The organism is Rhizobium sp. WW22 (assembly GCF_047041135.1).
Classification (GTDB): domain Bacteria; phylum Pseudomonadota; class Alphaproteobacteria; order Rhizobiales; family Rhizobiaceae; genus Rhizobium.
The window spans coordinates 3,310,537-3,367,132 of sequence record NZ_CP178198.1 but is presented as its reverse complement, the minus strand read 5'-3'; the positions used below and the strand labels follow the sequence as shown (position 1 = coordinate 3,367,132).

Below are 56,596 nucleotides of genomic sequence, written 5' to 3'. Positions count from 1 at the left end.
CGCGCGAGGAATATGATTCCGTCGTTCGTGAAAAGATCGGCAATTATCTGAAGACCGTCTATGACGGCCGCGTGTCCGCCTATTACCCCGCCTTCCCGGAAGGCGGAGTGGCGCGCGTGCATTTCATTATCGGCCGCAGCGCCGGAAAGACGCCGCATGTTCCGCAAGCCAAGCTCGAAGAAGCGATTCGCGCCATAACAGCCCGCTGGGACGAACGCTTTGCCACGCTGGCAGGTCCAAAGGCGCCGAACATTTCCGTCAGCCAGGCCTTCCAGGAAGCCTTCTCGCCGGAAGACGCCTTTGCCGATCTGCCTGATATCATTGCCACGGCCAGCACCGAGCCGATCCGCATCGCCTTCTATATCCGCAAGGATGAAGCGGGTGACATTCTCTCGCTGAAGATCTTCCATGGCGACGGCAACCTGGCGCTGTCGCGCCGCGTGCCGCTGCTCGAAAATCTCGGTTTCAACGTTATCAGCGAGCGCACCTTCGATATCTACGTCACGGCCAAAGACGGCTCGACCGGCCATGTCGTCCTCCACGACATGGAACTCGAAACCCGCAGCGGCATGACGATCGATCTCGCTCGCCACGGCGCTGCCCTTGAAGAAGCCTTCCTCGCCGCCTTCGGCGGCACGATCGACAATGACGCTTTCAACCGGCTGATCGTCTCCGCCGATCTCTCCGCTCGCGAAACCAACGTGTTGCGCGCCTATTCTCGCTATCTGCGCCAGGCCGGTATTGCCTATTCGCAGGATTATATCGCCTCTACCCTGGATAAATATCCCGGGATCGCCGCCTCGCTCTTCCGCCTGTTTCACGACACGCTCGATCCAAAGCTCAGCGACAAGAGCCGCACGAAGAGGCTCCCGGAACTGCATGCTGCCATCGAAACCAAGCTTGCCGACGTACCGAGTCTCGATGACGACCGCATCCTGCGCCGTTACGTCAACGCCATCGACGCGACACTGCGCACCAGTTACTTCCAGAAAAATGCGGACGGCACGCCTAAGGCCATGCTTGCCTTCAAGCTCGATCCGAAGCTGCTCGACGGCCTGCCCGAACCCCGGCCCTTCCGTGAAATCTTCGTCTACGGCGTCGAGGTGGAAGGCGTGCACCTGCGCTTCGGCAAGGTGGCGCGCGGCGGCCTGCGCTGGTCGGATCGCGCTGAAGACTATCGCACTGAAGTGTTGGGCCTCGTGAAGGCGCAGCAGGTCAAGAACGCCGTCATCGTGCCTGTTGGCGCCAAGGGCGGCTTCTATCCGAAGAAGCTCCCGGTCAGCGGCAGCCGCGACGAGATCTTCAATGCCGGCCGCGAAGCTTACAAGACCTATATCCGCACGCTGCTGTCGATCACGGACAACATTTCCGGCGCCGATATTATCCCGCCGGCCGATACGGTCCGGCTCGATGGCGACGACCCCTATTTCGTCGTCGCCGCCGACAAGGGCACGGCCACCTTCTCCGACACCGCCAATGCCCTGGCGCAGGAAGCCGGCTTCTGGCTCGACGATGCCTTTGCGTCAGGCGGCTCGGCCGGCTACGACCACAAGAAGATGGGCATCACCGCCCGCGGCGCCTGGGAAACCGTGAAGCGCCACTTCCGCGAGATGGACATCGACATCCAGACGACGCCTTTCAACGTCGTCGGCGTCGGCGACATGTCCGGTGATGTCTTCGGCAACGGCATGCTGCTCTCTCCGAAGATCCGCCTGCTTGCCGCTTTCGACCATCGTGACATCTTCATCGATCCCGATCCGGACATGGACAAGACGCTCGCCGAGCGGCAACGCCTGTTCGATCTGCCGCGCTCGAGCTGGCAGGACTTCGACAAGTCCGTTCTGTCGAAGGGCGCGATGATCATTTCCCGATCGGCAAAATCGGTCACGCTGACGCCGGAGGCGGTCGCAGCCATTGGCATCGACAAGTCGGTCGCAACCCCCTTCGAGATCATGACGGCGATCCTCAAGGCACCTGTCGACCTCCTGTGGTTCGGCGGCATCGGCACTTACGTCAAGGCGCCGTCCGAAACTGATTCGGAAGTCGGCGACCGCGCCAACGATCCGATCCGCATTACGGCTGAGGAAGTCCGCGCCAGGGTCATCGGCGAGGGCGCCAATCTCGGTGTTACGCAGAAGGGCCGCATCGCCTATGGCCTGAAGGGCGGGCGCTGCAACTCCGACGCCATCGACAACTCCGCCGGCGTTAACACTTCCGACGTCGAGGTCAACATCAAGATAGCGCTTGCCAACGCAATGCATGACGGCCGGCTGACCCGCGCCAAGCGCGATACGCTGCTTGCCTCCATGACCGACGAGGTGGCTTCGCTCGTCCTGCGTAACAACTATCTGCAATCCCTGGCGATCTCGCTGACCGAGCGCAAGGGCACCGGCAACGGCCTGGAACTCAGCCGCTTCATGAGCGTGCTGGAAGCGGCCAAGCAGCTCAACCGCAAGGTCGAGACCCTGCCCGACGACCAGACCTTCGCCGAGCGTTATGCCAACGGACGTCCGTTGACCCGCGCTGAAATCGGCGTGCTGCTCTCCTACGCCAAGATCGTTCTCTTCGACGCGATTGTCGCCAGCACCTTGCCCGACGACCCCTATTTCGCCGCCACGCTCAGCCGCTATTTTCCGGCCAAGATGCAGCGTTCGAACGCCACCGATATCGAAAGCCATCGCCTGCGCCGCGAAATCATCGGCACGGCGCTTGCCAACGAAGCGATCAATCGCGGCGGACCAGGCTTTGCGGTCAGCATGATGGATGCGACGGCGGCATCGGCTGCCGAGGTGGTGAAAGCCGCCGTCATCGCTCGCGACGGCTTCGACCTCGACCGGGTCTGGAACGAGACGGATGCGCTTGATGGTAAGGTCGGCGGCCAGATGCAGAACCGCGTCTATGGTGAGATCACCGAAGTCTATACCGTGCTGACGCGGCTCCTGTTGAAGACCGGGGCCGCCAAGGGTGAAATCGAGGAAACCGTTAGCCGGCTTCGCGCAGCTTTGAAGAAACTGCGACCTGTCTTCCTGACGCATATTCCGGCGGATTTCGCCGCGGAGATCGCCGCGCGCGAAGCGGAATATCAGGCTGCCGGCCTGCCGGAGAAGCTCGCTTCGGAGATCGCGACGATCTATGCGCTCGTCCTCGTGCCTGAGATCATGCAGATCGCCGAGCGCACCGGCGACACGTTGAACCGGGCGGCTGAAAGCTACTTCACCGTCTCTCAAACCTTCCGCGTCGGCCGCCTGTTGCTGGCCGGCAGCCGGATCGTGACAGGCGATCACTATGAGAGCCTCGCCTTGGCACGCAGCCTCGATCAGATCGCCGGCGCCCGCCGAGATATCGTCATCTCCGCATTGTCCAACCATCCGAAGGACAAGCAGCCGGTTCAGGCATGGCATGCGGAAGACCGTATCCGCATCAATCGCATCGCCGAGGAGCTCGGCGGCCTCAGCGAAAGCGGCGATCCAAACCTCGCCCGCATCACCGTCGCCGCCGGCCTGCTTAGCGATCTTGCGAACGGCCGGGCAAGGTGACACAGTCCGCCCCGACCGCTTGATGCGGTAACGGAATCAGGGGCAGGATCTGGTGGCAACCGAAGTTAGCAATGACGTGCCGGCAAAAGTGCCGGCACGTGGCATCTGGGGCTGGATGTTCTTCGACTGGGCGGCTCAGCCCTTCTTCACCGTCGTCACCACCTTCATCTTTGGCCCCTATTTCGTCGCGCGACTGACCGCCGATCCCGTTTCCGCCCAGACGACATGGAGCAATATGGCGACGATCTCCTCGGTAATCATCGCCATCCTCTCGCCGGTTCTCGGCTCGATTGCCGATCAATCCGGCGCCCGCAAGCCCTGGATCGCCTTCTTCGCCATCATCAAGATCGCAAGTCTCTTCTGCCTCTGGGGCGCAGCCCCCGGGTCGCCCGTCATCTATCCCGTGATCTTCATGATCCTCGCTTCGATCTCGGCCGAATTCTCCATTGTCTTCAACGATTCGATGATGCCACGGCTGGTCGGCAAGGACGATGTCGGCAGGCTGTCGAACGCCGCCTGGGGGCTCGGCTATCTCGGCGGCATGATCGTGCTGATCACCGTCGTGACCCTGCTCGCCGGTAATCCGCAGACCGGGAAGACCATTCTCGGCCTGACGCCGCTCTTCGGGCTTGATGCCACGCTCGGCGAGGATGCCCGCATCACCGGGCCGATCTCGGCCGTGTGGTATTTCATCTTCATTCTGCCGATGTTCTTCTTCACGCCCGACGCCGCCCGTGGCCTGCCGCTTCGCGCCGCCGTTCGCTCGGGCCTGCGTGAGCTATCAGCGACCTTGGGCGAGCTGAAGCGGCGGCGCGGCATCAGTCTCTTCCTTGTTGCCCGCATGATCTATCAGGATGGCGTCAACGGCTTGCTTATCCTCGGCGGCACCTTTGCGGCCGGCATGTTCGGCTGGGCGACGATTGAAATCGGCATCTACGGCATCATCCTCAATATCATCGCCATATTCGGCTGCTTTGCCGCCGGGTATGTCGACCGCTGGCTGGGCTCGAAAACGACCGTCGTCATCAGTCTGACGCTGCTGCTGGTCGCCACCTTCGGCATCATCTCCACAGGCCCCGGCTTCACGCTCTTCGGTCTTGTGCCTCTCTCCACCGTCAGCTCCGGCGGCCTGTTCGGCACCGCGGCGGAAAAGGCCTATATCGGCTACGGCCTGCTGATCGGCATCGCCTTCGGCCCCGTGCAGGCTTCCTCGCGCTCCTATCTCGCCCGCAGCGTCAGCCTCTCGGAGGCCGGCCGCTATTTCGGCATCTACGCACTCTCCGGCCGCGCCACCAGCTTCATGGCAACCCTGTTCTTCTCGCTGGTGACCTATTGGAGCGGTTCGGCCCGCCTCGGCATGGCGACGCTCGTCATCTTTCTCGCCGGCGGATTGCTGCTTCTGCTGCCAACGCCCTATCCGGCTGATAAGGCGAAGTAGTCAAAGAAAATCCCGGCTGGTAAACCAGCCGGGATATACAATTTTTCAATGTGGTATATCCGCCGATCAATGGCGGAAATGGCGCACGCCGGTGAAGACCATTGCGACATTGTGCTCGTTGGCCGCGTCGATCACTTCCTGGTCGCGCATCGAGCCGCCGGGCTGGATGACGGCCGTAGCACCCGCCGCGATCGCCGAGAGCAGGCCGTCGGCAAAAGGCAGGAAGGCTTCGGAAGCGACGGCGGAGCCGCGCGTCAGCGGCTCGGCGAGCCCCATGGCCTTGGCGGCTTCTTCTGCCTTGATGGCAGCGATGCGGGCGGAATCGACACGGCTCATCTGCCCCGCGCCGATGCCGGCCGTCTGGCCGTCCTTGGCGTAAACAACGGCGTTCGACTTCACGTGCTTGGCGACGCGGAAGGCGAACTTCATGTCTTCCAGCTCCTGCGCCGTCGGCGCGCGCTTGGTGACAACCTTGAGCTCCATATCCTCGACCAGCGCGTTGTCGCGGTTCTGCACGAGCAGGCCGCCCGAGACGGTCTTGGCGGTAAGGCCAGCTGCGCGCGGATCGGGCAGGGCGCCGACCGAGAGGAGGCGGAGATTCGGCTTGCGGGCGATGATCGCCTTGGCTTCCTCGGTGACGTCAGGCGCAATGATGACCTCGGTGAAGAGCTTGACGATCTCTTCCGCCGTTGCGGCGTCGAGCAGGGTGTTCAGTGCGATGATGCCGCCGAAGGCAGAGGTTGAATCGCAGGCGAGCGCGCGCTTGTAGGCTTCGACAAGGCTCGGGCCGGTGGCAACGCCGCAAGGGTTAGCATGCTTGATGATTGCGCAGGCCGGACCATTTTCCGGCAGGAACTCGGCAACGAGTTCATAGGCGGCGTCTGTATCGTTGATATTGTTGTAGGAAAGCTGCTTGCCCTGGATGAGCGTCGCCGTGGAAACGCCGGGGCGGTTTTCGCCGGTCAGGTAGAACGCCGCCTTCTGGTGCGGGTTTTCGCCATAGCGCATTTCCTCGCGCAGAACCCCGCCGATGACGCGATGGCGTGGCGTGGCGATATCGAGCGCTTCGGCAAACCAGTTGGAGATCATCGCGTCATAGGCAGCGGTGCGGGCAAAGGCTTTGGCGGCCATGCGCTTGCGGAAATCATAGGTCGTCTGGCCTGCATCGGCGGAAAGCTGCGTGAGCAGTTCGGCATAATCGGCGGGATCGGTGAGCGTCGTCACATAGGCATGGTTCTTGGCCGAAGCACGGATCATCGCCGGGCCGCCAATATCGATATTCTCCACCGTCGTCGGATAGTCGCCGCCAGCCTTGCGCACGTCCTCGAAGGGATAGAGGTTGATGACGGCAAGATCGATGCCCTCGATACCGTGCTCCTTCATCGCAGCCTGATGCTCGGCATCGTCACGGATGGCGAGCAGGCCGCCATGCACCTTCGGATGCAGCGTCTTGACGCGACCGTCCATGATCTCCGGAAAATTCGTCACTTCCGACACGTCGGTCACAGCAAGGCCAGCCGCAGCAATCGCCTTGTGCGTGCCGCCGGTCGATAGCAGGCGCACGCCCTGTTCGCTGAGCGCACGCGCCAACTCGACGATGCCAGTCTTGTCGAAAACGGACAGAAGCGCGGTTTTCACCTTCACCTTGTCGGGAGCGGGAATTTTCTTGGAAACGACGGCCATGGGCTTTCTCCTGTCTAGCATAGGGAGATGTGGCGTCCGGCAAAAAGGGCGCGGGACGGATAATGCCGCCCCGTTAGCATAGCTCACGCGCTTAGCCTATGGCCGATGCGATAAAAACCAGCGGATTTCCGGCTTTTCCGTGATCCGGAAGACGATCTCGAGCTGATCGGAAGAGCGCATACCCGAGGGATCGGCAAAGAAGATATCCTCCGCCACAAGCACCTCATTGCCGGGCGAGGAGAAGACCCAGGTTTCTCCGTCCGGCGCGATCAGCAGCGCGGAATCCGTTTCCGTCTGCAAAAGGCTGATGGAAGGGTGGATATGGAAGCGGGCCGAAGCAATGCCCTGACCCTTCGGCTTGTTCTTCTTGCCCTCGGGCACGAAGAAGCGATCGCGGCCGGCGACGATCGTGCCGCTGGCATTGAGGCTGATTTCCCGCTCATGGACATAGCCGAAGGTGGAGACATAGCCATCATGCGCGGCGCGCACATAGTCACGCCCGTCTTCGGTCTCGGCCCGCTCGACGATGACCTTCTTGATGCCGCTGACCATGATTGGCCCAAGCGATTTCGATTTGGAAAACTGGCAGGAGGAGGTGTCATTGAGCGTGACGGTGGAATGCGCCGCGGTTGCCCGCGCCGCCTGCATGAAGCGATCGCCTGCGAATTCGGGCGCGCCGGAATTGATGATGAAGCGCGTCTTGCCCGACGACATCTCGAAGGAGAGACAGCCGGCATGCGCAGTGCGGCTGAGATCCGTTGAAGCTGCAGCCCCTGCATCGATGATGACAACGGCCGAACCGGCCGCCAGCCGGTGATATCTGGTATGCGGCAGCGCCTTGAAGGCCTGACCGGCCGTCTCGTCATAGCGCAGCACCGACATTAGCTCGTTGGCGAGCGTCGATGTCGCGCCGTTGAACAGGGCCAGATCGCCATCCTGGTGGCGGAAGAAGCGCAGTGCCGGATACATGCGATCGATGCCAGGGATCAACCGCACCGGTACGTCGTGGCCAAGATTGACATAGGTCTGGCGCAGCGGCAGCAGATCGAGCAGCAGCTCCAGCGATGCGCGCGGATTGCGGGAAATGTGGCCCCCATCCTGTAGGATTTGCCGGTCTATCTCCCGGTCGAGCGCCTGCCCCGCCCGCTTCAGCGTCAGCGAACTGCTCGGCATGGCGACCGAGGCCATGGCAAGCGCGATGCGCACACGAAACCGGGTGATGCCATCCGGTGACGACGCAACGGTCCGGCGCAGAAAGCGCACGTGGAAAACCAGCATGCGCATGAAACGGCGGTAAAAACCGCTATCCGTGCCCTGCAGAAGCACGGGCGAATGCGACAGAAGCGCGATCAGGCGCTGCGCCGCTATATCGGGCGACCAGGCAAGGCCATGCAGCCGGCGGCCGTGAACGGCAATCCAGTCGGTGAGGATCGATCGCGCCGCGGCTGAGGCCTGATCGCTCTTTTCCGCTCGCAAATGCCGCAGCCAGCGAAAATTGTGCAGTCGAGCGGCAAAGGCCAGCGATGGCAATTCGAGTGAAAAAGGCGATTCACCCTGCGTTTCCAGAACCCGTCCAGCCAGCAGGATGCGGCCGTTCAGAAGTTCTTCGACGAAAAAGGGATCGACGCTGCGCAGATCGGTGGGTGCCACGATCAGGCGTTCCGGCACACGCATCGTGTGGCGGGTGAGACGCAATCGCGTCAACGCCGCGCGGCGGGACATCCGCCGCCATGCTTCCCGCATATATGAACTCACAAAACCCTGCCGCAGAACTGCATATGTGCTTCTGCTTACTCTCATTGGCCGTGGTTAAAAAGAGGTTACAAATATATCAATTAGGGACATATTCGCCCGTTTTTTAACCGCCCGGTAAAAACGATTCGAGGCGGAGATTAATAGGTGCGGCGAAGCACGACGGCAAAGAAGCCATCGAGACCGGAAGCAAAGCCATCGGAAAGCGGCAGCATGTCCGGCGTGGTGCGGAAGGCGCCAAGTGGCGATATCGCCGCTTCCAGACCCGGCCAATCGCCCGCTGCGACCGGAACACGTTCGACATTCTGCGTGTCTGCCAGCAGACGCGCGACCAGATCCTCACCCTCTTCGGGATCGAGCGAGCAGTTGGAAAACACCACCACGCCGCCCGGCTTGACCAATGTCAGGGCATGGCGAAGCAGGCGCTCCTGCAGAGCGGCGAGCTTGGCGATATCCTCCGGCCCCTTGGTCCAGAGCACGTCCGGATGGCGGCGCGTCGTTCCTGTCGAGGAGCAGGGAGCGTCGAGCAGAGCGGCGTCGAAAAGCTCTTCGGGCTGGTATTTGCTCATATCGGCAACGACGGTTTCGGCCTCGAAGCCTAGGCGCGTCAGATTGCCGGACAGTCTCTTCAGGCGATTGGCGGATTGATCGAGAGCCGTCACCTTGGCGCCGGCGAGAATGAGCTGCGCCGTCTTGCCGCCGGGCGCTGCACAGAGATCCACCACGCGCTTGCCGACCAGCGAACCGAAGAGCTTTGCCGGAATGCTGGCGGCAGCATCCTGAACCCACCACTCGCCGTCATCGAAACCCTCCAGCGAGGGAATGGACCCTTCGAACGCGGCAAGCCTTACCCCCCCGGTCGGCAGCACTACGCCATTCAGGCGTTTTGCCCAGCCCTCAGGATCGGATTTGACCGTGAGGTCGATCGCCGCCGGCTCGAGCTGCGTGTCGGAGATCCTGAGCGCCGCAGGGCCGCCATAGGCAGCTTCCAGGCGGGAAAGGAACCAGGCCGGCATAGCCGGTACCTTCGCAACGTGCTCGAGAATCTTCTGCTTCTCGCGGCCAATGCGGCGGAGGATCGCGTTGACCAGTTTGGCGAAGCGGCGGTTGCGGGGATCGCGGTTGGCCTGCTCAACGGCAAGATCGACGGCGGAATGATCCGGCACGTCAAGATAGAGGATCTGCGTCGCGCCGACGACGAGCACATGATGCAGCGCGCGGGCGCCTTCCGGCAGCGGCGAATCGAGCAGCGACGATATCGCCGCCTCGATGCGCGGCAGGTGGCGCAACGCGCTATTCAAAATGGCTCGCACCAAAGCCCGGTCGCCATCGCTGAGCGTCGTATAGGCGGCGCTGCCGCCTTCGACATCCAGCATGCCGTCGAGCGAGGTTTTGCGGTCGAGCACGGCTCCCAGGATCTTCGACGCAGCCGCGCGGGCCGCAAGGCCCGGCTTCGGCGGAGACGTATCAGACTGTCGCGTTGACTGCGGCGGCTTGCCCGATCGTTTTCCGTCTCTGTTGGAAGCGTTGTTTTTCGTGTCAGAACTCAAGACCAGGGACCCTTCGGCGGTTGCGAACCACCGCGACCCGTATTCGGTACGGAGCGCGATTTGCGCCCCGGATTAGCAGTGAAGGACGGTCCCGTCGAGCCAAAGCCGGAAGATGGGCCAGAAGACGGCGTCATCGGCGAGGCGCCACCGCCGCCGTAACGGGCCATATCATGCAGCGCGGCGATGCGGTTTTCCGTGTTCGGGTGGGTGGAAAACAGGTTGTCCATGCGCTCGCCGGAGAGCGGATTGATGATGAACATATGGGCAGTTGCCGGATGGCCTTCGGCCTCTTCGTTCGGAATATGCGCCGCACCGCGGGCGATCTTGCCGAGGGCGGAGGCGAGCCAGAGCGGATTGCCGCAGATTTCGGCGCCGCGGTGGTCGGCCGAATATTCGCGCGTACGGCTGATCGCCATCTGCACCAGCATGGCAGCCAGCGGAGCGACGATCATGGCGACGAGAACGCCGACCATGCCGAGCGGATTGTTGTTGTCGCGACGGCCGCCGAAGAAGAAAGCGAAATTGCCAAGCATTGAGATGGCGCCGGCAAGGGTCGCGGTGATCGTCATGGTCAGCGTGTCGCGGTTCTGGACGTGGGCAAGTTCGTGGGCCATCACGCCGGCCACTTCCTCCGGCGTCAGCGCGTGCAGCAGGCCAGTGGAGGCGGCAACGGCGGCATTTTCCGGATTGCGGCCCGTGGCAAACGCATTCGGCTGCGGACTGTCATAGAGATAGACTTTCGGCATCGGCAGGCCGGCATTGTGGGCGAGATCGCGGACGATGCGGTAGAATTCCGGCGCGCTGCGCTCATCCACCTCCTGCGCACCATAGGTGGAGAGCACCATCCGGTCGGAATTCCAGTAGGAAAAGAAATTCATGCCGGCAGCGACGACCAATGCGATCAGCATGCCCGATTGACCGCCGATCAGATAGCCGACGCCCATGAACAGGGCGGTCATGAAGGCAAGCAGCATCGCGGTACGCATGAGATTCATCGAAAGGTCTCCAACACATCTGGCGTCCGAACCTTTTTCTTTGCGGCCGGACGCACTATGATTTGGCTATTCCTCCGCCTAATTCAACGGTTCCGGACCGATCAGATCATGCAGACAGCCGATAACGACAATAAACTCGACACCGAAACCGGTGAAATCACGCGCAAGCCGCTCTCGCCTGCGGCCAAGCGAGCGCTCGCCGAAGCTGAGGAACGCCGCAAGGCGCAGGAAGCTCAAGCACAGGCCGAACTTCCCCCCGAAATCGGCGGCCGCGGCGGCGCCGACCCCGCCCGCTTCGGCGATTGGGAGATCAACGGCCGAGCGATTGATTTTTGAGATCTCGCTTGGGTAATTACCGTGCCTGAAGTGGGCCGGCGATCGCAAGAGCGTGGGTCGTTTCTGGCCGAGATAGCTACGAAAGTCATAGCGTCCCTGCCTACCCCCTCTCTTGCAAAAATCTAGCACTTAGCCTTCCGGCTAAATGCTGGTTTTGCTATCCCGCCCGCTTGGGGGCGGGATAGAGCGAAGGCTCGACTTACGCCGCGTCCGGCTTGTTCTGCCTGTTGGCGATCAGATCATCGACGACAGCCGGATCGGCGAGCGTCGAGGTATCGCCAAGCGCGCCGAAATCGTCCTCGGCGATCTTGCGCAGGATGCGGCGCATGATTTTGCCGGAGCGGGTTTTCGGCAGACCGGGCGTGAACTGGATCTTGTCCGGCGAGGCGATCGGGCCGATTTCGGTGCGCACATGCTTTACCAGCTCCTGCCGCAGCGCTTCGGTGCCTTCCATCCCGACCATCAGTGTCACATAGCAATAAATGCCCTGGCCTTTGATGGAATGCGGATAGCCGACGACGGCGGCTTCCGAGACATGTTTGTGCGACACCAGCGCCGATTCCACTTCGGCCGTGCCGAGGCGGTGGCCAGAGACGTTGAGCACATCATCGACGCGGCCGGTGATCCAGTAATAGCCGTCCTCGTCTCGGCGGCAGCCGTCGCCGGTGAAATACTTGCCCTTGTAGGTGGAGAAGTAGGTCTGGATGAAGCGCTCATGGTCGCCATAGACGGTGCGCATCTGGCCGGGCCAGCTGTCGGCGATGACGAGATTGCCGTCGGCCGCCCCTTCCAGCACATTGCCTTCATTGTCGACCAGCTCAGGCTGCACGCCGAAGAAGGGCAAGGTGGCGGAGCCCGCCTTCAGGTCGGTTGCGCCCGGAAGCGGCGTGATCATGTGGCCGCCGGTTTCCGTCTGCCACCAGGTATCGACGATCGGGCAGCGGCTGTCGCCGACTACCTTGTAATACCATTCCCAGGCTTCCGGATTGATGGGCTCGCCGACCGTGCCAAGGATACGCAGGCTGGAGCGCGAGGCGCGCTTGACGAAATGATCGCCGGCGCCCATCAGCGAGCGGATCGCTGTCGGCGCGGTGTAGAAGATATTGACCTTATGCTTGTCGATGACATCCCAGAAGCGGCCCTGGTCCGGGTAGTTCGGCACGCCTTCGAACATCAGCGAGGTCGCGGCGTTCGCAAGGGGCCCATAGACGATATAGGAGTGGCCGGTCACCCAGCCGACATCGGCCGTGCACCAGTAGATATCGCCGGGGTGATAGTCGAATACATATTCATGCGTCATCGCCGCATAGACGAGATAGCCGGCCGTCGTGTGCAGCACACCCTTCGGCTTACCGGTTGAGCCGGAGGTGTAGAGAATGAAGAGCGGATCTTCCGCCTTCATCTTCGCCGGCGGGCAATCCGCCTTCGCCTTGGCGATTTCCTCGTGATACCAGACATCGCGGCCGGGCTCCCAGCCGACCTTGCCGCCGGTGCGGCGCACGGCGATTACGGTCTTGACCGCGACCTCTTGCTTCGCGGCGATCTGAACGGCCTTATCGGTGTTTTCCTTGAGCGGGATCGATTTTCCGCCACGCACACCTTCATCGCAGGTGATGACGACGCTCGAGGCGCAGTCGACGATGCGGCCGGCAAGCGCTTCCGGCGAGAAGCCGCCGAAGACGACCGAATGCACCGCGCCGATGCGGGCGCAGGCGAGCATCGCATAGGCGGCTTCCGGGATCATCGGCATGTAGATGGTGACGCGGTCGCCCTTTTTGACGCCGTGTTTTTTGAGCACATTCGCCAGCCGGCAGACTCGGTCGTAAAGCTCGTTATAGGTGATCTTCTTGTCGATATAGGGATTGTCGCCTTCCCAGATGAAGGCGACGCGATCGCCGTGCTTCTTCAGATGGCGGTCGATGCAATTATAAGAGACGTTGGTGACGCCATCCTCGAACCATTTGATCGAGACCTTGCCGGTGAACGACGTGTTCTTCACCTTGGTGAAAGGCTTGAACCAGTCGATCCGCTTGCCGTGCTTGCCCCAGAACTTGTCGGGATCCTGAACACTCTGCTCATACCATTTCTGGTACTTCGCCTTGTCGATCAAAGCATGCGCCTTGGCCGCCTTCGTCACAGGATGAACCTTCTCCGACATCACTTCCTCCTCAACTCCCTTGCACTCCGATTTGTCGTTGTGAGTGCTCTTTCCGTGCAATAAATAGCAGGTCAAACTACGACAGCAATTGGACAAAGTGCATTTCATGCGCAAAGAATTGCAATTCCGCGACACTATCGCTATATAGGGCCGTATTTCCCGGACAATGTGGTGTTACACCCCGGACCGCGACACCGGCGCGGACTGACAGAAGGACTATATCCATGGCTCAACAATTGCTCATGCCGAAGGCAACTGCCATCTGGCTTGTCGACAATACGGCCTTGTCATTCGACCAGATCGCGCAGTTCTGCAAGCTGCATCCGCTCGAAGTGAAGGCCATTGCCGACGGCGAAGCAGCACAGGGCATCAAGGGCCTCGACCCGATCTCGACCGGTCAGCTGACCCGCGACGAAATCGCCCGCGCCGAAGCCAACCCGAACCACAAGCTGAAGCTTTCCGAGCCGAAGGTCCGCGTGCCGGAATCCAAGCGCCGCGGCCCGCGTTACACGCCGGTCTCCAAGCGCCAGGATCGCCCGAACGCCATCCTGTGGCTGGTGCGCAACCATCCGGAACTGAAGGATGCGCAGATTTCCCGCCTGGTCGGCACCACCAAGTCGACCATCGAGCAGATCCGCGACCGCACGCACTGGAACGCAACCAATCTGACACCGATGGACCCGGTCACGCTCGGCCTCTGCAGCCAGATCGACCTCGACATGGAAGTCGAAAAGGCCTCCAAGGGCCGTCCGCTGCCGACCGCCGCCGAGCTCGGCGCAACCCTGCAGCCGGCTCAGGAAACCGAAAAGCTCGGCTTCAGCTATGAGCGTGAAGAAGAGAAGGAAAAGGAAATCGATGCCGACGCCGTTTTCGCTAAGCTGAAGTCGCTGAAGTCGACCAGCCGCGACGACGAAGACGACGACCAGTTCTAAGATCCCACGATCGGATTGTTGCAAAGCCCCGGCTTTTCGACCGGGGCTTTTTGCGGTGAAACGGTTGCCATCGGGCGAAGTGCGGGGTAATTCAATATCATGAAAAGCTTTCCCGACACCCTTCTGAACGGTTATCGCAACTTCATGAGCGGGCGTTACGTCGATGAGCGCGAACGCTACCGCACTCTCGCCGAGCTCGGCCAAAACCCATCGACCCTCGTGATTGCCTGTAGTGACTCCCGCTCGGCGCCGGAGATCATCTTCGACGCGGGGCCTGGCGAGCTCTTCGTCATCCGTAACGTCGCCAATATGGTGCCGCCCTACGAGCCGGACAGCAATTTCCATGCGACTTCGGCAGCGCTCGAATTCGCGGTTTTGTCGCTGAAAGTGTCGGATATCGTCGTCATGGGTCACGGCCGCTGCGGGGGTATCCGCGCCGCGCTCGACCCCAACGCCGAACCACTATCGCCGGGTGATTTTATCGGCCGATGGATGGGATTGCTGAAGCCGGCGGCCGAACAGATCCAGAGCAACGACATCATGACGCAGACCGAGCGTCAGACGGCTCTGGAGCGCATCTCGATCCGCAATTCGCTCGACAATCTCCGTAGTTTCCCGGAGATCAGGGCGCGCGAGGAAGAAGGCAAGCTTAATCTGCACGGTGCCTGGTTTGATATTTCGACCGGCGAACTCTGGGTCATGGACCCGGCGACGCGCGATTTCATCCGCCCTGAGATTTAAGGGGCTCGAGGTTTAAAGGACTGGCCGCCTGATGGGGCGGCAGGTGGATCAAACGAAAAAGGCGCTGCGGACCATCTGGTCGCAGCGCCTTTTTTGATTCATGAGATCAGACTTACTTGCCGTCGATCTGTTGGCCGATATAGGCGATTGCCTGCTGATAGACCTTTGCGTCGTTCCAGCCGGCGATAGCGGAGAAATTCGGCTCGCCGGGCTGATAGCCGGCGCCTGGCTGCCAGCCATGGCCGCGCAGGAAGTTGGCCGTCGAGGCGAGTGCGTCTGCTCGCGATCCCACAAGATCGACCCTGCCGTTGCCATCTTCATCGACGCCGTAGAGGACCACGTTCTTCGGCATAAACTGCGTCTGGCCGATTTCGCCATGGGCGGCGCCTCGGGCTGATGGGCTGAGATAGCCTTCGCCGACGAGCTTCAGGGCGGCGTAGAGCTGTTCGGTAAAGAATGCGGAACGACGGCAATCATAAGCAAGGGTTGAGACCGCCGAAAGCGTATGCTGGTCGCCCATATAGCTGCCGAAGCCGGTTTCCATGCCCCAGATCGCGATGATCGGGCCTGGGGGAACGCCGAAACGCTTCTCGATCTTGGCAAACAGTGCAGCATTGGCCTGCTTCATGCCCTTGCCACGATTGATGATCGTCTGTCCCCCGCGCTTCTTCATGAATTCCTCAAAGGAAAGCTTGAAGCTCTTCTGGCCGCGGTCGGCACGGATGGTGGGCTGGTTGTAATGAACGTCGGCGAAGGCCCTGTCGAGGGTGGATGGGCTGACACCCTGTCCCTGCGCTTCCCGCTTGAATTCCTGCACCCAGTTCTCGAATCCGGCGGAAGTGTTACCGCAAGAGGCGGCATTTGCCGCAAGCGGCATTCCCAGCAGCAACCCGCCCGCCACGAGAGCTGCCATTCCAGATTTTGTGAAGCGCATTCAGTGTCCCCGAATTCTTACCGCGATGCGAACGCGGTAACCGTTTTCAATGGCGCGCAAACCCTTGGAAGCCAAGGGATCACGTGCGTTTAGTCGTCACCGGACCATGCCAGCATCCGGCCATCATGTCATCATATTTTAGCGCGTGATGTTTTCGTTGCATTTGAAACATCGCCGCCAAAATCATTCAAAAAAGCCCCGCCGTTTATCGAAATGGCGAGGCTTCCGTTCTATCCTGCTTACCTAACGAGGGTTGATAAACCGTAAATTGGTTTACAGATCCTTATGCAGCCTGCTTGCGCGGCTTGATCAGCCCACGGTTGACGAGCAATTCGGCGATCTGAATGGCGTTGAGCGCGGCGCCCTTGCGCAGGTTGTCGGAGACGACCCACAGGTTGAGGCCGTTTTCGACGGTCGCGTCTTCACGGATGCGCGAAATATAGGTCGCATCTTCGCCGGCGGATTCGTACGGCGTGATGTATCCGCCGTTCTCATGCTTGTCGATGACGAGGCAGCCCGGAGCTTCGCGAAGGATGTCACGGGCCTGATCGGCAGTGATCTCGTTCTCGAATTCAATGTTGACCGATTCCGAATGGCCGATGAAGACAGGCACGCGGACAGCCGTGCAGGTGACCTTGATCTTCGGGTCGAGCATCTTCTTGGTTTCGGCCAGTACCTTCCACTCTTCCTTGGTGTAGCCGTCTTCCATGAACACATCGATGTGCGGGATGACGTTGAAGGCGATGCGCTTGGTGAACTTCTTGTTCTCGATCGGGTCGGCGACGAAGACGGCGCGGGTCTGGTTGAAGAGCTCGTCCATGCCGTCCTTGCCGGCGCCGGAAACCGACTGGTAGGTGGAAACGACGACGCGCTTGATCTTGGCGAAGTCATGCAGCGGCTTCAGGGCCACGACGAGCTGCGCGGTCGAGCAATTCGGGTTGGCGATGATGTTGCGCTTGGTGAACTGCGTGATGGCATCCGGGTTTACTTCCGGAACGATGAGCGGCACGTCGGCGTCGTAGCGCCAGGCGGAGGAGTTGTCGATGACGACGCAGCCCTGGGCGCCGATCTTCGGCGATACCCTCTTGGAAACGTCGCCGCCGGCCGACATCAGGCAGATGTCTGTGTCGGAGAAATCGTAATTCTCCAGGTTGGAAACCTTCAGCGTCCGATCGCCGAAGGACACTTCGGTTCCCTGCGAGCGGGCCGATGCGAGTGCCACGACCTCATCGGCCGGAAAGCCGCGTTCGGCGAGGATATTGAGCATTTCACGGCCGACATTCCCGGTCGCGCCCGCTACTGCAACTTTGAAACCCATTTCTCAAGCTTTCTTTCTCTTCTCTCCTCTTGGGCGAGGGGGGAACCGCGGCCATCGGCGACGGGTCCTGTCCCCGGCCGGGCCGGGGAGAGAGCGGCAGGCCAGAGACGTCAGACGGTTTTCGTCGTCGTTTTGGCCTTGGTTTTGGAAGAAACCGGAAAATAGACATCCCGCCCGGCACATTGCGCCAGGTGACTGAAGCTATCGAGCTGTTCGAAGCGAACCATGGAAGTCTTCCTTTTCCGTCGCCGGTTCTAAGATGTTTTCCACAGGAGTCAAGGATTTCCTCGCTTGCATCGTTGCCGTAGCGAGGAAATCGGAGGCGTCGAAACCGGCCTTCATCATGTTCGAAGGTGCGCCGTTTCAGTATCAGCGGTTGGACTTGCGTGTGGTTTCAAACAGGAACCAGGTGCGGCGCTCGGTCTCGTCAATCCAGTTTTCCAGAAGGCTGGCTGTAGCGACATCGCCGTACTCGTCGCAGACGTCGTGGACGGCCCGCATTTCGGCGGAAAGCTTCAGATTATCGTCCGCCAGCTCGGCGAGCATGTCCTGCGGATCGACATATTCGGCATCATTGTCCGGGATGCGCTGCAGCTTGGCGATCTGCCCGATCGACCGCAGGGTCGTTCCGCCGATCTTCCTGGCACGCTCGGCCATCGGGTCGGTCATTGCGAAAATCTGTTCGCCCTGTTCGTCGAGAAGCAGGTGATAATCGCGGAAATGCGGTCCGCTCATATGCCAGTGAAAATTCTTGGTTTTCAGATAGAGGGCGAAGACATCCGCCAGCAGGGCGCTCAAGGCCGCGGAAATATCGCGCGTCGCATCTTCGCTGAGATTGGTGCGCGTACCCAATTTCGATTTGGTGTTGGCGGTATTCATAAAGGCGTCCTCCGTTTGTTGTTCACGACAGCGATCGCCGGCGGATCTTCGGGGAGTTCGATGACATCAGCTGCTGCGCGGGATCGCATTGAAGACAGGATTGTTTTGAAATTTCACAGTCGAAATGTCGCTTCGCGGCATGGCCAACTGCGATGCTTAGGCGGAAAACCCGAACATATTCATTAAATAGGAAATTGAGGTGGTTTGGCAATTGCTTGCTAATGTATTGGCCGGGCGCGCGGTTGTGTCGCGCCCGGCAAACCGCCCTCCTCTCGGACGGCAGTATCGCGAATAGCGGCTACTTCAGGCCACCACCGACATAGAGGGTTTCGCCGGTCACCCACGCGGCATCCTGCGAGGCGAGGAAGACGGCGACCGGCGCGATATCCGTCGGCTGGCCGAGACGGCCAAGCGGTGTCTGGGAGACGAGATGCTTCTCAAAATCGCTGCCAATGATGCCTGCGGCAACGACGCCCTCCGTCTCGACGCCACCGGGTGCCAGATTGTTGACGCGGATATTGCGTGGACCGAGTTCCTTGGCGAGGATCTTGGTGATGGAATCAACAGCGGCCTTGGTCGCCGTATAGACGGAGGCGGTCGCCAGGTTCATGCTGACGGCGTTGGAGCCGATATTGATCACATTGCCACCCTCGGCGCCAAAGTGCTTCACGGCTTCCTGCGTGGCCAACAACGTGCCAAGTACGTTGATATTGAACTGGCGATGGAACTCCTGCTCGGTGAATTCCTCGATCGGGGCGAATTGATAGACGCCGGCATTGTTGACGAGGATATCGACGCGGCCGAAGGCCTGCTTCGCTTCTGCAAAGAGGCGTTTGATGTCCTCTGACTTGGAAACGTCGCCGTGGACGGCGAGCGCCTTGCCGCCCTTCGCGGTGATCTCAGCCACCACTCTGTCGGCGCCTTCGCGGCTGGAGGCGTAGTTGACGACAACAGCCGCGCCCGCTTCGCCCATCGCCTTGGCGATGCCGGCGCCGATACCCTTGGATGCTCCGGTCACGATCGCGACCTTGCCTGCCAGTTTGCTCATGTCATTTTCCTTCGAAAAACTTAGACAGTCTTACAATCATCGAATAATTTGGCGCGTGCGACCCGAAAACCGATCGCACCGTCGCTTTGATATTTAGATAATCATCTAATTGATACAAGAGCCACGAGAAGAAATGCTGATGGCTGGAATGAAATCGTCAGATCTTGGAAAGTTCCGCCATATAGGCGTTCAGAGTATCGCGGCGCAGCACGAGATTGGCGAATTTGCCTTCGCGCTGGATCTCGATAAGGCCGGCATTCTCCAGCTCCTTGATATGATGCGACATTGTCGCGGCGCTGACGGCATGGCACTCGTTCAGGAGGCTGCAGGGCATGGGTTCGCTCCGTGTGCCGATCTCCTTCAGGATCTGCACGCGTCGCGGCTCGGCAAGTGCCCGGGAGATCAATCCCATCTGCCTTTCGCTCAAACGTATTGGCCCGGCATCCATGGTGTTCATCGCAAACGGAAACAAAATCGGGTTGACCGGCTTCGATCATCCCCATCCTGCCAGATATATGAATGCGCGAGAGCCTTGGCAACCTTTGCGATGCAGCCGCGGCGGGCTCAGGAATCGGTCTGGCGCAGCCTGCTGCTTTTGAAGAACGGCAAGCGCGGCGTCGGCCAACCGGCGGCGTCGATGCGGAAGAGCAGGCCGTAGCGTGAATAGACGATGGCTATCATGAAGGAAAACCAGCCGCCGAGCGCTAGGCCGGCCATGACGTCGCTCGGATAATGCGCGCCGACCATGACGCGGGTGATCGCCAGCCATAGGGCGCAAGCAGCGAAGATATAGCGATAGCGCGGAAACAGGAAGGCAAGCGCCACGAACAGGGCGCCGATGGTGGTCGCATGGCCGGAGGGGAAGCTTTCGAAGCTGGCACGGCCATTAAAAGGCGAGAAGCCAAAAGGCCCCCAATCGGCAAAATGCGTCGGGCGGGCGCGGCCGATGGCACGCTTCAGCAAATTGGCGAGGATGCCTGAAAGCGCCACGGTTGTCAGGAGATAGCCGCCGATCTGACAGATGCGCAGTGCTTGGCAGCGACAGCGCTGCGAATGCAGCAGCTTGCTGCCTGCCCAACCTTCGAAAAACAGGAAGGCGCTGATGAGAAGGATCCATCCGGAATCGCCGAAATCGGTCAGCATTCCACCGACGAAGCGAATGGAGGGCGATAGGCTTTTAAGGGTGGCGCCGACAGGTCCATCGAACAGGAGAGCGGAAAGAAGGACAATATTGGCTGTCACAAAAAGGCAGAGTTTCCAATGGGATGGTGCAAAAGCTGCATCGCTTCGCCGCCAACGCCTGTCGAGAGACGTCAAGATCGCCTGCATAATCAATGCCTATGTCGATTTCCAATCGATCCGACCGATAGCAGGTTGTTGTTACAGTTTTTCTAAAAATCGATGACGAAGGCCTGCGCGGCGGTCTCGCGCTGAGACGCGCCCATCCCGTTCACAAGAAAAAGCCCCGTTCCTCGCAGAATGGGGCTTCGTGTTTCACGTGAAATATATCAGGCGATTTCTGCCGGAGATTATGCGGAGAGAGCCTTGAATTCGGCAAGGATGGCGTCACCCATTTCGGTGGTGCCGACCTGGCGGCTGCCTGCCGACATGATGTCGCCGGTACGGATGCCGCTGTCGAGCACGTTGGCGATCGCCCTTTCCAGCGCATCGGCTTCGGCAACCATGCCGAAGGAATAGCGCAGGCACATGGCGAAGGAGGCGATCATGGCAATCGGATTGGCAATGCCCTTGCCGGCGATATCAGGGGCCGAGCCATGCACGGGTTCATAGAGAGCCTTGCGCTTGCCGGTCTTTGCATCGGGGGCGCCGAGTGAGGCGGACGGCAGCATGCCGAGGGAGCCGGTGAGCATGGCGGCGACGTCGGAGAGCATATCACCGAAGAGGTTGTCGGTGACGATGACGTCGAACTGCTTCGGCTGGCGCACGAGCTGCATGCCGCCGGCATCGGCCAGCATGTGCTCGAGCTGCACGTCGGAATATTTTTCCTTATGCGTCGCGGTAACGACCTGGTTCCAGAGCACGCCTGATTTCATGACGTTGCGCTTTTCCATCGAGCAGACACGGTTGTTGCGGGTGCGCGCCAGTTCGAAGGCGACGCCGGCAATGCGCTCGATCTCGTAGGTGTCGTAAACCTGGGTGTCGATACCGCGCTTCTGGCCGTTGCCGAGGTCGATGATTTCCTTCGGCTCGCCGAAATAGACGCCGCCGGTGAGCTCGCGCACGATGAGGATGTCGAGACCTTCGACCAGCTCCGGCTTCAGCGAAGAAGCGGATGCCAGTGCCGGATAGCAGATGGCCGGGCGCAGGTTGGCGAAGAGCTGCAGATCCTTGCGCAGGCGCAGCAGGCCTGCTTCCGGACGTACTTCGTAAGGCACGCCATCCCACTTCGGGCCGCCGACGGCGCCGAAGAGCACGGCGTCAGCCGCCATTGCCTTTGCCATGTCGGCATCGGAGATCGCCGCGCCATGCGCATCATAGGCGCTGCCGCCGACAAGGCCCTCGTCGGTGACGAAGCCGGCGTTCTTGGCCTCGTTCATGTAAGCGATGATCTTGCGAACTTCACCCATGGCCTCGGGGCCGATGCCGTCACCCGGCAGGAGGAAAAGATTGCGCACTGTCATGAGGAAGCCTCCGCGAAAGAAAAAGTTGCGGGGTTTTTAGACTTCCAAATGCGGCTTTTCAAGCGAGGAAGAGGCCGAAACGGTACGGTTTTCGGGCGTATTGGACCGAAAGCCTACCCTCGCCCCAGCGGGGAGAGGGTCGCGCGGAACGCGCGGGGTGAGAGGGCGTTACCGGAGATTTTAGGTAAATCTGGTATCGGCAGCTTCGTGCCGCCCCCTCATCCGCCCTCCGGGCACCTTCTCCCCGAGGGGAGAAGGGATGTCCGAACCTTACTCAGCCAGCCCGAGCGAAGCGAGATAGGCTGATGATGCCGGGATCTTCGACTTGTCCTCGATCTCGATGATCAGACGCGGATTGCTGTTAAGCTTGGCAAGGGCGGCAAAGACGGCTCGCCAGTAGATGTTGCCTTCGCCGAGGCTCCAGTGGCGGTCGGCATAGCCGTCGGCGTCCTGCAGGTGGACATGCTGCAGGCGGTTGCCGGCGGCATGGACGTAGTAGTCAACAGGAGGAGCGCCCGTATAGCCATGGGCGTAATGGGCATGACCGGTGTCGATCGAAACGGCGACGGCGGTCGAATTGAAGCTGTCGGCGAGGCCGACGCGGATATGAGGATCCTTGTCCTCGATGTTCTCGATGACCATGGTGAGCCCGATGTCTTCGGCGCGCTTGACCGCTTCTTTCAGCGTCAGATGCGTGTATTCGATGATCTTTTCGCGCTCGCCCTTGTTGTTGTCGAGGTTGTTGTAGGACCACGACGTATAGGGGCTATGGATGACCATCTGCGTGGCGCCGATATTGGCGCAGACGTCGAGCGCCTGCAGCAGGCGCTTGGAGACGACGGCGCGGACGTCCGGGTCTTGCGAGGCGATGACGAAGCCCCAGAACGGACCGTGGATGCCGAGACGACCCTGATGGCCGTCGAGCAGCTTGCGGGCGCGCTCGGCCAGCGGAGCCCAATCGCCGTTCAGGATTTCGGCTTCGACAAAGCTCTGCAGCTCCAGATCGCGCGGCTTTTCGAGCAGCCAGTTGCGATGGATTTCGACGTCGTCGAGCGTCATGGCGGCGCCGACAATGGGAAGGGAGGTCATGAAGGGGCTCCATTGCGTGGAGAAAATTTAAGGGTGGGAGAGACGGCCCGAAGGATCTCGGCGGTCTGTATGGACCTCCTTCTTGTCGATCATATTACAGCGGGCGGGAAAGACGGCGTCTGAGCTGTTTTCGCGGGATTTGCGGTCTCCGCTCCTGGGCTGTGATAATTGCGGGATAGTCCCCTCTCCCCGCAGGCGGGGAGAGGGAGTCTAATATGCCCGGCATGAAAAAAGCCGGGCGCAAGGCCCGGCTTCGAAACATGCGATAAGGGAAAGACCGATCAGGCAGCCCAGGGGCGCGATGCGGCGTTCGTCTTTTCGAAGTCGCTGATCGCAGAGGATTTTTCCAGCGTCAGGCCGATATCGTCGAGGCCGTTCAGCAGGCAGTGGCGCTTGAATTCGTCAAGTTCGAACTTCAGCGAGCCGCCGTCCGGGCCAGTGATCTCGAGGTTTTCGAGATCGACCGTCAGAATGGCGTTGGAGCCGCGCGAGGCGTCGTCCATCAGCTTGTCGAGCTCTTCCTGGCTGACCTTGATCGGCAGGATGCCGTTCTTGAAGCAGTTGTTGTAGAAGATGTCAGCGAAGCTGGTTGAAATAACGCAGCGGATGCCGAAATCGAGAAGCGCCCAGGGAGCATGCTCACGCGAGGAGCCGCAGCCGAAATTATCGCCGGCGACGAGGATCTTGGCATTCTGATAGGCCGGCTTGTTCAGCACGAAATCCGGGTTCGGAGAACCGTCTTCATTGTAGCGGGCTTCAGCGAAGAGCCCCTTGCCGAGACCCGTGCGCTTGATGGTCTTCAGATAATCCTTCGGGATGATCATGTCGGTATCGACATTGACGACCGGGAGGGGTGCTGCGACACCGGTCAACTTCACGAACTTGTCCATGGGGTCCTGCCTTCATTCTCGTCTAAGCACGAATTATCCTGCCAATAGAGCAAATCCGGCCCGAAATGAAGGAAAATCTTGGAAATGCTCTAAAACGCGGCGCTTTGGGTCGTCGTGCCCTTCAGGACGAGGCCTGATCGCACACATAGGCCCGCCGGATAGACCGCCCTGCCCTGCTTTCAATCCTAGAGGTCGATGATCGTGCCGCGACCGTCGTTCCAGATGCGCATTTCGCGCTGGCCGTTCGTCTTCGCCTTGGCGTGCACCGGGGCCGGCTTCATGCGCAGCGAAATCGCGCGGGCTGCCATCAGCACGGTAAGGATAGCGCCGACGGCGAGCGTGACCGAAACGGTAAACAGCGCCATGGCTGCAAACACGGTGATACCGGCAAGTGCGATGAACAGGGAACGAATATTCTGCATGGTCGAGACCTCTCTACATCAAGCAATGTGGCCCTCATGATTGTCATCTGCAAGAGGAGCATGGCTTTTTGTTGACTTGCCTGCCGATTAAAAGCGCGGCAAAACGGCACAATGAGCCAATCTGCGAGCCAAAGCCCTTCGTCCCGTCCCGCCCGTCTGCGCCGATCGGTCTTGAGCGTTCCCGCTATCAACCGACGCGCGCTGGACAAGCTTTCGAGCCTCGAATGCGACGCGGTCATCTTCGATCTCGAGGATTCGGTTTCGCCGGAGAAAAAGGCCGAGGCGCGGGAGAATCTCCGGGCCTTCTTTGCGGTCTCGCCGCTTCCCGGCAGGGAGCGGATCATCCGTATCAATGCGCTCTCCTCCAATTTCGGTGCCGATGACCTGGCGCTGGTTACGGAGCTGGAGCCGGATGCGGTGTTGCTGCCGAAGGTGGACGAGCCGCAGGACGTAAGCGATGTCAGTGACCGGCTTGCGGAAGCCGATGCACCGGAAGACTTGCGTATCTGGGCCATGATCGAGACGCCGCGCGGCATCCTGAATGCGGCCGCGATCGCCGAAGCCGGGCGCACGGCAGGGAGCCGGCTCGATTGTTTCGTCGTCGGTCTCAACGACCTCAGAAAGGAAACGGGCGTTCTGCCGCAGCCCGGTCGCCCCTATCTCGTGCCCTGGCTGATGCAGGTGATATTGGCCGTCAGCGCTTACGGCCTTGAGGCGATCGACAGCGTCTTCAACGATTTCAGGAATGCCGAGGAGTTCGAAGCAGAATGCGGCCAGGGTGTCGCCATGGGCTTTGCCGGCAAGATGCTGATCCATCCAAACCAGATCGAGGCGGCCAACCGGCATTTCGGCCCGGCTGAGGCTGCCATTGCCGAGGCCGAAGCCATCATTGCGGCTTTTGCCGACCCGAGCGCCGCCACTCTCAATGTCGTGAACCTTGGCGGGCGCATGGTGGAGCGGCTGCACCTTGTCCAGGCGGAAAGACTCATTCATAAAGCTCGCCTGATCGAACAGCGCTCTTCGGGCACGGCAGCGGCGCCCCGCACCGAGGTCTGACCGTCGAATTGCCCGGCCAAATACGAAAGATGCCCTAATGAAACTCTACCGCTTCCTCACCGGCCCCGATGACGCTTCCTTCTGCCACAAGGTCAGTGCGGCGCTGAACAAGGGCTGGGAGCTATACGGCTCGCCGACCTATGGCTTCAATTCTGCAAGCGGGCGTATGGAGTGCGGCCAGGCCGTCGTCAAGGAAGTTGCCGGCAAGGATTACGATCCGGATATGAAGCTTTCGGAGCAGTAATAAGTTGATGAGCGAACGGGCTTCAACGAGCATTGGCTGCCATTGGAGCCTAAATAGCCCTAAATGCGTTTATCTCGTCTTTTACTTCACGCCATGTCAAAAGCCAGATTATCGGATTTTCTTTTACATACGTGATGTCCTCGCCCTTTCTAAGGGATGAGCGTAAGGACATGCTCAGCATGCTGCTCCCTAAGCCAAAGGTGAAGGAGCTGAAGATGCCAATAAAATATATGAGCTTGGCGAAGTTTGTGACAGGATTTTCATTAAGATCCGGTGCGCCAACCTTAAAGTAATCTCCTATTATCAATAGGAGAAGGAATGAAGCGCTAAATAATAGGCTTATCCTTAAAGTCACTTTATCCTATCCGTTGCGAGTGAATCTACAATATATCGGATGATAGTAAATTTTATTGACGAAAGATATCACCGATCCGTCGCTTCTTCGGCGCTTGCCTCGATGCGCTCCATGTCCTCGTCGCTCAGGCCGAAATGGTGGCCGATCTCGTGGATCAGGACATGGGTAATGATGTCGCCGAGAGTTTCATCGTTCTCGGCCCAATAGTCGATGATCGGCCGGCGATAGAGGCGGATCTTATTGGGCATATCGCCGGTCTGGGCGGTAAAGCGCTCCGAGATGCCGCGGCCTTCGAAGAGACCGAGCAGGTCGAAGGGTGTTTCCAGCGCCATATCCTCGAACACTTCGTCATCCGGGAAATCCTCGATGAGAATGACGAGGTTGCCGGTGAGCGAGCGGAATTCCTCCGGCAAGTGGCTGTAAGCCTCCATTGCCAGGGATTCGAATGTGCTGATGGAGGGAGAATGGCGATCCCGCCAATCTTCGCTCTGGTCAACGCGAGCCATGAATATTCCTTCCTTGGCTGGTCATATAGAGACTTTGCGCTGCTTTTACGAGAGCGGAATAGAGCGTGATGCCGAAAAGTGTTTGAGCGGTTTTCGATCGACATCATGCTCTACTTTTTTGATTCTAGAGCGGATTCGGATTTTCGGGCGACAGACCGAAATCATCTGGCTCGGTTCACAGGAATATTTTCTTATGAAATGGTGTTGACTCTTTCTCCAAGCTCTGGAATCCATAAGAACATAACAGGAACATTATCGATCTGGAGTGAACGTCATGGCCGAGGCTGCCGTGGCGCGGGAAACGCTTTTTGCCCTGCGTGAAACCATTGCCCGACTGGAAGGCAGGCCGATCCCGGCGCTGGCAGCCTCGGCGCATGAGGCTTTGGCAGACAAGCCGGTGAGAGAGGCGATGGGTAGTGCGAAATCCCTGCCTACTGAGCCTACGCTTGAACAGTCGCTCCTTCCGATCGGCGTCGATGAGCTCGATGCGGCTCTGCAAGGCGGTTTGCCGCTCGATGCGCTGACGGAAATCCGCTCGCTCGGCCTGCGCGATGCCGGGGCGGCCAGCGGCTTTGCCCTGGCGCTCGCGGCGAGACTGCATGCGCGAGCATCGGATAAGACCGCGGCCAAGTCGCCGGTCCTATGGATCGGCGATACGGTGGCAACGATGGAGGCAGGCCTGCCCTATGCCATCGGCATCGGCGATTTCGGGCTGGAGCCTCAGGCTCTCCTGCAGGCGTCGCCGCGCAAGCTCGACGATGCGCTCTGGGTGGCGGAAGCAGCCCTTGGCAGTGCTGCCTTTGCCGTCGTCATTCTGGAGGTGCGCGGCAATCCCGCCCGTTTCGGTCTGACCGAAAGCCGGCGCCTGGCGCTGAGGGCCAAGGCGGCGGGACAGCCCTTGTTTCTGTTGCGACAGGGAGGCGAGGAGGAAGCAAGCAGCGCCCTCTTCCGCTTTTCCGTCGAACCCGCGCCGGCACAGGCGCGGCCCCTGCCGGACGGATCGGTGCTTGGCGGCAGCATCGGTCACCCGGCTTTTCGTCTGACCTTGGAAAAGAGCCGAAACCCGGCGCCCCTTTCCATAATCCTGGAGTGGAATGCCCATGACCGCCGCTTTGCCCCTGTCTCCGATGTTCATTACCCTGCCTTTCCCGGCGAATACACAGCGCATTCTGGCGCTGACCTTCCCGCATCTGCCGACCGACCGGATCGCGCGCAAGCGCTGGGGTCTGTCCTGGCGTTCGGCAGGCAGGCTTGAAGCGCCGCCGCTTGCCTGTGCCGGCAAGCTGAACAATGCCATGCGGCTGACTGCGCTCAATGAACGGGCTGAAATGATCGGCCTGAAGCAGGGTCAGGGCGTGGCCGAGGCAAAGGCGATCTGTCCTGATCTCGATGTCGTCGAGGAGGATCCGGTCGCGGATCGCAAGCTTCTGGAAGCGATCGCCGACTGGTGCGACCGCTATACGCCGCTGGTGGCGATCGACGGCAAGGACGGCCTTTTTCTCGATATTACCGGCTGCGCCCATCTTTTCGGCGGCGAAGAGGCGCTGCTTGAGGATATCTTGATCCGGATTTCCCGACTGGGCTTCGATGTGCGCGGCGCCATTTCCTCTGCGCCCGGCCTCTCCTGGGCCGTCGCCCGCTTTGACGAGAGCCGCATCGTTCCGCCTGAAGCCATGGAAGAGGCACTGGCACCGCTGCCGGTTGCATGTCTTCGGCTTGGCGAGGAGATTGTCGCCGCCTTGCAGAAGATGGGCCTGAAGCAGGTCGGCGACCTTCTGGCAGCACCGCGTGCGCCGCTTGCCCGCCGTTTCGGTGCGCAGCTAATGTTGCGGCTCGATCAGGCTGTCGGCCTCGTCGAGGAACCGATTTCGCCGCGTCGCCCGGTCGCGCAATTGTCAGCCGAGCGCCGGCTTGCCGAGCCGGTGCAGGCGGAAGAGGATATTCTTCAGCTTGCCCGCCAGCTTGCCGAAACCCTGAAGCCGGGGCTGGAGGCGCGCGGCGTCGGCGGCCGTTCCTTCGAGCTTCTGCTTTTCCGGGTGGATGGGGCGGTTTTCCGCATCGCGGCCGGCGCATCGCAACCGCTGCGGGAGCCGAACCGGATCGCCAGCCTGTTCACGGAGCGCTTCGGCGCCATTCATGACGATCTCGATGTCGGTTACGGTTTCGAAATCATCCGCCTCAATGTGCTTCAGCATGCGCCCTTCGATGCCATGCAAGGCGATTTTGTCGGAGAAGACCGCCAGGAAGGATCTCTTGCCGCCTTTGTGGATCGTGTGGCCGCCCGGCTGGGGCCGGATTGTCTGCAAGGGTTCGAGCTGCGGCAGAGCCATATCCCTGAGCGGGCCGTGCGGCCGCTGCCGGCCATGGCTATCCTCGCCTCGAAGCGGCGCACAGGTAAGGAGGATGCCGGCCATCATGGTTTCTTCCGCGGCGAACGGCCGCTCCGGCTGTTTCGTATGCCGGAGCTGGTCGAAACCATTGCTGCCGAAGTGCCCGACGGCCCTCCCCGGCAGTTCCGCTGGCGGCGGGTGATGCATCGGGTCAGCCGGGCCGAAGGGCCGGAGCGGCTTTCGGCGGAATGGTGGGTCGAGGAAAAGGAAGAGCCTGCCCGCGATTATTTCCAAGTCGAGGATGAGGAGGGCCATCGTTTCTGGCTGTTCCGCAAGGGGCTCTATGGCCGAGGCGGCACAACGCCGGATTGGTACATGCACGGGGTCTTCGCATGAACGCGCGCCCGAGCTTTCACGAACCCGTACCCTTCTTTGAGATCGGCGTGAGAACGAATTTCTCCTTTCTCGAAGGTGCCTCACATCCGGAGGAAATCGTGGCGCAGGCCGCCATCCTGAAACTTTCCGGATTTGGGATCGCCGACCGCAATTCGGTTGCCGGCGTGGTCAAGGCGCATGCGCATACCAAGCTTCTCCGGGAGAAGTACAAGGAGGGCATTGAGAAGAACCTGGAGCTTCAGGCGAAGGGCAAGCCAGAAAAGCCGCTTCTGAAGCCGGTTCCTTTCCAGCCTGGCGCGCGCCTTGTGTTTTCGGACGGTACACCTGACATTCTTGCCTATCCGGAAAACCGAAAGGGCTGGGCGCATCTCTGCCGGCTGCTGAGCGCCGGTAATCTGCGCGGCGAAAAAGGCACCTGCATCCTCAATGAAAGCGACCTTGTGGAATGGGGTGACGAGATGATGCTGGCGCTTATTCCCGATGCGACAAGTGTCGAGACGCAAGAAGGGCAGGAAAAGCTGGAGCAATGCCTGAAGCGGTTATGGATGCGCTTCGTCAGGAAATTCCACATGGTCCTGTCGCCGGCCTATGACGGGCGGGACCGGATGGTCTTCGCCACGCTTTCCATCCTGGCGCAGCGCAATGGCGTGCGGCTGATCGCCAGCAATCAGCCGCTCTATCATGCGACCGAGCGCAAGCCGCTTGCCGATATCGTCGTTTCGATCCGCGAACATGTACCGATCGCCGAGGCTGGTTTCAAACTGGCAGCGAACGCCGAGCGCTACATGAAGGACGCTGCCGAGATGGCACGTCTGTTCCGGGATTATCCGAAGGCTATAGCCAATACGCAGAAGTTTTTTAGCCGGCTTTCTTTTTCACTGGACGAGCTAAAACACAATTATCCCGACGAAAGCGTTCCTGGAGAGACCGTTGCGGAGACGCTGAAGCGGCTGACATGGGAGGGCGCCGAGTGGCGCTTTCCCGGAGGGATCCCGCCAAAGGTTTCGGCGCAGATCGAGCATGAGCTCAAGCTCATTCGGGAACGGCAATATGAGCCTTATTTCCTGACGGTGCACCGCATCATGGAGTTTGCCCGCAGTGCGAATATCCTGTGTCAGGGGCGCGGATCGGCCGCCAATTCGACGGTCTGTTATTGCCTTCGGATTACCGAGGTCAATCCCGAATTAACAAGCCTGCTTTTCGAGCGCTTCATCTCGACGGAGCGCGAGGAGCCGCCTGATATCGACGTTGATTTCGAGCATGAGAAACGCGAAGAAGTCATTCAGTTCATCTACAGGCATTACAAAAAGGAGCATGCCGGGCTGACCGCGGCGGTCACCAGCTATCGGGCGCGCTCGGCCGGCCGCGAAGTGGCGAAAGCCTTCGGTTTGTCGGAGGATGTGCAGTCGGCCCTTGCAAGCGGTGTCTGGGGCTGGTCGACGGAGGAGCTGTCCGAGCGTGAGGCGAAGATTGCCGGCCTCGATCTCACGAACAAGACGACACGCAACGTCCTTTCCTATGCCTCGACGCTGATGGGGTTTCCGCGGCACCTGACCCAGCATGTCGGCGGCTTCGTCATCACCCGGGATCGGCTGGATGAGGTCGTGCCGATCATGCATACGGCGATGGACGATCGCTACATGATCGAGTGGAACAAGGACGATCTCGACAATCTCAACATATTGAAGATCGACGTGCTTGCGCTCGGCATGTTGACCTGTCTCGCCAAAGCCTTCGATCTGCTGTTGCTGCATTACGATGTGAAGAAGGCGCTCTCCGACCTTGGGAGCAAGGAATATCCGGATGGCAAGCCGGTTTATGACATGATCTGCCGCGCCGATACGATCGGCGTCTTTCAGATCGAAAGCCGGGCGCAGATGAGCATGCTGCCGCGTCTGCGGCCCCGCAGATTCTATGATCTGGTCATCGAGGTGGCGATCGTCCGACCCGGTCCCATCCAGGGCAATATGGTGCATCCTTACCTTAAGCGGCGGGATGACGATCTTCACAAGCGGCCGATCGAATATCATCGTCCGGAGTTGAAGGCTGTTTTGGAGCGAACTTTGGGGGTTCCGCTGTTTCAGGAACAGGCGATGCAGATCGCCATTACCGCGGCCGGATTTTCGCCCGCCAAGGCCGATCGGCTGCGCCGATCCATGGCGACGTTCAAGCGAACGGGGAGAGTCGATGAATTCAAAAAGGATCTGGTTTCAGGCATGGTCGCGAATGGCTATCCTCAGGACTTTGCCGAACGCTGTTTCAGCCAGATCGAAGGCTTCGGCGAATATGGTTTCCCTGAAAGCCATGCGGCGTCCTTCGCTCTGCTCGTCTATGCCTCGTCCTGGCTCAAGACCTATTATCCCGACGTCTTCTGTGCGGCGATCCTCAATGCCCAGCCGATGGGCTTCTATGCGCCGGCGCAGCTGGTGCGCGATGCGCGCGAGCATGGCGTCGAGGTGCGGCCGGTGGATATCAATCGCTCCAGCTGGGATTGCCTGCTGGAGAAGGCGCGTTTCGATCCGGGCGCGATCGAGCGGCGCCATGCGTCGATGCGCGATGATATCAAGACGCGATGTGCCGTCCGCCTCGGCTTTCGGCAGGTCAAGGGTCTGTCCGAGGAGGAGATGAACCAGCTCGTCGAGCGCCGGGGCGATGGCTATCGATCCGTGCGCGATCTTTGGCTGCGCTCCGGGCTTGCCAAGGCGCAGATCGAGCGCCTGGCGGATGCGGATGCGTTCGGTTCCATCGGCCTCAGCCGTCGTGAGGCGCTTTGGGCTGTGCGGGCGCTCGATGCCGGCAGTGCCGCCGAAACGCTTCCCCTCTTCGATTTCGGCGACCATGCGGAGCTGCAGGTCGAGCCGGCGGTTACGCTGCCGGAAATGCTGCCTGGCGAGCAGGTCATCGAGGATTATCGCTATCTGTCGCTATCCCTGAAGGCGCATCCGGTTTCCTTCCTGCGTACCGATTTCGCCCGGCAGGGGATCGTGCAAAGCCGGGATTTGCCCGGTATCGCCAGCGGCCGCATGGTGACGATCGCCGGGCTGGTGCTGGTGCGCCAGCGGCCGGGTTCGGCCAAGGGGGTGATCTTCATGACGCTGGAGGACGAAACCGGTGTCGCCAATGCGATCGTCTGGCCGAAGAAGTTCGAGAAATACCGTGCCATCGTCATGGGGGCGCGGCTGGTCAAGATCCGTGGCCGGCTGCAGAGCGAAAGCGGCGTCATCCATGTGGTGGTCGATCATATCGAGGATATGACGCCGGCACTTGGTATTCTGCAGCGCGAGGCGCGACGGTTTGGTGTCAGCGACCGGGCGGATGAGGCCCTGCGGCCGACCATGGATCACAGGCAGAAGCGGAAGTCCGTCTTTCTGGCGCCTTCTTCTGGTGTGGGGGCAGTGACGGAAGGCCGCAGCCATGGGGCCGAAACGGCGAAAGTTATGCCGCGAGGCCGCAATTTCCATTGAGATTGCGGGCTTCGTATCGGGCAAAAGCTTCGGAACTCGGCCCGCGGACGAGATTCGAATCGTTTCTTTCTTGACAAAGAGCGTCTTCTTTAGCAGATAACAAGACAGCAAATGTCATGTTTGACGGGCTGAGCGAAGAATGCTGGTTTGCAGTTGTAATTACATCACCGACAAAGAAATCCGGGACGTCATCAACGAGTTCCTTGATCAGGACTGTTGGCAGCTCATCGTTCCCGCCAAGGTTTATCACGCGATGGAAAAGCGCGGTCGTTGCTGCGGCTGCTTCCCGAATGTCGTTGATATCATTATACAGACAACCCAGGATTATCATGCTCGTCGCCACTCGACGGAAGCGGAAATATTTGATTTCATGTCCCGCCTGAAAAAATTCCATGAAGACAACAGGAGAGCGGACATTGAAAGGCGACAAAAAGGTCATCGAGCGGCTTAACGAGGCACTCTTCCTCGAGCTTGGCGCAGTCAACCAATATTGGGTTCACTACAGACTCCTCGAAGACTGGGGCTACACCAAGCTTGCCAAGAAAGAGCGCGCAGAATCCATCGAGGAGATGCAGCACGCCGACCGCCTCGTTGCCCGCATCATCTTCCTCGAAGGTCATCCGAACCTGCAGACGCTCGCGCCGCTGCGCATCGGTCAGAACGTCAAGGAAGTGCTGGAAGCCGATCTCGCCGGCGAATACGACGCACGCACGGCCTATAAGAAATCCCGCGACATCTGTCACGATGCCGGCGACTATGTGTCCATGAAGCTGTTCGAAGAGCTTCTGGCGGATGAGGAAGGACATATTGACTTCCTCGAAACCCAGCTCGAACTGCTCGACAAGATCGGCGAAGCCAAATACGGCCAGCTTAATGCCGACTCCGCCGATTCCGCGGAATAAGCGACATACTGGACCGGCTCAGTTTTTAAATCTCTGAACCGCTCCATATCTTTGTTTTCACCCAATTCCAGGAAAAGCGCGCAAGCTTTTCCTGGAATTGCTTTATGAATCGACCGTTTTGCGGCCGGCCTTGATTTTCAGTCTTCGGCTTTCAGATTGGCCAGGTGGCTGAATTCCGAAACCACCTGCTCGTAGACCGAGCGTTTGAAGGGAACGATCAGGTCGGGAAGCACCGCCATGGGCTTCCATTCCCATGCATCGAATTCCGGTTCATGGCCGCCCGGTGGCGGATTGATGGCGATCTCGCCGTCGTCGCCGTCGAAGCGGAAGGCAAACCAGCGCTGCGTCTGACCGCGATATTTCCCCTTGAGGCCGATGCCGATCAGCTGCGGCGGAAGATCGTAATTGATCCAGTCCATGGCTTCCGCGAGCAAGGTCACGGTTTTCATGCCCGTTTCTTCGTATAATTCGCGATAGGCCGCTTTCAGCGGGTCTTCGCCCAGGTCTATGCCGCCCTGCGGCATCTGCCAGAGCTGGGGCGAGCCGTCATATTCAGAATTGCCGACCGGAATGCGACGACCAGCCCAGACCAGGCCTTCCCGGTTCAGGATCATGATGCCGACACAGGGACGGTAAGGCAGGTCTTCGGCTTTCACGGTCGCATGGGGCGTGTTCATCTTTTTCTCCAGGTCAGGGGTGTTTGGGATCCTCGGCAAGCGCCGAGACCGCGACGACTTCGATACCGCGCATGGCGGCCTCCTCGCTCCATTTGCTGATGGCGTCGACACTTTCATCGAAGGCGGAAGCGACGCCGATCGCAGAGCCGTTGCGGCGGGCGATGCGCTCGAGCTCGTCGAGTTTCCTGAGGATAGCGTCCTGCTGCAGCTCTCCGTCGAGCTGGATATCGGCAAAAGCGTGCGGCACTTCCAGTGTTTTCGAAAGCATTCCGGACTTCGATTGGGCGGATGAGCCGTCGTCCAGAAATAGCAGGCCGCGCTTGCCGATGTCGCGCAGCACGGGTTCCATGGCGCCGGGATTGGCAAGGAAGCGGCCGCCGAGATAGTTCATGACGCCGGTATAATTGGTGATCTTGCCCATCGCCTTATGCAGGTTTTCGATGTTCTTGGCTGATGGCAGCGAGGTCAGCAGCGTATCCGGTCCGGGATTGTTATCGGGATAGTCAAACGGCTCGAACGGCACCTGGATGAGGATCTCGTGGCCGCCACGCCTTGCTTCCTGCATCCAGCGCTGCAGGCTATTGCCGCTGGCGGCAAAGGCAAGGGTGATTTCCTCCGGCAGCTTCTCGATGGCGCGTTGCGTGCCGGTCTGGCTCAGCCCAAGGCCGCTGACGACGATAGCGATACGGGTGCCCCGCGCGCCGGACCAGGGCCGCGCATATTGATCCATCGGCCGCAGACCGCTTGGCGAGGTGATCGGCAGCCTGCCGAAGGGCGAATCTTCCAGCAGGCTGTCATTCGGCGTTGCCGCCATGCGCGGATCCTGCCCCACCTGATTGGCGTTGATCAAGACCGGGCCGCTGCCATCGCGATTGCTGGGGCTGAACATGGTGACGACCGAACCGTCGCCGGTCACCACGCGCGTGGTATTGGCGCCGGATTGCGGGTCGACTTGGGTCAATCCGGCTTGACCGGTTTGTTCGGTGCTCCCCGGTTTGGTTTCGGCTGCAGGTGCCGGATTTTCCTTCTTTGCCGTTTCGACAGGCTGAGTCTTTTGCAGGGGATCGCGCATCAGCGCCGAATAGAGCGAAAAGCCGGCGATCGCGATCAGACAGAAGCCGCCGAGAATGCGTCCAAAGGGGATGGAGCGCCGCTGGCGGCCGGGGCCGCGATTTTGTCCCAACGGTGCATGTAAATCCGTTCCCAAGCTTCAATCCACCCCAAGCGGAAAACTCTATTGGCCTCGAGCATATCGCTCACGGCGAAGCGGAAAAATGCCCGCGGCACTCGAAGTGCTAAAACATGAACAAGACTGTTCCGAGCGACGTCGGATTCGAAGGCTGACCGAGAAGAGCGGAACAATACCCCTCGCCCCGCTTCCCTCATCATGAAAGCGCCGGGTCTGTTTCCAGCCCGGCGCCAATCCTTACTTGGAGGAAACCGCCTTTTCGGGGTTCGGCGGGAAGGCTGGATCCGTCTTCGCGCCACGCAGCAGGTCGAGCGCGTAGTTGAGCTGGATATCGTCCTTCGGATCCGGTGGCACGTAGGCCGACGAGCCGGAGCCCTTGTCGGTCTCGCTCTGGCCCTTGATGTGGCCCGGCAGGCTGGATTCGCCTTCCGTCGTCAGCTTGCCCTTCAGATCGTCGGGAAGCGGCTGGTCGACCTTGATGTCAGGCGTGATGCCGGTGCCCTGGATCGAGCGGCCCGACGGCGTGTAGTAGAGGGCCGTCGTCAGGCGCAGCGCGCCGTTGCCGTCGCCGAGCGGGATGATCGTCTGGACAGAGCCCTTGCCGAACGACTGTGTGCCGAGCACGGTGGCGCGCCGCAGATCCTGCAAGGCGCCTGCGACGATTTCCGAAGCCGAGGCTGAGCCGCCGTTGGTGAGCACGATGATCGGCTTGCCGTCGGTCAGGTCGCCTGGGGTGGCGTTGAAGCGCCGGGTTTCGTCCGGGTTGCGGCCGCGTGTCGAAACGATCTCGCCGCGCTCGAGCACGTCATCGGCAACGTTGATTGCCTGATCGAGCAGGCCGCCCGGGTTGAGACGTAGGTCGAGGACGTAGCCCTTCAGCTTGTCGGCCGGAATATCCTTCTTGATCTTGGCGATCGCGGCTTCGAGGTCGGGCGTGGTCTTTTCGGTGAAGGATATGATGCGGATATAGCCGACATCGCCGCCTTCCTCGCGCGACTTGACGGCGGCAACGGCAATCACGTCACGGATGACCGTGAGCTCGATCGGCTTGTCGGCGCCCTTGCGCAGCAGCGTCAGCTTGATCGGCGTCTTGACCGGGCCGCGCATCTTTTCGACGGCGTCTTCCAGCTTCAGGCCGCGGACGGACTGGCCGTCGATGGCGGTGATATAGTCGCCGGCAAGGACGCCGGCCTTGGCGGCAGGCGTATCGTCGATTGGGGTGATGACCTTGACGAGATCGTTGTCCATCGTCACTTCGATGCCGAGACCGCCGAACTCACCCTTGGTCTGGGTGCGCATGTCTTCCGCATCCTTGGCGTTCATGTAGCTCGAATGCGGGTCCAGCGAAGACAGCATGCCGTTGATGGCGGCTTCGACGAGCTTGTCTTCCTGGGGAGGAGTCACATACTGCGCGCGGACGCGCTCAAAGACGTCGCCGAAAATCGACAACTCCTTGTAAGTGGAAGTGCCAGCGGCTTCCGCCGGCGCTACCGCCGAGTAGATAACGCCCATCGCGGTCGCACCCATCAATGCGCCGACGAGAACAAGAGAAGCCCTACGTATCATTGCGTGCCTTTCCAGTGTCTTTGGAGGTCCACCAGGGCCGAGAATCGACTGGTTTTCCATCTTTTCGGAATTCAATGTAAAGCGTTGGCCGATCCGTTTCCAGCGCCAATGCGGTCGCGCTCGCGACTCTTTTTTGGCCCATGGTGGCAAGCGGCTCGCCAGCGAAGACGAATCTGCCTGGGCGCGTCTTGATCGCGTCCATGCCCGACAGCACCATGTGATAGCCGTCGCCCGTATCCAGGATGATCATCTGTCCGTAGCTGCGAAACGCGCCGGCATAGACGACCGTGCCGTCGGCGGGAGCCGTGACGAGTGCTTCCGGGCCGGTCGCAACGGTCAGTCCCATCGCGGTGTGGCCGGTGCCATCGTCGTCGCCGAATTGGCGGATAATATCGCCCGCCACGGGCAACTCCAACTTTTTCTTCAGGTCTGAGAAGGGATATGCGGGCGTAATGCGGTTTTTATCGGGCACGCCGTTCTCGGCAAGGGCCTTCGCCTGCTCGCGCTGCTGTTCGCTCATCTGCGCCCGGCGCGCCTCTTCCGCGCGGGCAGCAGCGGCAGCGTCGCGTACGGAGCCGATCTGACTTTCCAGCGAGGCGACGAGCCCTTCCAGGCTGGTTGCCTGGCCCGCCAGCTCTTCCGCGCGCTTGCGCTCCGCCTCGAGCTGGGCCGTATTTTCCTTGCTGTGCTTGTCGTTCTCCGCAATCAGCAGATCCATGCGCCGCTCCTCCTCCAGACTGTTGGTCACGGTGGCGGTGAAGCTGGCCTTTTCGGCGGCGGTATCGGCCTGCAACTTGCTGAGATCGGTCAGATCGGCGATGAGCTTGTCCGTCTCCTTACGCATTCCGGGTACGACGGCGCCGAGAAGAATGGCGCTGCGCACCGAGGCGAGCGCATCGTCCGGCGTTACCAGCAATGCCGGCGGTGGATTGCGTCCCATGCGCTCGAGAGCACCCAGCACTTCAGCCAGCAGGGCGCGACGATCATGCAGGGAAGCGCGGATCTTATCCTCCTTGAGGGCAAGATTCGTCAGCGTCTTCTCACTCTGCTGGATCTTGCGATCCAGCTCCTTGCGGCGGGCGGCGCTGTCGATCAGCGCCTGGCGCAGGCTGGCAGTGCTCTTGTCGAGAGAGGCGATGCTGTCTTCCAATTCCTTCGTCTTGCTGGACGAAAGACCGATCGTCTTAGAAAGCGCATCGAGCTGCGCGCGGGTTTCGTCACGCTTACGGGCAAGGTCCGCCGCCGGGTCAGGCGCCTCCTGCGCGGACGGCGGTGTAGAAGAGCGATCGTCGGGTGCTTGCGCAGTGATGGTATCGGTTTCCTGGGCGAGGGCGACGTCTTGTTGGGAAAAAGGGCCTGCCATATAGACGCCCATGCTGAGCGTTGCCGCCAAAGCTGGCAGCACGATACGCGAAAGCATGGGCGGGGCTTTTCTCATCCAGTCGGTTCGGCCTGGTCCCTCAGATCACGCGAAAATAAGCTGATTTGCCGCGATCATCCAGGAAGCATCGTCATTTTCAGGGCGGGAATCAAAACACGCCTGTGTGAGCGTTCCGTTAACGCAAAAACGGCGAAAGCCAAACTGTTTTCAAAACGGATGAAGCAATCACACCCGGTGGTAGGGGTGCCCGGAGAGGATGGTCACGGCGCGGTAGAGCTGTTCGGCAATCAGGATGCGCACGAGCTGGTGCGGCCAGGTCAGCTTGCCCAGGCAAATGATCAGGTCGGCCTTGTCGTAGAGGGCGGGGTCAAGGCCGTCGGCGCCGCCAATGGCGATCGTCAGGTCGCGCTTGCCCTGATCGCGGTATGCCCCGAGCATGGCGGCGAAGGCTTCGCTGTCGAGCGCCTTGCCGCGTTCGTCGAGAAGGATGAGGACGCCGCCTTCGGGATGCGCCTTCTGCAGCAGGCCCGCCTCTTCGCGCTTGCGGGTCTCGCTATTGGAGGCGCGGCTTTCTGCAACCTCGGTCATGCGCGCCATTTCCAGGCCGATGGCCGGCCCGGCCTTGGCGAAACGGTCGAGATAGCGAGCCGCAAGATCCTTTTCAGGGCCGGCTTTCAGCCGTCCCACCGCAAAAAGACCTATCCGCATTCCCGCTCCCACGCACATCCGCCGTCATGGCGGCACAAAACGAAACTCTTGCCGGAGGCTCATCTCCGGCGATGTAAGGCTGCGTACGGGGCCGGGAAAGCGTTCCTGGCGTCGTTAGTGCAGCGTGCCTTCGTCGAGATCGGGTGCTGCCCACATCTTTTCGATGTTGTAGAACTCGCGGATCTCGGGTCTGAAGACATGAACGATGATGTCGCCGGTGTCGATCAACACCCAGTCGCCGCCATCAAGACCCTCGACGCGGGCATTGCCGAAGCCCTCGTCCTTGAGATCGGTCATGAGATGGTCGGCAATCGCCAGGACATGGCGGCTTGATCGGCCGGAGACGACGACCATGTAGTCTCCAAGCGCAGACTTGCCAGCAATGTCGATGGTGACGATATTTTCGGCCTTGGAGTCCTCGAGGCTTGCGAGGACGGCTTGCAGGGCGCGGGCAGCGGCATCGGCGCCACGTTCCGAGCTCTTCGGGATAACGACAGGCGTTCTTCCCTTGGCGTGTACTGTTGTCAGTGCTCTTCCTTCCTTGAGTAACAGAACATGCACGTGAATGATCTGAGTCGATCACGTTACAAAGATAGGCATCAAAGCATTAAGGTTTCAAGACGCAGGCCGGCAACTTCGGCCATTCAGGACAAGGATTTGTGTCTGAATAGTGCGCTTTCGCACCAGATATGGGCGAGTATTCGTGCCGAAGACGGAAATCAGCCTTCCTGGCGCACTCCATCGACGAGAATAAGGTTGCGGCTGAGGGCTTGGTCGCGGACCTCGAGAGCATGCGCATATTCCGACGAGCCGTACCAGGCTCTTGCTCGTTCCACATCCGGAAATTCCACGATCACGATCGCATTCGGCGACCAATCGCCCTCCAGCTTTTCGATCGGGCCGCCACGGACAAGATAATGCCCGCCATACCGGGCGATAGAGGCAGCCGCGCGCGTCCGGTAGGTCTGGAAGGCTTCGCTATCCCTGACGGTGACATCGGAAATGATATAGGCTGGCATCGGTTTCCTCCTCTCAAACCTCACGGCTGGCGCGGTCCGTACTCGCGCGCCAATGCGTTTTTTCTTGAAGATCAGATAGGCCGGTTCAACCGCTTGTCCATTTCCGTCGGCATGTACAGCCGGACGAAGGCCACGTATAGATTATGCAGATATCAACTGCTTACAGACACCATGACAGATGTTCCGCAGCCACCGTTGAAGCCCATTCTCCGTATCAGCTTTTCGGGGCAGGATCGGCTTGGGCGCGGCAAGATGGAGCTTCTCGAGCATATTCAGGAGACCGGGTCGATCTCGGCCGCCGGCCGTGCCATGGATATGTCCTACCGCCGAGCCTGGCTGCTCATCAGCGAACTCAATCACATGTTCCGCGAGCCGGTCGTGGAATCGCAGCGTGGTGGTCAAAAGGGTGGCGGCGCTGCCCTGACGCCCTTCGGCGAAGAGTTGTTGAGGCGCTTTCGCGGTATGGAAACGACGCTGCGTGCGGCTATAGCCGATGACCTGAACTGGCTCGAAGCCAATCGGAGCTCGGCGGACGCTTCTGCGAAGAAATCCTGACTAATGTTCGAGCGCCACGGTCTTGATGACCACATGGATCGGCAGCCCGATGCGCAGCCCCAGTCTTTCGGCCGAGAATTGTGTGATGCGGGCAGTGACGATGTCGCCGCCGCAATCGACCTTGATCTCAGTCGCCCCGTCAGCCGCCGTGCCGATTCCCAGCACTTTGCCATCGAGAATATTCAAGGCGCTCAGGCCCTCCGGCCGCGTCGTTGCCAGCATGACGTCACGGGCAGGAATATGGACGCGCACGGTCTTGCCGACAGCCGCCGCCTGGCCCGGCACAAAGAGCTTTGCCGTCTTCAGAGCAACGACTGTCAGATGATGGCGATCGTCGATCGCCTCGACGCGGCCTTCCAGCAGCACACCGGCTTCGCGGCGATCCGCCGCCAGCGGGCCGGAAAGTTGGCTGAAGATGTCGACGGCAGCGCCGATCGTCTCGATCTTGCCGTCGCGCATGACGACGACGCGGTTGGCAAGGCGTGCCACCTCGGCGATGGAGTGGCTGACATAGATGATCGGGATCTTCGTCTCGTCGCGCAGCCGTTCGAGATAGGGAAGGATTTCCGCCTTGCGGGCTTCATCGAGCGCCGCAAGCGGCTCGTCCATCAGCAGGAGCCGCGGCGAAGAGAGTAGGGCACGGCCGATCGCGACGCGCTGTTTCTCGCCGCCGGAAAGTTTGGCCGGCCTGCGATCGAGCAACGCGCCGATGCCGAGAAGATCGACGACCCCGTCAAAGCTTTCACCGCGCTCGCTCTTGGGTGCGAACCAGCGGCCGTAATTCAGGTTCTGCCGCACGGATAGATGCGGGAACAGGCGTGCCTCTTGAAAGACATAGCCGAAGCGGCGGCGGTGACGCGGCACGAAGATCTGCTTGGTCGTATCGGCGAGCACGGTATCGTCAAGGCTGACATGGCCGTGATCAGGGCGCGTCAGGCCGGCAATGATGCGGACGATCGACGTCTTGCCCGAGCCGGAGCGGCCGAAAAGAGCTGTCACGCCGCCATCGGAGGTGAATGCAGCCTCCAGCGAAAAGGTGCCGAGGCGGTGGCGGATATCGACCGAGAACGTCATTCGAAATCCACCCTGCGGCCGGCGAGATAGGCAAGGAATTCCGAGGCAAGCAGCGCCGCCATGGAAATGACAATGGCGACGATGGTGAGGCGCATGGCGCCGGCATCGCCGCCTGGAACCTGCGTGAAGGTGTAGATCGCCGAAGACAGCGTTTGTGTCTCGCCAGGAATATTGGAGACGAAGGTGATAGTGGCGCCGAATTCACCCATGGCCTTGGCGAAGGAGAGGATCATGCCGGCGATGACGCCCGGCAGGATCAGCGGCAGCGTCACGGTCACGAAGGTCCAGATGGGGCTGGCGCCCAATGTGCCGGCGGCTTCCTCCAGCTTGCGGTCGACGGCTTCGACCGACAGGCGAATGCTCCGAACCATCAGTGGAAAGCCCATGACGCCGCAGGCAAGTGCGGCACCCGTCCAGCGAAAGGAGAAGACGAGGCCGAGATATTGCTCGAGCAAAGATCCGATCGGCCCTTTGCGGCCGAAGAGAATGAGAAGGATGAAGCCGGTGACGACGGGCGGCAGGATCAGCGGCAGGTGAATGAGGCCATTGAGGATCGACTTGCCCCAAAAGCGGCCACGCGCAAGCAGAAGTGCTGCGCCGATGCCGAAGGGCAGGCTGACCAGCATGGCGACGATGGAAACGCGCAGGCTCAGCTCTATGGCCGTCCATTCGTCGCTGCTTAAACCCAACGCGTCCAAATCCCGCCCCTTAAACATCTCGGGCCCGCCACGACCGGCGAGCCTGATGATTGAACCTTCCTTGCCCAATCAGCGGCAATGACGCTCACTGCTTCAGGATGGTGAAGCCCTCATGCTCGAAGAAGGGAACAGCCTTAGCCGATTTCAGAAAATTGAAATAGGCTTGTACATCCGGGTTCTTGCTGCCGCTGGTGATGGCGATCGGGTAGACGATCGGTGAATGGCTGTCGGCGGGGAAGGTGCCGACGACGGCAACGCCCGGATCGGCGGAGACATCGGTCTGATAGACGATACCATAGGGCGCTTCGCCACGCGAAACCAAGGCAAGGGCCGCGCGAACGCTTTCGGCGCCAGCGACCTTCTTTTCGACGGAAGCCCAGACACCAAGCTTTTGCAGTGCCGTCTTGCCGTATTTGCCCGCCGGAACCGATTCCGGCTGGCCCATCGCCAGGCGACCGTCGCCGAGCAGGCTAGCCAGATCGAAGCCCTGCTTGATCTCGACCGGCTTCGCCTTGTCCTTGGCGGCGACGAGAACGAGCTTGTTACCCAGCAGGTTGACGCGGCTATCATCCTTGATCAGCTTCTTGCCAGCGACATAATCCATCCAGTTGGTATCGGCGGAGATGAAGACATCGGCCGGCGCGCCGTTTTCGAGCTGTTTTGCAAGCGGACCGCTCGCAGCATAGGAGACGGTAACCTCTTTGCCGGTTTCCTTGGTGAAGGCGGCATCGGCGTTGTCGAGCGCGTTCTTCATGCTGGCGGCAGCAAAGACGACGATTTTGTCGGCGGCGAACACCGGTGTTGGAATGACGGAAAGGCCGAGCCATGCAGCTGCTGCTACTGCGCTTGCAAGCTTGATCCATTGGCGTCGGCTGGTGGTCATTTCAATTCTCCCCAAAGATGTCGACATATTTCGAGAGATATAACGGCGGACGAAGCTTGGCTAGGGATGTGTTCGCAAAAATATATCGCGATAAGGTCGCGTAACCCTACGAATTCTATGGATTTTCCGTGGCGCAGCGCATATGAACGGCTTTGGGCATTACAAAAATGCATGACTGACTTTGCCCAGTGGATTGGCGAACGCTCACGAAGCGAGACATAACGTTACGAACCGTGGGGTCTCGCGTCATTCTTTCGCCGAATTAAGTCCGGACACTGAAAATCAAGCGGCGCTCAATTCGCAAAAGAAGCGTTTTTTGGGCAGAAAATTTCCGCAGCCATGCGGTATATGCATTGCTGCATTGCGCAATCGCCCATTTATCAATCGGCGAAATCTGGTAAAACATAATCATCGAGACGGCGATCTCCTCCTCCCAATGCCGTCCGATATGGATCAGCAACTCTCCTCCTCCCAGTTGCTGATCAGGTTCAAAAGCCCGACGCACCTCCTCCCGCGTCGGGCTTTTTATTTTCCAGACTTTTCCAAAAGATCGATGAGATTATTGTGCGGCTCGCAACGCTGTCGAGCTGAGCGTTGAGCGTGGTCCGTGGATGAAGGTCCAGGCCGGCGCCCGCTTCTTCCAGAGTACGCGAGCATCATCTTCGTCGACGCGTGCGTAGTGGAAAGTCTTTGCCATCTTGGCCGAGAGGTAGGAGAGCGTCGATCCCGGCCGGTCGATAACGGCGATCGGGAAGGTTTGCGCGATTTCCTGCCACTTCTGCCAGCGATGGAACGTGTTCAGGCTGTCGGCGCCCATGATCCAGATGAAGTGGACATGGCGGTTGCGCGCTTTCACATGCGCCAGCGTATTGGCCGTGTAGCTCATGCCCAGCGTCTGTTCGAAGGCTGTCACCTTGATACGCGGATTGTGGAGGATCTGCTCGCTAAGCGCGATGCGCTCGGCAAGCGGCGCCAGGTGATTGCGGCTCTTCAACGGGTTGCCCGGCGTTACCATCCACCAGAGCTGATCAAGGCCAAGCCGGCGGATGGCGATCTCGGCGACGAGTGCATGGCCTTCATGCGGCGGGTTGAATGAGCCGCCGAAAAGACCGACCACCATGCCGCGCTCGGCATGGGGCATGCGCAGATAGCGTTGATCAACCTCTTCTTTCAGCACGTCAGGGCCGTATCTGTCCGGTGCCGCGAACGCGATATTTGAAGGAGGTGAGCTGCTCGACGCCAACAGGCCCGCGCGCATGCATCTTGCCGGTGGCGATGCCGATTTCCGCGCCCATGCCGAATTCGCCGCCATCGGCAAATTGCGTCGAGGCATTGTGCAGCAGGATCGCCGAGTCGATCTCCGTGAAGAAGCGCTCGACGATAGCGGGGTCCTCGGCAATCACGGCTTCGGTGTGATTCGACGAATATTTACCGATATGCTCGATTGCGCCGGAAATGCCATCGACCAAGGCCACCGAGATGATCGCGGCCAGATATTCCGTTGTCCAGTCTTCTTCCGTTGCTGCCTTCAGGCCGGGTGCAAGCTTCAGCACATCGGCCGAAGCGCGAATTTCGCAGCCTGCCGCGGCAAGTCCGTCGAGCAGTGGCTTCAGATGGGTGGAGGCGACCTTCTTGTCGACGAGCAGCGTTTCGGCAGCGCCGCAGATGCCCGTACGTCGCATCTTGGCATTGACGACGATGGATTTCGCCATGTCCAGATCGGCCGAGGCATCGATATAGATGTGGCAAAGGCCTTCAAGATGGGCAAAGACCGGCACGCGCGCTTCGGTCTGGACGCGGGCGACGAGGCTCTTGCCGCCGCGCGGCACGATAACGTCGATATTGCCTTCGAGGCCGCGCAGCATGGCGCCGACGGCGGCGCGATCGCTGACAGGCACGAGCTGGATGGCATGTTCCGGCAGGCCTGCCGCCTTCAATCCTTCGACCAGGCATTCATGAATCGCCTGCGAGGAGCGGCGCGAATCGCTGCCGCAACGCAGGATCACGGCATTGCCGGCCTTGAGGCACAGCGCGCCGGCGTCGGCCGTCACGTTCGGTCTGCTTTCGAAGATAACGCCGATGACGCCAAGCGGCGTGCGGACGCGCTCGATCTTCAGGCCGTTCGGGCGGTCCCAGGCAGCGATGACTTCGCCGACGGGATCGGCGAGGGCAGCAATGGCGCGAATGCCTTCGGCCATCTCGGCGACGCGCTTGTCGTTCAGCGTCAGGCGATCGACGAAGGAGGCAAGCATATCGGTGCCTTCGACGTCTTTCAGGTCTTTGGCGTTTTCAGCGAGGATATGATCCTTGCGGGCCAGAATGGCATCCGCCATGGCATTCAACGCCTTGTTCTTGCTCTCGGTCGAAGCAAAGGCCAGAGGTCGCGACGCAGCCCGGGCCTTGCGGCCGATATCGTTCATCAGCGCGTCGATGTCGGGGCTTTGTGCGACTGTATCAAGCATGAGCTTCATCCTTCTTCGATTTCTCGGCCTTCGTCTTGACGGATGACGTCATGACAAGGTCGTCGCGATGCACCATGGCGGCGCGGCCGGCATAGCCGAGGATCGCCTCGATCTCAGCCGATTTGCGACCGGTGATCTGGCGGGCCTCTTCGGCATCGTAGCTGACAAGGCCGCGGGCGATCTCCCGGCCGGAGGGGCCGATGACGGCGACTGTGTCACCGCGACCGAAATGGCCGACGACGCGGCGCACACCGGCAGGCAGCAGGCTCTTGCCGGCGCCAAGGGCGGTCACGGCGCCATCGTCGACATGCAATTCGCCCGCCGGCTGCAGCTGCCCGGCAATCCAGGTCTTGCGGGCAGTAACGGGCGTACCCGATGGCGCAAACCAGGAGGAGCGGGCGCCGCTTTCGATTGATTTCAGCGGCCGGTCCGTCTTACCCGATGCAATAATCATGGCGCAGCCGGCGCCGGTTGCGATCTTGCCGGCATCGATCTTGGTGCGCATGCCGCCACGCGACAGCTCGGAAGCGGCACCGCCGGCCATGGCTTCGATCTCGGGCGTGATTTCGGCGATCGTATCGAGGAATTTCGCTTGGGGGTCGAGATGCGGCGGGGCTGTATAGAGCCCGTCGATATCCGACAGCAGCACCAGCAGATCGGCGCCGGTCATGGTTGCGACGCGGGCCGCGAGGCGGTCATTGTCGCCATAGCGGATTTCGCTGGTCGCGACCGTATCGTTCTCGTTGATGATCGGCACAGCGCCGATCTTCAGGAGCTGGTTGATGGTGGCGCGGGCGTTGAGGTAACGGCGGCGCTCTTCGGTATCGCCGAGCGTCAGCAGGATCTGGCCGGCGACGATATTGTCATGCGACAGGCTTTCCGACCAGGCGCGGGCAAGCGAGATCTGGCCGACGGCCGCCGCCGCCTGGCTTTCTTCCAGCTTCAGCGCACCGGAGGGCAGGTCGAGCACGGAGCGCCCAAGCGCGATTGCGCCCGAGGAGACGACCAGGATATCGATGCCCTTGGCCTTCAGTGCGGCGATATCGGCGCACATGCCGTCGAGCCAGGATTTCTTCAAGCCGGTCTTGCGATCGACCAGGAGAGCGGAGCCGATCTTGATGACGATGCGGCGGTAGCGGTCGAGCGGCTTGCGGGCAGTCATCCCTGATGATCCCCGTCTTCGCTACGCTCGTCGGCATCCTCATCGTCGGAAAGCGGCATGTCGCGATGCCGCACTTTAGGGGTCTTTGCCGGCTTGTCCGCTTCGCCGGCATTGGCTTCGACGATCACGTCGCGCAGCGCGCGCAGCACTTCCGTCATGCCGCGACCGGTAACGGCGGAAATCTGGAAGGGCGTCTTGCCACAGGCCCGCGCCAGTTCGCGCGTCTTCTTCTTCAGCGTTTCTTCGTCCACCACGTCGATCTGCGAGAGAGCGACGATTTCAGGCTTGTCTGGGATGCTGTTGCCGTAAGCTTCGAGCTCGTGCTTCACAGTCTTGTAGGCCTTGCCGACCTTTTCCTCTTGGGCGGAAACCAGATGCAGCAGCACGCGGGTGCGCTCGACATGGCCGAGGAAACGGTCGCCGATGCCGACGCCTTCATGGGCGCCCTCGATCAGGCCGGGAATGTCGGCGAGAATGAATTCCTGCCCATCGATGGTGGCGACGCCGAGATTGGGGTGCAGCGTCGTGAACGGATAATTGGCGATCTTCGGCCGGGCGCGGCTGACCGCTGCAAGAAAGGTCGACTTACCTGCATTCGGCAGGCCGACGAGACCGGCGTCGGCGATGAGCTTCAGCCGCAACCAGATGGTCTTTTCTTCGCCCGGCAGGCCGGGATTGGCCCAATCGGGCGCCTGATTGACCGAGGATTTGAAATAGGCGTTGCCGAAGCCGCCATTGCCGCCGGCGGCAAGGCGGAAACGCTGGCCTTCCTGCGTGATGTCGCAGATCAGGGTTTCGCCATCTTCCTCGAAGATCTGCGTGCCGACGGGCACCCTCAGCGTCACGTCTTCGCCCTTGGCGCCTGCGCGGTTCTTGCCCATGCCGTGCGTGCCGATCGTGGCCTTGAAATGCTGCTGGTAGCGGAAGTCGATCAGCGTGTTGAGGCCGTTGACGGCCTCGACCCAGACATCGCCGCCGCGACCGCCGTCGCCGCCATCCGGGCCGCCGAATTCGATGAATTTCTCGCGGCGGAAGGAGACGCTGCCTGCGCCGCCGTCGCCTGACTTGATATAGACCTTTGCTTCGTCGAGAAATTTCATCTTACGTCCGTCACCCGGTGTCGGCGCATATCCCTTCGGATCGAATGGGATTCACAAAAGCCTATGCGCTCTTTTCAATGTCTGCCGCTCCTTCTGCATCCAAAAGACACGTCCGGCGGCGTTTGCCCGTCATGTCGCCTTCGATATAGGCGCTTCGGGCTGAGGTCAAAGAATATCGTGCGGTTCCAGTGCCATAAAGAGGCGGAACCGCATGATTGGTATGACGGCCATCGCCGAACGGGCCGGCGATGGCCAATTTTCAGGATCTTAAGCCGCCTGCGAGAGCCGCAGCGCGCCCGGCTTCAGCACGGTTTCGATATGGGGAACCATGGTGTTGCGGGCGAAGCTGTAGATCTCCGAGCAACCGGTGATCTCGAAGCCGAGCTTCTGCTGCAGCTTCAAGGATGCCGGATTGTCGGCGAAGGCGCCGGAATGAACGGCGACGTCGGGCATGCGGCGGGTAAAACGTTCGAGTGCCGCCTTGACCGCTTCGGTCATGATGCCTTGCCGCCAGTAGAAGCGGTTCAGCCAGTAACCGAGGTGCCAGCGGCCGTGGCGAAGCTCGATGCCGAGGCAGCCAATATGGGCATCATCCCGCTCGGTGATGGCGAGCTCCCAATCGACACCGAGGCCGGAGGTGTGCTCGACCAGCCAGTCGAGCGCATCCTGCCGGTCATAGGGCGCGGGAACGCGGGCCAGCATGCGGGTGACGGCGAAATCCGAAAGCGATTCCGCAATCATATCGGCATCGCTGAGCCGGTGCGGGCGCAGCGTCAGTCGGCCGGTCTGGATGACCGGCGTCGGTCCCGGCATCAGGATGCGGGCATCGCGGCGGGTGAGGGCGAGAGCGTTCATCTCATGCCTCCCCAGCTGCGCAGCGAGATCCAGGTCTTGCGGTCAAGCCTGTACCATTCGACCGGAACGGTGCTGCCGAGTGCCAGCGATGCGGCAAGGCCTGATCCCTGGAACTGGAAGCCGCACTTCTGGACGACCCGCCTCGATGCGACGTTCGTCACCCGGCAGCGGGCGTCGATCTGCGCCACGTTCTCACGCGTGCGGAAGACCATGTCGATGAGGGCATGGGCCGCTTCCGTGGTATAGCCCTGGTTCCAGTGGGGCTCGCCCAGCCAGTACCCGATCTCGACCGTGTTCGGATCGCCCGTGGGTTCCACCCCGCAGCAACCGAGAAAGGCGCCGTTGTCGGCTTTGGTAATCGCATAGACGCACTTGCCAATCTCGCCAAGCTTCGTGCGTCGCACGAAATCGGCGGCATCATTGGTCGTATACGGGTGCGGCATACGCGATACCATAGTGGCGACGTTGGCGTTGTTGGCGAGATGGGCAAGGGCGTCGATGTCTTCTTCGTGGGGCGCGCGCAGAACGAGCCTTTCCGACAATAAGACGGGGCAATCGGTCCTTAACCTGTCCGGCCTCAGCCGTTCTTCGGGAGACCTTGATTGGTCTTCCCTTAACAATTCGCCTTGCATGGTTCAGTCCTCCTTGGTTGAGGGTAAAGAAAAAGGGGAGATGGCGCCCCATCTCCCCTGTTTTCTGGACTGAACCTGATGCGGTCAGCCGGGTCGATGAGACGCCGGCTGTTTTAGAGCGCTACCGGCTTATTCCGCTGCTTCCGCTTTCGGCATTACAGACACGTACACGCGGCCATTGGCCTTCGTACGGTAGTTCACGTTGCCCGCCGTAAGCGCAAAAATCGTGTGATCCTTGCCGAGGCCAACGTTGGAACCCGGGTGCCACTGCGTGCCGCGCTGACGCACGATAATGTTGCCTGCGATGACGGCTTCGCCGCCGAACTTCTTCACGCCAAGGCGCTTGGATTCGGAATCGCGACCGTTGCGCGAGGAACCGCCAGCTTTTTTGTGTGCCATTGGAGTTCTCCTTTAAACCTTGATCCCGTTACTTACTTGGCAGCCACGATGTCCGTGATGCGGACGACCGTGTGATGCTGGCGATGGCCGCGCGAACGCTTCGAGTTCTGACGACGGCGCTTCTTGAAGGCGATGACCTTCTTGCCGCGGTTGTGCTCGACCACTTCGGCCTTGACGGAAGCGCCCTTGACGAAGGGAGCACCAATCGCAGCGTCGGCGCCTTCGCCGATAACGAGGACTTCGGTGAATTCTACGGTGCCGCCGGCGGTGACTTCGAGCTTCTCGATGGTCAGCACGTCGTTGGCTGCCACACGGTACTGCTTACCGCCGGTCTTGATGACTGCGAACATTTTTTATCCTTTCATGTTCGTTCCGGCTCTCTCGCCATGGGAGCGAGCGGCCGTCTTTTTATCAGTCGAAACTTAGCAGGGATTCCAAAGGCTTGAGCCTTCAAAAAGTTCTGCCGGTGAAACCCTGCGGGAAGCAGGGCGGGCAAGGCGCGGACTTATCCACACCTATTGCGTCGCACGGGATATATAAGCGTCCCTGATCTGTCAAGGCAAAAGGATGAAAAGCTTTCACATTCGCCCTTGCCATCCCCCTCGTCTGTCGCTATGAGACAGCCCGCGCCAAACAAGCGCCGACCAGCATAACCGGAGAGGTGGCAGAGTGGTCGAATGCACCGCACTCGAAATGCGGCATACCTGCAAGGGTATCGTGGGTTCAAATCCCACCCTCTCCGCCATATTGGGCCTTTGTTTCAAGCCAATATCAAGCTAGCAGATTCGCTGGCAATCAGCTCGAAAGCCTCAACCCTCCGGAAACCGATAGGCCACGTCCGCAAAAGACCCTGTCGGAAACACGTAGAAGAATTTCAAATTGGCGGATGATTCGTTGCGGATGCCGTGTTCGGCGTTGCCGGGGATGAAGACGGTCGTGCCAGGTTTGACCGTGGTTTCCTGGCCGTCGATCCGCACGATGCCGGTTCCCTCGAAGATGAAGTAGATTTCCGATGGGTTGTGGCGATGGGGTTTAAGCTCGCCGCCGGGTGCCAGTTCGGCGATGCCGGCGCTCATGCTGTCGGTGGGGGTGATATCGCTGCTGAGCAGAGTGTGCCAGGAGATCGAGCCATGGACGGGATCGTTCCATCCGTCGCGCGGGCGCTCTTCGGCTGTGGTGATAACGGCTTGCGATCGTTCTGTCATTTCGCCTCAAAACGCTGGGTGAGCAACCATATCGGACGGTGTCACAAGCGCTGAGAATGTCAATCGGGCTATATGGCTGCGGATCCGCGGTCGCGATGCCGGCGCAGGGAGGTTAGCGAAAAAGTTAGCCGGCGAAAATCTTGCGAGCCGTTAGTTGAGTTTATACGGCAGCTCGCTTGCCTCGATGCGGGAGCGAGAGGAAGAGAAGCGGGATCAGCGTCAAAGGCGTGTCTCGGAGATTTAGGGCTGGTGTGTCTGCCTTCGAGCAACAGTTCGATCACGGCCGAACTATTTCAGGTGTCATGTCGGCTACACTGGAACTCTCAAAGGAGACTTGCGATGTTGACCAACACAGCCAAATTCAACGCCGCTGAGAGCGATCACGACCACATCGAAATCAAGCCCAACGTGCTTTATGTCGGCACTCCCGTCGTGCTGATTACGAGCCTCAATCCTGATGGCACGACGAATATCTCGCCGATGTCTTCGGTTTGGGCTCTATATGATCGTGTCGTTCTGGGCCTGACATCGACCAGCAAGGGGTGGGAAAATCTCCTGCGCGAGCGTCAACTGGTGCTGAATTTTCCGTCACCGGAGCTGTGGCCGAAGGTTGAGGCGATCGCGCCGACCACGGGCCGCGACCCCGTTCCCCCACACAAGGAAAAGATCGGCTATCGTTTCGAGCCCCATAAATTCGATGTGGCCGGCTTCACGCCGCAGCCAGCCGACCTCGTGCGGCCTCTGCGCATCGCCGAATGTCCGATTCAGTTCGAGGCGGAGGTGGTGGCGGCGCATCCTCCCGGCGAGGAATGGCCCCCGGAGCGCGCCGAGGCGTTCTCCATTATCGAGGCGAAGGTTCTTCGTGTTCACGCACACAAGGATATCGTCGTCGCTGGCACCAATCATATCGATACCAGCAGATGGAGCCCTCTGTTTTACGTGTTTCGACATTATTTCGGCACCGGGCCGGATCTCGGCCGCACTTTTAAGGCCGAGAGATGATGCATTCTCCGGCGGGATCGGTGAGCCGGCGCTGTTGTCCTTGATGACCAAACGCGTGGGTGTGGGCGAACGAGACGTCTGCACGGTGTTTTTGACCAGCCTGACGAGCCCGCCTCCATGATCGCGCCATTGGCGATCAGCGAGATCTATTTCACATCAAGGCATGTCTTTCCCGGACTGGTTTGGGTGCTTGGCGCTTCGCTCTATCTCCTCTGCATGCCGGTTCTCTTCGCAAACCAGCAGCGAGCAGATGAGTCGCCCAAAGGAGCGGCGCATCGTAGGGTGAGCAATCCTGAAGAGTATATGATGTCTGGCGCAGCGTTCGGGTACGATCAGTTGACGGAATCGTCTGGATCGGGGTCCTTGGCCTTGGTGAAGAGGCTCTTCAGCGCACTGGTCTTCGCCTTCGCCGCCTTGTTGGCCTTGATCGCGCGGGTGGCGGCCTTGGCCTGTTCCAGCATCATCTCGATCTGGATCTGCTGGATCTCGGTCAGGCGCTCCCATTGGCGATTGAGGAGGTGGTCGACCTTTTCATGCAGGTGGCGGATTTCCAGTTCGGCCTTCAGATTGACCTTGTAGTCGTTGAGGGCTCGCAGGCGATCCTTCTCTTCCTGGCGGCGCTGGCTCATCATGATGATCGGCGCCTGGAGTGCTGCGATGGTCGACAGAACCAAGTTCAGCAGGATGAACGGATAGGCGTCGAAGGCCTGCTTTTCGCCCATGATGAGATTGATCATCATCCAGACGGCGAGAAACAGACAGAAGGAGATGATGAAGGTCCAGCTGCCGCCGAAGGACGCGACGCCATCTGCCATGCGGTCGCCGATCGAGCGGTGGTCTTCGTAATCCTCTTCGATGTTTTCGGCCAGCGTATCATGCGTTTTCAGGCTTTCCACGACCTCGTCCTCGAGGGTGGAAAGCTCGCCGCGCTCGACCGTCAGCAACTCGGCGATATATTGGGCGCGATAGTCGTCCATGACCTTGCGGCTGATATAGTCGTCGGCGCGAAGCTCCGGGTGCTTCAGCCGCATGAAATCCGCCAGCGAGGGGCGGAGGTCATCGACATGGACGGCATCTTTTTTCTTGAGCACCTGACCGGTGATGGCGTCGATCAGCTTGACGGACTTGGCCTTCGCCTGCGCGAGACTTTTGGTATAATCGTCCATCTCCACAACGGTCGGGCTTTCGCCCTCGCCCGCGTCGAAATCGACGATACCTTCCGCCGGCTCAAAGGTCTTCGTTTCTGTCATCTAAGGGGCCTTCTTTGACGTTTTCTCGCTCATTTAGCCAATAATGCGAACAGGAATATGACTGTTAGAAGACAGGAGATATTGCGACCGATAAAGGCCGCTATCTCCCATCTGCAACTTTACTCTTCCATTTGCTCCTAGCAAAATTATAGCGCCATTATCCTAAGCAACGGCAAACACCGTGCGCCGTCCTTGGATCCGTTGCGCCGATTTTGCCGGAACCTCTAAAAACAACCGTTCCGCGCGATTTCTTAAACGTTTTCAAAAGCGTTACGTGTTTCTGCAGGAATTTCTACCGATTCAATCAGCTTTTGATTTTTCACCCCTTGACCGGGGCCGGCCGACTTCTATTTGCCGCAGTGCAACAGACATTCGTGAGAGCGAATAAATGTTAAGGTTTCAATGAATTATCGGCAGCGGGTTGGGGGCCTGTTGTCGCGGATCTTTTAAATGAGTGGAAAGGATCGCTATGCACAATCCCCCGGCAGAGGACTTGGAGTCCATCGCCCGGCAGGGCGGCCGCTTCAAGCGTATGGCTGTCAGGATACCGACTTACCTGACCGATCTCAAAGAGAATCCAGCCTGGCTGCCAATGTTCCTATTGGCCAGGACCCTGCCGTTTCGACGCATCCATTGGCTGGCCACCAGGCAGCCCGTCAGGCTTCCGGTTTCCGGCACCTCGATGTTTGCCGGCGCCGATCGCAGCGCCATCGTCAACGCCCTGCGGAATGATGGCATCTATCCGAGCCTGATGCTGCCGGACCATATTCATCGGGAAATCGCCGAATTCGCTACCCACACCGCCTGCTTCGGCAATTTCAACAGAAAGCTCGAATTTGTCGCAAGCGAACATAAGGAAGCGGAGGGTCGTTTCGGACGGCCGCTTCTGAGCGGACACTTCTTCGAGCGCTCACTCGATTGCGAGGCTGTCATGGCGGTCCAGCGCGATCCGCTGCTGATCGATGTCGCCCGCCAATATCTCGGCGGGCAGGCTAAGGTAATCACCACCCGCATCTGGTGGAGCTTCCCGACGCAGGCTTCCGAGGCCGACAGAAGCCTCGCCTCGCTCGACAAATACCACTTCGATCTCGATGATTGGCGGATGCTGAAGTTCTTCTTCAATCTCGTCGATGTTGATGAGGGCACCGGCCCGCATGTCTTCGTCAAGGGAAGCCACAAGCGCCGCCGGGTTCGTCATCAGCTAACCTTGCTTGTCGGGCATCCGGCAAACGAAGTGCTCGATTATTATGGCGAGGCGAACGCGCTGACGCTGACCGGCAAAGCCGGCACCGGCTTCGTCGAAGATCCCTTCGGTTTCCATATGGGCACAGTGCCGACGCAGAAGCCGCGGCTGATGATGGAGGTGGGCTTCGGCGTCTCGAAGCCGTCGCGCCGCCGTTTCCACGGCGAACCCGTCCTGCGCTAGCCCAAGCCGCGCGAAGTCCACTGCGGTTTCGCAACAACGACAGGCGCAAAATCAAAATGCGCATTTAGCTGGCATCATGGAGCGCCTTTTATAATTGGCGCTCCCATCTGACCGATCTCAGGCCGAGCGACTGAACCGCTTGGTAATCAGGTGGTCGAGCGCGATGCGCCCCGGCCCGCCCGCGATGATTACCAGAAAGCAGGTTGCCCATGTGCCATGCGTCGGCCAAGCATCGGGATAGACGAAGATCTCAATGACCAGGGTCATGCCGAGCAGCGCCAGTGCCGACAGCCGGCTTGCCAATCCGATGACAAGCATAAACGGGAAGAAATGCTCGCTGAAGGCGGCAATATGCGCGGCGATCCAGGGATCGACCAGCGGCAGCTTGTATTCCGTCTGAAAGAGATAGACGGCATTGTCGGTCACATGCCAGCCATCCACCTTGGTCTGGCCGGATTGCCAGAAGACGGCGGCGATCGACAAACGCGCAATGAGCGCGATCAGGTCATGCGGGATACGGTCGAGAAGCTTTAGGCCGCTATAAAGTCTTTGGGGCACGGTTTCGCGTTCGGCCGGAGTGGCCGTCATCATCCGGTTCTGCATGTCGGTTCTCCCTTGCGTTCAGCGAATGGCCATGAAAGCGCCTGCCGTGAACGCACCGGCAAGATTGGCGGAAAGATCGAAATTGGCGGCTTCCGCGAGGGTCCTCTCATAGGCCTCGCCAAGGGTGACGCCCGAAAACAGCTCTTCCAGAAAGGTGGCGCCACCCGGCGGCAGGCGATGCACCTCGACGATCATCTGCGGGCGGATGACGAGAGCATCCTCGCCCGTCCAATCGCTGATATCTGCAAGCTCGATTTCGCCGGTGTTCATCGCCCATATGGTGACGGCCGGATAGGTGGAACGCGCGACCGAGGCAGAGGGGTGCGGCAGGAAAGTCAGCTCCGCCAGGCCTGCCGGCTCGATGGTCGCTACGAGTGCTGCGTCGAGCGGTACGGCATCCGCCGCATGATAGGCCCGACCCCGAAGTGCCTCCAATCGCATGACATCGGGCAGATAGGGGATTTCCCGTGTCGGTTCGAAACTCTCGACGAAATCGGGGAAATCATCGCCGTAGGCAAGTAGCAGCGGCGAGCGCGGCGGATGCAGGCGGATGAACTCATGCGCCATGGCGGCGAAGAATTCCTTACCGACGATCCTTTCCGCTGCCGGAAAGCGCGAGGCGAGCGCGCCGATCAGGCCGATGGCGACATTGTTGCGATAGACGCCGAAACGCCGTGCCGGCTGTGAGCCGTTCCAGGCCGTCAATCCATCGGGCACCGCGAGATCGGGGTCGATAAGCGCTGCGGCGAATTTCCTTTGCGAGGCGAGAGACATCGATCCCTCCTCAGGCTGCCCGGCGTGCGGCGGCGCGCTTCAGGATGGCGTCGGCTGCTTCGGCCTCGGCCCTCAAAACTGGCCATTCCGGCACGTCGTTATCCCACTCGACCAGGCTGGCCACTGGTCCGATCCGGCCGATCAGATCCGCGTAAAGCGCCCAGACTGGATCTTTCACCGGCGTATCGTGGCTGTCGATCAAAAGCGGCGCGCCGGCATCGTCGATGGTCTCCGAATGGCCGCTCAGATGGATCTCGCGCACCCATTGCACGGGGAAGCGCTTGAGATAGGCGCTTGCATCCATCTGGTGATTGGTGGCGGCGACGAAGACATTGTTGACGTCGAGCAGCAGGCCGCAGCCCGTGCGCCCGGCGACTTCA

The 56,596-nt window shown here is 60.3% G+C and carries 54 protein-coding genes, 1 tRNA gene and 1 pseudogene (2 of these 56 running past the window's edge); 16 read left to right on the top strand and 40 right to left on the bottom strand.

Annotated features, from left to right (window positions below; translation table 11 throughout):
* Both ACK83U_RS16390 and ACK83U_RS16385 read left to right on the top strand, forming a co-directional pair.
* Positions 1-3,536: the 3' portion of an NAD-glutamate dehydrogenase gene (locus ACK83U_RS16390; RefSeq protein ID WP_112606930.1), read on the top strand. Its footprint begins 1,255 nt before the window's first position; only the last 3,536 of its 4,791 coding nucleotides appear in the window; its start codon lies off the left edge, out of view; its stop codon occupies positions 3,534-3,536.
* A gap of 49 nt (positions 3,537-3,585) precedes the next feature.
* Positions 3,586-4,974, top strand: coding sequence for an MFS transporter (locus ACK83U_RS16385; RefSeq protein ID WP_112606928.1), 1,389 nt, complete (start codon positions 3,586-3,588; stop codon positions 4,972-4,974).
* 66 nt (positions 4,975-5,040) lie between these two features.
* On the opposite strand, the gene purH is transcribed toward ACK83U_RS16385, so the two are convergent.
* From purH to htpX, 4 genes are all read right to left on the bottom strand, one after another.
* The gene (gene purH / locus ACK83U_RS16380; RefSeq protein ID WP_112606926.1) at positions 5,041-6,657 is read right to left on the bottom strand and encodes a bifunctional phosphoribosylaminoimidazolecarboxamide formyltransferase/IMP cyclohydrolase; all 1,617 of its coding nucleotides are present in this window, start codon (positions 6,655-6,657) and stop codon (positions 5,041-5,043) included.
* 96 nt (positions 6,658-6,753) lie between these two features.
* Positions 6,754-8,457 carry a heparinase II/III family protein gene (locus tag ACK83U_RS16375; RefSeq protein ID WP_112606924.1) on the bottom strand — a complete coding sequence of 568 codons (1,704 nt, stop codon included), beginning with the start codon at positions 8,455-8,457 and terminating at the stop codon, positions 6,754-6,756.
* 92 nt (positions 8,458-8,549) lie between these two features.
* On the bottom strand, positions 8,550-9,959 hold the full coding sequence (locus ACK83U_RS16370; RefSeq protein WP_112606922.1) for an RsmB/NOP family class I SAM-dependent RNA methyltransferase: 1,410 nt from the start codon (positions 9,957-9,959) through the stop codon (positions 8,550-8,552).
* Entirely contained in the window at positions 9,956-10,954 is a 999-nt protein-coding gene (gene htpX / locus ACK83U_RS16365; protein ID WP_112606920.1) for a zinc metalloprotease HtpX, read from the bottom strand. The genes ACK83U_RS16370 and htpX overlap by 4 nt, the downstream gene beginning before the upstream one ends.
* 108 nt (positions 10,955-11,062) lie before the next feature.
* Here htpX and ACK83U_RS16360 point away from each other — a divergent pair, with 108 nt between their 5' ends.
* The gene (locus ACK83U_RS16360; RefSeq protein WP_112338663.1) at positions 11,063-11,290 is read left to right on the top strand and encodes a DUF1674 domain-containing protein; all 228 of its coding nucleotides are present in this window, start codon (positions 11,063-11,065) and stop codon (positions 11,288-11,290) included.
* 199 nt (positions 11,291-11,489) lie between these two features.
* On the opposite strand, the gene acs is transcribed toward ACK83U_RS16360, so the two are convergent.
* The gene (acs, locus tag ACK83U_RS16355; protein WP_112606918.1) at positions 11,490-13,448 is read right to left on the bottom strand and encodes an acetate--CoA ligase; all 1,959 of its coding nucleotides are present in this window, start codon (positions 13,446-13,448) and stop codon (positions 11,490-11,492) included.
* 224 nt (positions 13,449-13,672) lie between these two features.
* Here acs and ACK83U_RS16350 point away from each other — a divergent pair, with 224 nt between their 5' ends.
* On the top strand, positions 13,673-14,380 hold the full coding sequence (locus tag ACK83U_RS16350) for a DUF1013 domain-containing protein (protein ID WP_112606916.1): 708 nt from the start codon (positions 13,673-13,675) through the stop codon (positions 14,378-14,380).
* Positions 14,381-14,479: 99 nt separating this feature from the next.
* Positions 14,480-15,121, top strand: a complete 642-nt coding sequence (locus ACK83U_RS16345; protein ID WP_112606914.1) for a carbonic anhydrase — start codon at positions 14,480-14,482, stop codon at positions 15,119-15,121.
* A gap of 112 nt (positions 15,122-15,233) precedes the next feature.
* Here ACK83U_RS16345 and ACK83U_RS16340 read toward each other — a convergent pair whose 3' ends face one another.
* From ACK83U_RS16340 to ACK83U_RS16295, 10 genes are all read right to left on the bottom strand, one after another.
* Positions 15,234-16,055: a lytic transglycosylase domain-containing protein gene (locus tag ACK83U_RS16340; RefSeq protein WP_112606912.1), complete on the bottom strand. Its 822-nt coding sequence runs from the start codon at positions 16,053-16,055 to the stop codon at positions 15,234-15,236.
* Positions 16,056-16,338: 283 nt separating this feature from the next.
* Positions 16,339-17,373: an aspartate-semialdehyde dehydrogenase gene (locus ACK83U_RS16335; RefSeq protein ID WP_112338628.1), complete on the bottom strand. Its 1,035-nt coding sequence runs from the start codon at positions 17,371-17,373 to the stop codon at positions 16,339-16,341.
* A gap of 369 nt (positions 17,374-17,742) precedes the next feature.
* Entirely contained in the window at positions 17,743-18,252 is a 510-nt protein-coding gene (locus ACK83U_RS16330; RefSeq protein WP_069613886.1) for a Dps family protein, read from the bottom strand.
* 298 nt (positions 18,253-18,550) lie between these two features.
* Positions 18,551-19,300: a glucose 1-dehydrogenase gene (locus tag ACK83U_RS16325; protein ID WP_112606910.1), complete on the bottom strand. Its 750-nt coding sequence runs from the start codon at positions 19,298-19,300 to the stop codon at positions 18,551-18,553.
* 157 nt (positions 19,301-19,457) lie between these two features.
* Positions 19,458-19,712: an ArsR/SmtB family transcription factor gene (locus tag ACK83U_RS16320; RefSeq protein WP_083258232.1), complete on the bottom strand. Its 255-nt coding sequence runs from the start codon at positions 19,710-19,712 to the stop codon at positions 19,458-19,460.
* A 152-nt stretch (positions 19,713-19,864) separates the two neighbouring features.
* Positions 19,865-20,629: a lipid A 1-phosphatase LpxE gene (gene lpxE / locus ACK83U_RS16315; protein WP_112606908.1), complete on the bottom strand. Its 765-nt coding sequence runs from the start codon at positions 20,627-20,629 to the stop codon at positions 19,865-19,867.
* 200 nt (positions 20,630-20,829) lie between these two features.
* Positions 20,830-21,942 (bottom strand): 3-isopropylmalate dehydrogenase, encoded by a 1,113-nt coding sequence (gene leuB, locus ACK83U_RS16310; RefSeq protein WP_112606906.1) that lies wholly within the window; start codon positions 21,940-21,942, stop codon positions 20,830-20,832.
* A 270-nt stretch (positions 21,943-22,212) separates the two neighbouring features.
* On the bottom strand, positions 22,213-23,031 hold the full coding sequence (locus ACK83U_RS16305; RefSeq protein WP_112606904.1) for a sugar phosphate isomerase/epimerase family protein: 819 nt from the start codon (positions 23,029-23,031) through the stop codon (positions 22,213-22,215).
* 281 nt (positions 23,032-23,312) lie between these two features.
* Positions 23,313-23,921, bottom strand: a complete 609-nt coding sequence (gene leuD / locus ACK83U_RS16300; protein ID WP_015341746.1) for a 3-isopropylmalate dehydratase small subunit — start codon at positions 23,919-23,921, stop codon at positions 23,313-23,315.
* Between the two features lie 185 nt (positions 23,922-24,106).
* Positions 24,107-24,343 carry a hypothetical protein gene (locus tag ACK83U_RS16295; protein ID WP_041677743.1) on the bottom strand — a complete coding sequence of 79 codons (237 nt, stop codon included), beginning with the start codon at positions 24,341-24,343 and terminating at the stop codon, positions 24,107-24,109.
* Between the two features lie 111 nt (positions 24,344-24,454).
* Here ACK83U_RS16295 and ACK83U_RS16290 point away from each other — a divergent pair, with 111 nt between their 5' ends.
* Positions 24,455-25,399, top strand: coding sequence for an HpcH/HpaI aldolase/citrate lyase family protein (locus ACK83U_RS16290; protein ID WP_112606902.1), 945 nt, complete (start codon positions 24,455-24,457; stop codon positions 25,397-25,399).
* Positions 25,400-25,436: 37 nt separating this feature from the next.
* Positions 25,437-25,643 carry a DUF1737 domain-containing protein gene (locus ACK83U_RS16285; protein WP_037155128.1) on the top strand — a complete coding sequence of 69 codons (207 nt, stop codon included), beginning with the start codon at positions 25,437-25,439 and terminating at the stop codon, positions 25,641-25,643.
* Positions 25,644-26,066: 423 nt separating this feature from the next.
* On the opposite strand, the gene ACK83U_RS16280 is transcribed toward ACK83U_RS16285, so the two are convergent.
* On the bottom strand, positions 26,067-26,504 hold the full coding sequence (locus tag ACK83U_RS16280) for a metallopeptidase family protein (RefSeq protein WP_106999598.1): 438 nt from the start codon (positions 26,502-26,504) through the stop codon (positions 26,067-26,069).
* Positions 26,505-26,778: 274 nt separating this feature from the next.
* Here ACK83U_RS16280 and ACK83U_RS16275 point away from each other — a divergent pair, with 274 nt between their 5' ends.
* From ACK83U_RS16275 to bfr, 5 genes are all read left to right on the top strand, one after another.
* On the top strand, positions 26,779-27,759 hold the full coding sequence (locus tag ACK83U_RS16275) for an ImuA family protein (protein WP_412474678.1): 981 nt from the start codon (positions 26,779-26,781) through the stop codon (positions 27,757-27,759).
* A gap of 40 nt (positions 27,760-27,799) precedes the next feature.
* Entirely contained in the window at positions 27,800-29,230 is a 1,431-nt protein-coding gene (locus ACK83U_RS16270; protein ID WP_246712141.1) for a Y-family DNA polymerase, read from the top strand.
* Complete coding sequence (locus tag ACK83U_RS16265) at positions 29,227-32,694, top strand: error-prone DNA polymerase (RefSeq protein WP_112606896.1); 3,468 nt, start codon at positions 29,227-29,229, stop codon at positions 32,692-32,694. Before ACK83U_RS16270 ends, ACK83U_RS16265 begins: the two co-directional genes overlap by 4 nt.
* Positions 32,695-32,833: 139 nt before the next feature.
* Positions 32,834-33,145 carry a (2Fe-2S)-binding protein gene (locus ACK83U_RS16260; RefSeq protein ID WP_246699069.1) on the top strand — a complete coding sequence of 104 codons (312 nt, stop codon included), beginning with the start codon at positions 32,834-32,836 and terminating at the stop codon, positions 33,143-33,145.
* Positions 33,111-33,596: a bacterioferritin gene (gene bfr, locus ACK83U_RS16255; protein ID WP_041678027.1), complete on the top strand. Its 486-nt coding sequence runs from the start codon at positions 33,111-33,113 to the stop codon at positions 33,594-33,596. The genes ACK83U_RS16260 and bfr overlap by 35 nt, the downstream gene beginning before the upstream one ends.
* A 137-nt stretch (positions 33,597-33,733) precedes the next feature.
* Here the strand turns inward: bfr and ACK83U_RS16250 are convergent, their stop codons facing one another.
* The 7 genes and pseudogenes from ACK83U_RS16250 to ACK83U_RS16220 all read right to left on the bottom strand — a co-directional run bounded on the left by ACK83U_RS16250 (position 33,734) and on the right by ACK83U_RS16220 (position 40,136).
* The gene (locus tag ACK83U_RS16250) at positions 33,734-34,273 is read right to left on the bottom strand and encodes an RNA pyrophosphohydrolase (protein WP_112606894.1); all 540 of its coding nucleotides are present in this window, start codon (positions 34,271-34,273) and stop codon (positions 33,734-33,736) included.
* A gap of 13 nt (positions 34,274-34,286) precedes the next feature.
* Positions 34,287-35,480, bottom strand: coding sequence for a divergent polysaccharide deacetylase family protein (locus ACK83U_RS16245; RefSeq protein ID WP_112606892.1), 1,194 nt, complete (start codon positions 35,478-35,480; stop codon positions 34,287-34,289).
* A gap of 219 nt (positions 35,481-35,699) precedes the next feature.
* On the bottom strand, positions 35,700-37,028 hold the full coding sequence (locus ACK83U_RS16240) for a S41 family peptidase (protein ID WP_015341735.1): 1,329 nt from the start codon (positions 37,026-37,028) through the stop codon (positions 35,700-35,702).
* The gene (locus ACK83U_RS16235; RefSeq protein WP_412474677.1) at positions 37,018-38,448 is read right to left on the bottom strand and encodes a murein hydrolase activator EnvC family protein; all 1,431 of its coding nucleotides are present in this window, start codon (positions 38,446-38,448) and stop codon (positions 37,018-37,020) included. The genes ACK83U_RS16240 and ACK83U_RS16235 overlap by 11 nt, the downstream gene beginning before the upstream one ends.
* Before the next feature lie 186 nt (positions 38,449-38,634).
* Positions 38,635-39,117 (bottom strand): 23S rRNA (pseudouridine(1915)-N(3))-methyltransferase RlmH, encoded by a 483-nt coding sequence (gene rlmH, locus ACK83U_RS16230; protein ID WP_112606888.1) that lies wholly within the window; start codon positions 39,115-39,117, stop codon positions 38,635-38,637.
* Positions 39,118-39,231: 114 nt separating this feature from the next.
* A pseudogene (gene rsfS, locus ACK83U_RS16225) lies at positions 39,232-39,674 on the bottom strand (ribosome silencing factor).
* Positions 39,675-39,836: 162 nt separating this feature from the next.
* A complete protein-coding gene (locus ACK83U_RS16220; RefSeq protein WP_112606886.1) occupies positions 39,837-40,136 on the bottom strand; it encodes a DUF1330 domain-containing protein in 300 nt (99 codons plus the stop codon).
* Between the two features lie 171 nt (positions 40,137-40,307).
* Between ACK83U_RS16220 and ACK83U_RS16215 the strand changes: the two genes are divergently transcribed.
* A complete protein-coding gene (locus ACK83U_RS16215) occupies positions 40,308-40,691 on the top strand; it encodes a winged helix-turn-helix domain-containing protein (protein WP_112606884.1) in 384 nt (127 codons plus the stop codon).
* Here ACK83U_RS16215 and modC read toward each other — a convergent pair whose 3' ends face one another.
* From modC to rplU, 12 genes are all read right to left on the bottom strand, one after another.
* Positions 40,692-41,765: a molybdenum ABC transporter ATP-binding protein gene (modC, locus tag ACK83U_RS16210; RefSeq protein ID WP_112606882.1), complete on the bottom strand. Its 1,074-nt coding sequence runs from the start codon at positions 41,763-41,765 to the stop codon at positions 40,692-40,694.
* Positions 41,762-42,463, bottom strand: coding sequence for a molybdate ABC transporter permease subunit (modB, locus tag ACK83U_RS16205; RefSeq protein ID WP_112338664.1), 702 nt, complete (start codon positions 42,461-42,463; stop codon positions 41,762-41,764). Before modB ends, modC begins: the two co-directional genes overlap by 4 nt.
* Before the next feature lie 85 nt (positions 42,464-42,548).
* Entirely contained in the window at positions 42,549-43,346 is a 798-nt protein-coding gene (gene modA, locus ACK83U_RS16200) for a molybdate ABC transporter substrate-binding protein (RefSeq protein ID WP_112606880.1), read from the bottom strand.
* A gap of 262 nt (positions 43,347-43,608) precedes the next feature.
* Positions 43,609-43,806, bottom strand: coding sequence for a hypothetical protein (locus tag ACK83U_RS16195; protein ID WP_112606878.1), 198 nt, complete (start codon positions 43,804-43,806; stop codon positions 43,609-43,611).
* A 99-nt stretch (positions 43,807-43,905) separates the two neighbouring features.
* Entirely contained in the window at positions 43,906-44,487 is a 582-nt protein-coding gene (locus ACK83U_RS16190) for a nicotinate-nucleotide adenylyltransferase (protein WP_244441482.1), read from the bottom strand.
* A 37-nt stretch (positions 44,488-44,524) separates the two neighbouring features.
* Positions 44,525-45,808: a glutamate-5-semialdehyde dehydrogenase gene (locus ACK83U_RS16185; RefSeq protein ID WP_112607060.1), complete on the bottom strand. Its 1,284-nt coding sequence runs from the start codon at positions 45,806-45,808 to the stop codon at positions 44,525-44,527.
* A complete protein-coding gene (proB, locus tag ACK83U_RS16180) occupies positions 45,801-46,970 on the bottom strand; it encodes a glutamate 5-kinase (RefSeq protein WP_112338648.1) in 1,170 nt (389 codons plus the stop codon). The genes ACK83U_RS16185 and proB overlap by 8 nt, the downstream gene beginning before the upstream one ends.
* A complete protein-coding gene (gene obgE, locus ACK83U_RS16175) occupies positions 46,967-48,070 on the bottom strand; it encodes a GTPase ObgE (RefSeq protein ID WP_112606876.1) in 1,104 nt (367 codons plus the stop codon). Before obgE ends, proB begins: the two co-directional genes overlap by 4 nt.
* Before the next feature lie 267 nt (positions 48,071-48,337).
* The gene (locus tag ACK83U_RS16170; protein WP_112606874.1) at positions 48,338-48,925 is read right to left on the bottom strand and encodes a GNAT family N-acetyltransferase; all 588 of its coding nucleotides are present in this window, start codon (positions 48,923-48,925) and stop codon (positions 48,338-48,340) included.
* A complete protein-coding gene (locus ACK83U_RS16165) occupies positions 48,922-49,557 on the bottom strand; it encodes a GNAT family N-acetyltransferase (protein WP_112338652.1) in 636 nt (211 codons plus the stop codon). Before ACK83U_RS16165 ends, ACK83U_RS16170 begins: the two co-directional genes overlap by 4 nt.
* 129 nt (positions 49,558-49,686) lie before the next feature.
* Positions 49,687-49,956: a 50S ribosomal protein L27 gene (gene rpmA / locus ACK83U_RS16160; protein ID WP_004127267.1), complete on the bottom strand. Its 270-nt coding sequence runs from the start codon at positions 49,954-49,956 to the stop codon at positions 49,687-49,689.
* 32 nt (positions 49,957-49,988) lie between these two features.
* Complete coding sequence (gene rplU / locus ACK83U_RS16155; RefSeq protein WP_004127263.1) at positions 49,989-50,306, bottom strand: 50S ribosomal protein L21; 318 nt, start codon at positions 50,304-50,306, stop codon at positions 49,989-49,991.
* 305 nt (positions 50,307-50,611) lie between these two features.
* Between rplU and ACK83U_RS16150 the strand changes: the two genes are divergently transcribed.
* Positions 50,612-50,701 (top strand) — tRNA-Ser (locus ACK83U_RS16150).
* A gap of 64 nt (positions 50,702-50,765) precedes the next feature.
* Here the strand turns inward: ACK83U_RS16150 and ACK83U_RS16145 are convergent.
* Positions 50,766-51,161 carry a cupin domain-containing protein gene (locus tag ACK83U_RS16145; protein WP_112606872.1) on the bottom strand — a complete coding sequence of 132 codons (396 nt, stop codon included), beginning with the start codon at positions 51,159-51,161 and terminating at the stop codon, positions 50,766-50,768.
* Positions 51,162-51,500: 339 nt separating this feature from the next.
* Between ACK83U_RS16145 and ACK83U_RS16140 the strand changes: the two genes are divergently transcribed.
* A complete protein-coding gene (locus ACK83U_RS16140; RefSeq protein WP_112606870.1) occupies positions 51,501-52,163 on the top strand; it encodes a flavin reductase family protein in 663 nt (220 codons plus the stop codon).
* A gap of 332 nt (positions 52,164-52,495) precedes the next feature.
* On the opposite strand, the gene ACK83U_RS16135 is transcribed toward ACK83U_RS16140, so the two are convergent.
* Positions 52,496-53,413, bottom strand: coding sequence for a DUF1003 domain-containing protein (locus tag ACK83U_RS16135; RefSeq protein ID WP_112606868.1), 918 nt, complete (start codon positions 53,411-53,413; stop codon positions 52,496-52,498).
* A 469-nt stretch (positions 53,414-53,882) separates the two neighbouring features.
* Here ACK83U_RS16135 and ACK83U_RS16130 point away from each other — a divergent pair, with 469 nt between their 5' ends.
* Positions 53,883-54,839, top strand: coding sequence for a phytanoyl-CoA dioxygenase family protein (locus ACK83U_RS16130; protein ID WP_112606866.1), 957 nt, complete (start codon positions 53,883-53,885; stop codon positions 54,837-54,839).
* Between the two features lie 117 nt (positions 54,840-54,956).
* Here the strand turns inward: ACK83U_RS16130 and ACK83U_RS16125 are convergent, their stop codons facing one another.
* The 3 genes in view from ACK83U_RS16125 to ACK83U_RS16115 are tightly spaced (at most 18 nt apart) and all read right to left on the bottom strand, a layout consistent with a single transcriptional unit that may run on beyond the window.
* Positions 54,957-55,442 (bottom strand): DoxX family protein, encoded by a 486-nt coding sequence (locus ACK83U_RS16125; RefSeq protein ID WP_112606864.1) that lies wholly within the window; start codon positions 55,440-55,442, stop codon positions 54,957-54,959.
* Positions 55,443-55,460: 18 nt separating this feature from the next.
* Positions 55,461-56,216, bottom strand: a complete 756-nt coding sequence (locus ACK83U_RS16120; RefSeq protein WP_112606862.1) for a DNA-binding domain-containing protein — start codon at positions 56,214-56,216, stop codon at positions 55,461-55,463.
* A 10-nt stretch (positions 56,217-56,226) separates the two neighbouring features.
* Positions 56,227-56,596: the end of a DUF692 domain-containing protein gene (locus ACK83U_RS16115; protein ID WP_112606860.1), read on the bottom strand. Its footprint extends 485 nt past the window's final position; 370 of the gene's 855 nt are visible here — the last part of the coding sequence; the start codon falls outside the window, past its right edge; the stop codon is at positions 56,227-56,229.

Coding starts and splice junctions, on each gene's coding strand:
- ACK83U_RS16325 (WP_112606910.1), bottom strand. CDS start 19,300: ATGAGCAAACTGGCAGGCAAGGTCGCGATCGTGACCGGAGCATCCAAG.
- obgE (WP_112606876.1), bottom strand. CDS start 48,070: ATGAAATTTCTCGACGAAGCAAAGGTCTATATCAAGTCAGGCGACGGC.
- proB (WP_112338648.1), bottom strand. CDS start 46,970: ATGACTGCCCGCAAGCCGCTCGACCGCTACCGCCGCATCGTCATCAAG.
- ACK83U_RS16140 (WP_112606870.1), top strand. CDS start 51,501: ATGTTGACCAACACAGCCAAATTCAACGCCGCTGAGAGCGATCACGAC.
- ACK83U_RS16125 (WP_112606864.1), bottom strand. CDS start 55,442: ATGCAGAACCGGATGATGACGGCCACTCCGGCCGAACGCGAAACCGTG.
- ACK83U_RS16185 (WP_112607060.1), bottom strand. CDS start 45,808: ATGCTTGATACAGTCGCACAAAGCCCCGACATCGACGCGCTGATGAAC.
- ACK83U_RS16335 (WP_112338628.1), bottom strand. CDS start 17,373: ATGGGTTTCAAAGTTGCAGTAGCGGGCGCGACCGGGAATGTCGGCCGT.
- rlmH (WP_112606888.1), bottom strand. CDS start 39,117: ATGCGGATAGGTCTTTTTGCGGTGGGACGGCTGAAAGCCGGCCCTGAA.
- ACK83U_RS16240 (WP_015341735.1), bottom strand. CDS start 37,028: ATGATACGTAGGGCTTCTCTTGTTCTCGTCGGCGCATTGATGGGTGCG.
- modA (WP_112606880.1), bottom strand. CDS start 43,346: ATGACCACCAGCCGACGCCAATGGATCAAGCTTGCAAGCGCAGTAGCA.
- ACK83U_RS16170 (WP_112606874.1), bottom strand. CDS start 48,925: ATGAACGCTCTCGCCCTCACCCGCCGCGATGCCCGCATCCTGATGCCG.
- ACK83U_RS16360 (WP_112338663.1), top strand. CDS start 11,063: ATGCAGACAGCCGATAACGACAATAAACTCGACACCGAAACCGGTGAA.
- htpX (WP_112606920.1), bottom strand. CDS start 10,954: ATGAATCTCATGCGTACCGCGATGCTGCTTGCCTTCATGACCGCCCTG.
- rpmA (WP_004127267.1), bottom strand. CDS start 49,956: ATGGCACACAAAAAAGCTGGCGGTTCCTCGCGCAACGGTCGCGATTCC.
- ACK83U_RS16290 (WP_112606902.1), top strand. CDS start 24,455: ATGAGCCAATCTGCGAGCCAAAGCCCTTCGTCCCGTCCCGCCCGTCTG.
- ACK83U_RS16275 (WP_412474678.1), top strand. CDS start 26,779: ATGGCCGAGGCTGCCGTGGCGCGGGAAACGCTTTTTGCCCTGCGTGAA.
- ACK83U_RS16320 (WP_083258232.1), bottom strand. CDS start 19,712: ATGGGATTGATCTCCCGGGCACTTGCCGAGCCGCGACGCGTGCAGATC.
- modC (WP_112606882.1), bottom strand. CDS start 41,765: ATGACGTTCTCGGTCGATATCCGCCACCGCCTCGGCACCTTTTCGCTG.
- ACK83U_RS16260 (WP_246699069.1), top strand. CDS start 32,834: ATGCTGGTTTGCAGTTGTAATTACATCACCGACAAAGAAATCCGGGAC.
- ACK83U_RS16280 (WP_106999598.1), bottom strand. CDS start 26,504: ATGGCTCGCGTTGACCAGAGCGAAGATTGGCGGGATCGCCATTCTCCC.
- ACK83U_RS16305 (WP_112606904.1), bottom strand. CDS start 23,031: ATGACCTCCCTTCCCATTGTCGGCGCCGCCATGACGCTCGACGACGTC.
- ACK83U_RS16190 (WP_244441482.1), bottom strand. CDS start 44,487: ATGCCCCATGCCGAGCGCGGCATGGTGGTCGGTCTTTTCGGCGGCTCA.
- lpxE (WP_112606908.1), bottom strand. CDS start 20,629: ATGCAGGCGATCTTGACGTCTCTCGACAGGCGTTGGCGGCGAAGCGAT.
- ACK83U_RS16120 (WP_112606862.1), bottom strand. CDS start 56,216: ATGTCTCTCGCCTCGCAAAGGAAATTCGCCGCAGCGCTTATCGACCCC.
- ACK83U_RS16330 (WP_069613886.1), bottom strand. CDS start 18,252: ATGAATACCGCCAACACCAAATCGAAATTGGGTACGCGCACCAATCTC.
- ACK83U_RS16215 (WP_112606884.1), top strand. CDS start 40,308: ATGACAGATGTTCCGCAGCCACCGTTGAAGCCCATTCTCCGTATCAGC.
- purH (WP_112606926.1), bottom strand. CDS start 6,657: ATGGCCGTCGTTTCCAAGAAAATTCCCGCTCCCGACAAGGTGAAGGTG.
- ACK83U_RS16270 (WP_246712141.1), top strand. CDS start 27,800: ATGCGGCTGACTGCGCTCAATGAACGGGCTGAAATGATCGGCCTGAAG.
- ACK83U_RS16345 (WP_112606914.1), top strand. CDS start 14,480: ATGAAAAGCTTTCCCGACACCCTTCTGAACGGTTATCGCAACTTCATG.
- ACK83U_RS16295 (WP_041677743.1), bottom strand. CDS start 24,343: ATGCAGAATATTCGTTCCCTGTTCATCGCACTTGCCGGTATCACCGTG.
- ACK83U_RS16265 (WP_112606896.1), top strand. CDS start 29,227: ATGAACGCGCGCCCGAGCTTTCACGAACCCGTACCCTTCTTTGAGATC.
- ACK83U_RS16145 (WP_112606872.1), bottom strand. CDS start 51,161: ATGACAGAACGATCGCAAGCCGTTATCACCACAGCCGAAGAGCGCCCG.
- ACK83U_RS16285 (WP_037155128.1), top strand. CDS start 25,437: ATGAAACTCTACCGCTTCCTCACCGGCCCCGATGACGCTTCCTTCTGC.
- ACK83U_RS16235 (WP_412474677.1), bottom strand. CDS start 38,448: ATGCTTTCGCGTATCGTGCTGCCAGCTTTGGCGGCAACGCTCAGCATG.
- acs (WP_112606918.1), bottom strand. CDS start 13,448: ATGTCGGAGAAGGTTCATCCTGTGACGAAGGCGGCCAAGGCGCATGCT.
- ACK83U_RS16250 (WP_112606894.1), bottom strand. CDS start 34,273: ATGAACACGCCCCATGCGACCGTGAAAGCCGAAGACCTGCCTTACCGT.
- leuD (WP_015341746.1), bottom strand. CDS start 23,921: ATGGACAAGTTCGTGAAGTTGACCGGTGTCGCAGCACCCCTCCCGGTC.
- ACK83U_RS16165 (WP_112338652.1), bottom strand. CDS start 49,557: ATGCAAGGCGAATTGTTAAGGGAAGACCAATCAAGGTCTCCCGAAGAA.
- ACK83U_RS16340 (WP_112606912.1), bottom strand. CDS start 16,055: ATGCGCTTCACAAAATCTGGAATGGCAGCTCTCGTGGCGGGCGGGTTG.
- ACK83U_RS16135 (WP_112606868.1), bottom strand. CDS start 53,413: ATGACAGAAACGAAGACCTTTGAGCCGGCGGAAGGTATCGTCGATTTC.
- ACK83U_RS16350 (WP_112606916.1), top strand. CDS start 13,673: ATGGCTCAACAATTGCTCATGCCGAAGGCAACTGCCATCTGGCTTGTC.
- ACK83U_RS16130 (WP_112606866.1), top strand. CDS start 53,883: ATGCACAATCCCCCGGCAGAGGACTTGGAGTCCATCGCCCGGCAGGGC.
- ACK83U_RS16220 (WP_112606886.1), bottom strand. CDS start 40,136: ATGCCAGCCTATATCATTTCCGATGTCACCGTCAGGGATAGCGAAGCC.
- leuB (WP_112606906.1), bottom strand. CDS start 21,942: ATGACAGTGCGCAATCTTTTCCTCCTGCCGGGTGACGGCATCGGCCCC.
- ACK83U_RS16375 (WP_112606924.1), bottom strand. CDS start 8,457: ATGAGAGTAAGCAGAAGCACATATGCAGTTCTGCGGCAGGGTTTTGTG.
- rplU (WP_004127263.1), bottom strand. CDS start 50,306: ATGTTCGCAGTCATCAAGACCGGCGGTAAGCAGTACCGTGTGGCAGCC.